General features: G+C 34.6%; 47 protein-coding genes. 20 read left to right on the forward strand and 27 right to left on the reverse strand.

Going from position 1 to position 41,594, the window contains the following annotated elements:
- On the reverse strand, positions 1–1,109 hold a 1,109-nt coding region (locus PHI38_RS01745), incomplete at its 3' end, for a nucleotide sugar dehydrogenase (RefSeq protein ID WP_299851931.1).
- Between the two features lie 126 nt (positions 1,110–1,235).
- On the opposite strand from PHI38_RS01745, the gene PHI38_RS01750 reads away from it, so the two are divergent.
- Positions 1,236–1,679 carry a hypothetical protein gene (locus PHI38_RS01750; protein ID WP_299851934.1) on the forward strand — a complete coding sequence of 148 codons (444 nt, stop codon included), beginning with the start codon at positions 1,236–1,238 and terminating at the stop codon, positions 1,677–1,679.
- Between the two features lie 6 nt (positions 1,680–1,685).
- Here the strand turns inward: PHI38_RS01750 and PHI38_RS01755 are convergent, their stop codons facing one another.
- Genes PHI38_RS01755 through mtnK form a run of 3 tightly spaced genes read right to left on the reverse strand, consistent with a single transcriptional unit; the run spans position 1,686 to position 5,941 of the window.
- A complete protein-coding gene (locus PHI38_RS01755; protein WP_299851937.1) occupies positions 1,686–3,647 on the reverse strand; it encodes a bifunctional aldolase/short-chain dehydrogenase in 1,962 nt (653 codons plus the stop codon).
- A gap of 4 nt (positions 3,648–3,651) precedes the next feature.
- A complete protein-coding gene (gene mtnA, locus PHI38_RS01760) occupies positions 3,652–4,731 on the reverse strand; it encodes an S-methyl-5-thioribose-1-phosphate isomerase (RefSeq protein WP_299851940.1) in 1,080 nt (359 codons plus the stop codon).
- Positions 4,721–5,941 carry an S-methyl-5-thioribose kinase gene (gene mtnK / locus PHI38_RS01765; RefSeq protein ID WP_299851943.1) on the reverse strand — a complete coding sequence of 407 codons (1,221 nt, stop codon included), beginning with the start codon at positions 5,939–5,941 and terminating at the stop codon, positions 4,721–4,723. Before mtnK ends, mtnA begins: the two co-directional genes overlap by 11 nt.
- 99 nt (positions 5,942–6,040) lie before the next feature.
- On the opposite strand from mtnK, the gene PHI38_RS01770 reads away from it, so the two are divergent.
- Complete coding sequence (locus PHI38_RS01770; RefSeq protein WP_299851945.1) at positions 6,041–6,241, forward strand: hypothetical protein; 201 nt, start codon at positions 6,041–6,043, stop codon at positions 6,239–6,241.
- On the opposite strand, the gene PHI38_RS01775 is transcribed toward PHI38_RS01770, so the two are convergent.
- The 5 genes from PHI38_RS01775 to PHI38_RS01795 are packed head-to-tail and all read right to left on the reverse strand — an operon-like array spanning position 6,238 to position 8,801.
- Positions 6,238–6,933: a hypothetical protein gene (locus PHI38_RS01775; protein WP_299851948.1), complete on the reverse strand. Its 696-nt coding sequence runs from the start codon at positions 6,931–6,933 to the stop codon at positions 6,238–6,240. The genes PHI38_RS01770 and PHI38_RS01775 overlap by 4 nt on opposite strands.
- Positions 6,920–7,222 (reverse strand): hypothetical protein, encoded by a 303-nt coding sequence (locus tag PHI38_RS01780; protein WP_299851953.1) that lies wholly within the window; start codon positions 7,220–7,222, stop codon positions 6,920–6,922. The genes PHI38_RS01775 and PHI38_RS01780 overlap by 14 nt, the downstream gene beginning before the upstream one ends.
- Positions 7,219–7,380, reverse strand: a complete 162-nt coding sequence (locus PHI38_RS01785) for a hypothetical protein (RefSeq protein ID WP_299851956.1) — start codon at positions 7,378–7,380, stop codon at positions 7,219–7,221. The genes PHI38_RS01780 and PHI38_RS01785 overlap by 4 nt, the downstream gene beginning before the upstream one ends.
- Positions 7,377–7,784 carry a hypothetical protein gene (locus PHI38_RS01790; RefSeq protein WP_299851958.1) on the reverse strand — a complete coding sequence of 136 codons (408 nt, stop codon included), beginning with the start codon at positions 7,782–7,784 and terminating at the stop codon, positions 7,377–7,379. The genes PHI38_RS01785 and PHI38_RS01790 overlap by 4 nt, the downstream gene beginning before the upstream one ends.
- A 15-nt stretch (positions 7,785–7,799) precedes the next feature.
- Entirely contained in the window at positions 7,800–8,801 is a 1,002-nt protein-coding gene (locus tag PHI38_RS01795; RefSeq protein ID WP_299851961.1) for an Lrp/AsnC family transcriptional regulator, read from the reverse strand.
- Positions 8,802–8,941: 140 nt separating this feature from the next.
- On the opposite strand from PHI38_RS01795, the gene PHI38_RS01800 reads away from it, so the two are divergent.
- Positions 8,942–9,508 (forward strand): bifunctional precorrin-2 dehydrogenase/sirohydrochlorin ferrochelatase, encoded by a 567-nt coding sequence (locus tag PHI38_RS01800; RefSeq protein WP_299851963.1) that lies wholly within the window; start codon positions 8,942–8,944, stop codon positions 9,506–9,508.
- Positions 9,509–9,886, forward strand: a complete 378-nt coding sequence (locus PHI38_RS01805; protein WP_299851966.1) for a hypothetical protein — start codon at positions 9,509–9,511, stop codon at positions 9,884–9,886.
- 5 nt (positions 9,887–9,891) lie between these two features.
- On the opposite strand, the gene PHI38_RS01810 is transcribed toward PHI38_RS01805, so the two are convergent.
- From PHI38_RS01810 to PHI38_RS01820, 3 genes are all read right to left on the reverse strand, one after another.
- On the reverse strand, positions 9,892–11,055 hold the full coding sequence (locus PHI38_RS01810) for an MFS transporter (protein ID WP_299851968.1): 1,164 nt from the start codon (positions 11,053–11,055) through the stop codon (positions 9,892–9,894).
- Positions 11,056–11,095: 40 nt separating this feature from the next.
- Complete coding sequence (locus tag PHI38_RS01815; protein WP_299851971.1) at positions 11,096–11,992, reverse strand: glycosyl transferase; 897 nt, start codon at positions 11,990–11,992, stop codon at positions 11,096–11,098.
- A gap of 169 nt (positions 11,993–12,161) precedes the next feature.
- Complete coding sequence (locus tag PHI38_RS01820; RefSeq protein ID WP_299851974.1) at positions 12,162–12,533, reverse strand: hypothetical protein; 372 nt, start codon at positions 12,531–12,533, stop codon at positions 12,162–12,164.
- 110 nt (positions 12,534–12,643) lie between these two features.
- On the opposite strand from PHI38_RS01820, the gene PHI38_RS01825 reads away from it, so the two are divergent.
- From PHI38_RS01825 to PHI38_RS01880, 12 genes are all read left to right on the forward strand, one after another.
- Positions 12,644–12,838, forward strand: a complete 195-nt coding sequence (locus PHI38_RS01825) for a hypothetical protein (RefSeq protein WP_299851977.1) — start codon at positions 12,644–12,646, stop codon at positions 12,836–12,838.
- 213 nt (positions 12,839–13,051) lie between these two features.
- Positions 13,052–13,360, forward strand: coding sequence for a hypothetical protein (locus tag PHI38_RS01830; protein WP_299851980.1), 309 nt, complete (start codon positions 13,052–13,054; stop codon positions 13,358–13,360).
- 39 nt (positions 13,361–13,399) lie between these two features.
- Complete coding sequence (locus PHI38_RS01835) at positions 13,400–14,086, forward strand: cytochrome c (RefSeq protein ID WP_299851983.1); 687 nt, start codon at positions 13,400–13,402, stop codon at positions 14,084–14,086.
- Entirely contained in the window at positions 14,076–15,500 is a 1,425-nt protein-coding gene (locus PHI38_RS01840) for a cbb3-type cytochrome c oxidase subunit I (RefSeq protein ID WP_299851986.1), read from the forward strand. The genes PHI38_RS01835 and PHI38_RS01840 overlap by 11 nt, the downstream gene beginning before the upstream one ends.
- A gap of 11 nt (positions 15,501–15,511) precedes the next feature.
- Positions 15,512–15,682, forward strand: a complete 171-nt coding sequence (locus PHI38_RS01845) for a hypothetical protein (protein WP_299851989.1) — start codon at positions 15,512–15,514, stop codon at positions 15,680–15,682.
- Positions 15,683–15,782: 100 nt separating this feature from the next.
- Positions 15,783–17,423 carry a nitrite reductase gene (locus PHI38_RS01850; protein WP_299851992.1) on the forward strand — a complete coding sequence of 547 codons (1,641 nt, stop codon included), beginning with the start codon at positions 15,783–15,785 and terminating at the stop codon, positions 17,421–17,423.
- 190 nt (positions 17,424–17,613) lie between these two features.
- Positions 17,614–17,919 (forward strand): cytochrome c, encoded by a 306-nt coding sequence (locus PHI38_RS01855; protein ID WP_299851994.1) that lies wholly within the window; start codon positions 17,614–17,616, stop codon positions 17,917–17,919.
- Positions 17,920–19,041 (forward strand): radical SAM protein, encoded by a 1,122-nt coding sequence (locus tag PHI38_RS01860; protein ID WP_299851996.1) that lies wholly within the window; start codon positions 17,920–17,922, stop codon positions 19,039–19,041. It begins immediately after the preceding gene.
- Positions 19,041–20,177, forward strand: a complete 1,137-nt coding sequence (locus PHI38_RS01865; RefSeq protein ID WP_299851998.1) for a cytochrome D1 domain-containing protein — start codon at positions 19,041–19,043, stop codon at positions 20,175–20,177. The genes PHI38_RS01860 and PHI38_RS01865 overlap by 1 nt, the downstream gene beginning before the upstream one ends.
- Positions 20,177–20,917: a uroporphyrinogen-III C-methyltransferase gene (cobA, locus tag PHI38_RS01870; protein ID WP_299852000.1), complete on the forward strand. Its 741-nt coding sequence runs from the start codon at positions 20,177–20,179 to the stop codon at positions 20,915–20,917. The genes PHI38_RS01865 and cobA overlap by 1 nt, the downstream gene beginning before the upstream one ends.
- Positions 20,910–22,436, forward strand: a complete 1,527-nt coding sequence (locus PHI38_RS01875) for an ATP-binding protein (protein ID WP_299852002.1) — start codon at positions 20,910–20,912, stop codon at positions 22,434–22,436. The genes cobA and PHI38_RS01875 overlap by 8 nt, the downstream gene beginning before the upstream one ends.
- Positions 22,426–23,115: a response regulator transcription factor gene (locus tag PHI38_RS01880; RefSeq protein ID WP_299852005.1), complete on the forward strand. Its 690-nt coding sequence runs from the start codon at positions 22,426–22,428 to the stop codon at positions 23,113–23,115. Before PHI38_RS01875 ends, PHI38_RS01880 begins: the two co-directional genes overlap by 11 nt.
- Here the strand turns inward: PHI38_RS01880 and PHI38_RS01885 are convergent.
- From PHI38_RS01885 to PHI38_RS01935, 11 genes are all read right to left on the reverse strand, one after another.
- Positions 23,112–23,813 (reverse strand): tetratricopeptide repeat protein, encoded by a 702-nt coding sequence (locus PHI38_RS01885; protein WP_299852008.1) that lies wholly within the window; start codon positions 23,811–23,813, stop codon positions 23,112–23,114. The genes PHI38_RS01880 and PHI38_RS01885 overlap by 4 nt on opposite strands.
- Positions 23,814–23,882: 69 nt before the next feature.
- Entirely contained in the window at positions 23,883–25,103 is a 1,221-nt protein-coding gene (locus tag PHI38_RS01890) for a dicarboxylate/amino acid:cation symporter (RefSeq protein WP_299852011.1), read from the reverse strand.
- A gap of 13 nt (positions 25,104–25,116) precedes the next feature.
- Entirely contained in the window at positions 25,117–26,445 is a 1,329-nt protein-coding gene (mgtE, locus tag PHI38_RS01895) for a magnesium transporter (protein ID WP_299852014.1), read from the reverse strand.
- Positions 26,446–26,457: 12 nt separating this feature from the next.
- Positions 26,458–26,982, reverse strand: a complete 525-nt coding sequence (locus PHI38_RS01900; RefSeq protein ID WP_299852017.1) for a YceI family protein — start codon at positions 26,980–26,982, stop codon at positions 26,458–26,460.
- Between the two features lie 45 nt (positions 26,983–27,027).
- A complete protein-coding gene (locus PHI38_RS01905) occupies positions 27,028–27,936 on the reverse strand; it encodes a hypothetical protein (protein WP_299852020.1) in 909 nt (302 codons plus the stop codon).
- The gene (locus PHI38_RS01910; protein WP_299852023.1) at positions 27,933–29,474 is read right to left on the reverse strand and encodes a hypothetical protein; all 1,542 of its coding nucleotides are present in this window, start codon (positions 29,472–29,474) and stop codon (positions 27,933–27,935) included. Before PHI38_RS01910 ends, PHI38_RS01905 begins: the two co-directional genes overlap by 4 nt.
- The gene (locus PHI38_RS01915; RefSeq protein WP_299852025.1) at positions 29,458–30,081 is read right to left on the reverse strand and encodes an ABC transporter ATP-binding protein; all 624 of its coding nucleotides are present in this window, start codon (positions 30,079–30,081) and stop codon (positions 29,458–29,460) included. Before PHI38_RS01915 ends, PHI38_RS01910 begins: the two co-directional genes overlap by 17 nt.
- Complete coding sequence (locus PHI38_RS01920) at positions 30,078–31,151, reverse strand: ABC transporter permease (protein ID WP_299852028.1); 1,074 nt, start codon at positions 31,149–31,151, stop codon at positions 30,078–30,080. Before PHI38_RS01920 ends, PHI38_RS01915 begins: the two co-directional genes overlap by 4 nt.
- Positions 31,148–31,618, reverse strand: coding sequence for a hypothetical protein (locus tag PHI38_RS01925; RefSeq protein ID WP_299852031.1), 471 nt, complete (start codon positions 31,616–31,618; stop codon positions 31,148–31,150). Before PHI38_RS01925 ends, PHI38_RS01920 begins: the two co-directional genes overlap by 4 nt.
- 43 nt (positions 31,619–31,661) lie before the next feature.
- Positions 31,662–32,408, reverse strand: coding sequence for a metallophosphoesterase (locus PHI38_RS01930; RefSeq protein ID WP_299852034.1), 747 nt, complete (start codon positions 32,406–32,408; stop codon positions 31,662–31,664).
- A gap of 11 nt (positions 32,409–32,419) precedes the next feature.
- Complete coding sequence (locus tag PHI38_RS01935; RefSeq protein WP_299852037.1) at positions 32,420–33,076, reverse strand: DUF3313 family protein; 657 nt, start codon at positions 33,074–33,076, stop codon at positions 32,420–32,422.
- A gap of 150 nt (positions 33,077–33,226) precedes the next feature.
- Here PHI38_RS01935 and PHI38_RS01940 point away from each other — a divergent pair, with 150 nt between their 5' ends.
- The 3 genes from PHI38_RS01940 to PHI38_RS01950 all read left to right on the forward strand — a co-directional run bounded on the left by PHI38_RS01940 (position 33,227) and on the right by PHI38_RS01950 (position 36,215).
- On the forward strand, positions 33,227–33,817 hold the full coding sequence (locus tag PHI38_RS01940; protein ID WP_299852040.1) for a hypothetical protein: 591 nt from the start codon (positions 33,227–33,229) through the stop codon (positions 33,815–33,817).
- 63 nt (positions 33,818–33,880) lie between these two features.
- The gene (locus PHI38_RS01945; RefSeq protein WP_299852043.1) at positions 33,881–34,327 is read left to right on the forward strand and encodes a DUF3015 family protein; all 447 of its coding nucleotides are present in this window, start codon (positions 33,881–33,883) and stop codon (positions 34,325–34,327) included.
- Positions 34,328–34,517: 190 nt separating this feature from the next.
- Positions 34,518–36,215: a DUF4105 domain-containing protein gene (locus PHI38_RS01950; protein ID WP_299852046.1), complete on the forward strand. Its 1,698-nt coding sequence runs from the start codon at positions 34,518–34,520 to the stop codon at positions 36,213–36,215.
- Positions 36,216–36,222: 7 nt separating this feature from the next.
- Here PHI38_RS01950 and PHI38_RS01955 read toward each other — a convergent pair whose 3' ends face one another.
- The 4 genes from PHI38_RS01955 to recA are packed head-to-tail and all read right to left on the reverse strand — an operon-like array spanning position 36,223 to position 39,613.
- Positions 36,223–36,921 (reverse strand): AMIN domain-containing protein, encoded by a 699-nt coding sequence (locus PHI38_RS01955; RefSeq protein WP_299852049.1) that lies wholly within the window; start codon positions 36,919–36,921, stop codon positions 36,223–36,225.
- Positions 36,922–36,965: 44 nt separating this feature from the next.
- On the reverse strand, positions 36,966–37,244 hold the full coding sequence (locus tag PHI38_RS01960) for a hypothetical protein (protein ID WP_299852052.1): 279 nt from the start codon (positions 37,242–37,244) through the stop codon (positions 36,966–36,968).
- Between the two features lie 8 nt (positions 37,245–37,252).
- Positions 37,253–38,518: a phosphopyruvate hydratase gene (gene eno, locus PHI38_RS01965; protein WP_299852055.1), complete on the reverse strand. Its 1,266-nt coding sequence runs from the start codon at positions 38,516–38,518 to the stop codon at positions 37,253–37,255.
- Between the two features lie 57 nt (positions 38,519–38,575).
- The gene (gene recA / locus PHI38_RS01970) at positions 38,576–39,613 is read right to left on the reverse strand and encodes a recombinase RecA (protein WP_299852058.1); all 1,038 of its coding nucleotides are present in this window, start codon (positions 39,611–39,613) and stop codon (positions 38,576–38,578) included.
- A 201-nt stretch (positions 39,614–39,814) separates the two neighbouring features.
- On the opposite strand from recA, the gene PHI38_RS01975 reads away from it, so the two are divergent.
- Positions 39,815–41,594, forward strand: a 1,780-nt coding sequence (locus PHI38_RS01975; RefSeq protein WP_299852061.1) for a diguanylate cyclase, incomplete at its 3' end; no start/stop codon positions are given.

The following is a 41,594-nucleotide window of genomic DNA, read 5'->3' on the forward strand; positions in this document are numbered from 1 at the left end:
TCACTTAGTCTGTTTGCCACAACAACATCACTTATCTTTTTAAATTCATCCAAATATTTTATAACTCTTGAGTTGAAAAATTCACTCTCTTCAAGTACCGGCTCATATATAACAACCTCAACACCTTTTGCTTTTATACGCTTCATGATTCCTTGAATAGCCGAGCTTCTAAAGTTATCACTCCCACTCTTCATCACAAGTCTATATACGCCAACTATCTTTGGTTTTTTTGCCAAAATGCTATCTGCGATAAAATCTTTTCTAGTGCTGTTTGATTTTACAATAGCTTCTATCATGTTCGATGGTACATTTGCGTAGTTTGCTAGGAGCTGTTTTGTATCTTTTGGCAGACAGTATCCACCATATCCAAAAGATGGGTTGTTGTAGTGCGTCCCGATTCTTGGATCTAGCCCAACGCCTTGTATGATTTGTCTAGTATCAAGCCCATGAGCTTGTGCATAAGAGTCAAGCTCGTTAAAGTAGGCTACTCTCATGGCAAGATAAGTGTTTGCAAAAAGCTTTATCGCCTCAGCTTCTGTTGAGTCTGTAAAAAGGATTGGTATATCTTTTTTAATCGCTCCACCGGCTAATAAATCTGCAAAAACTCTAGCTCTCTCGCTTTGCTCTCCAACGATGATTCGGCTAGGATAAAGGTTATCATGAAGAGCCAAACCCTCTCTTAAAAACTCAGGTGAGAAGATGATGTTTTGAGTTTTGAACTTCTCTTTTAAGCTATTTACATAACCAACTGGAACGGTAGATTTTATAACCATAACCGCGTCTGGATTTATACTCAAAACATCAGCAATTACATACTCGATGGATTTTGTATTAAAGTAGTTTGTCTGCGTGTCATAATCTGTGGGTGTCGCGATAATAACATAAGTTGCACCCCTGTAAGCATCCTCTTTATCTAACGTCGCGCGAAAGTTTAAATCATCACGTCTTAGATACTCCTCTATCTCTTTATCTTCAATAGGAGAGATTTTTTTGTTTAGCATTTCAACTTTTGTAGCGATGATATCAAGGGCTACAACTTCATTGTGTTGTGATAGAAGGATTCCATTACTAAGCCCAACATATCCAGTTCCTGCTATCGCTATTTTCATCTTTTTTAGCCTTTTATAATATTTCTTATTCTATAAAGTTTCTACTTTAAAACCACTTACAAAGGCGTGTTTTAGTCTTTTATCGCTAAAATATGTTTTTAAAAATTTATTGTAAAAGGCTTTAAAATGGTAACTTATTTTAAAGATGCGCAGAGCCATATTTTGGCATATAGAACAAAACTTCAAGAACACAACATGGTTATGGACAAGACAACTCTTCTGTTTTTAAATCTTATTTTGGATATATTGGAGTACTTAGGCACAGAAGACCCCGATAAACTTGATGAACTTTGCGAGTACAATGTCTTAACAATGCGCGGGGAGTTTGATGCAGTAATAAAAGGTGACTCGGTAAATGAAAAAGTGCAAGCAACCCTGCTTATATTTTTTCTACGAATCGCTAAAGAGATGGATATAAAGTATAAAACCATCGAAAACAAACATCTAAAAAAACTATACACTCTAGTAACGTCAAAAGATTTCAAATACCCAAGCTATATAAAAAATCAAAAGGTATTTGCACTTGAGAGCATGCCTGAAAATATAAAAAGAATGCTCTACATGAAGTAGATAGAATTAAATTATTCTATCACTTCCGCCGTCAATTGCAACCTGAGCGCCTGTTGTTTTTGCAAAAGGTTTTCCAGCCATTGCACATACTAGTTCTGCTACATCATTTGAGCAGATTTCAGTCTTTAGTACATTGTTCGTTTTATACTCCTCAACACTCATGCCATAAGCTTTCGCGCGATTTGCCAAAACCTCTTCAGTCCAAATAGCTGTATCAAAAACTGCATGAGGATGGATAGTGTTTACTCTTACTCCAAACTCACCAAGTTCTAGTGCTGCGATACGTGCGAGTTGAGTCTGTCCAGCCTTTGCAACTGAGTAAGCCGCCGCACCTTTTCCCGGAGCTGGAAAGTTTTTTGAAGCTACCATAACCACAGCTGCATCGATTCCAAGTTTTAAAAATGGTGCTGTATATTTGAGCAGTTTTTGGTGTGAAGTAAGATTTATATCCATACTTTTTTTCCAGTTATCATCACTCAGTTCATCAAGGTTCTCACTCGGTGTGAAGATTCCAGCGTTGCTTACAACTATGTCGATTCCACCAAAACTCATGATGGCTTTTGAGATTGCTTTTTTGATATCATCGCTACATGTAAGGTCACAACGTACGCCTATCGCATCGGCTTTATTAAATATTTTCTCAACATCAGCATTTATATCAAGAGCAACTACTGCTGCACCTTTTGCGTTGAGCATCTTAGCGATTGCTAGGCCTATACCACTAGCCGCCCCAGTTACAAGAGCAATCTTTCCACTAAATTCAGACGCTTTTGCACCACCTTTTAGCTTTGCTTGCTCAAGCGACCAGTAACCTACTTCAAAGATTTTTGCAGGGCTTAGTGCTTTGTATCCGCCAAGTTTCTCAGCTCTTAGGATTGCCTCATAAGTATGCTCATTTATATCTTTGATGATATTTGCGTCTTTTGCATTATCTCCAAAAGACAGTGCTCCATTGCCTCTTAAAATCGCATAATTTGGGGCAGGGTTTAACATTGTTTCGTTTGTTTTATTCGCCTCAAAATAGGCTTTATACGCTTGTGTATAGTTTGCTAAATCACTCTTAAAATCATCTCCCAAAATAGCAGGAACTCTTTTTGTTCTTATAACATGATCAGGTGTTAAAGGGCCTTGCATGGCTATTTTGTCGATGTTTTGTTTTGAGAAATGAAGCGCTAAATCACTATCATTAAAGATTGAGATAGTTGCCTTGCCTCTTAGGTTTGAGACCTCTTTTCGGATTTTTGCAAGAGTAAGTATCTCCACATCGGCACTGCTTTTTTCTATATGCAGTTCAGCACCATTATCTTTGAGGTACTTCTCTGCCTTATCAACAAGTTCTATAGTTTTCTCATACGACTCTTTTGCGTCATCACTAAATGTGAATAGTCCGTGATTTAGCAGAACCATTCCCTCTAGCTTGCTCCAATCAACATTTTTTGTCATCTCATAAACCAACTTCGCAAGAACAAATCCAGGCATGATATATGGAATAACAAAAACGCTATCACCATAAAGCTCACGTAATCTCTCTTGGCCACCAAGAGTATTTGTGATAGTTACAACCGCATCGGTATGAGTGTGATCAACAAACTTAAAAGGGATAATCGCATGTAAAATAGCCTCTACTGAGGGATTTGGTGCAGATGGATTTGTCATGGCTAGACGTTGATACTTTACCATATCTGTATCGCTTAACTCTTCAAGCTCCGCCATCTTTAATAGCATATCCATCTTGACAGGAGCAAAACCCTCAGCCTCGATAGTTGCCAAATCCCAACCACTCCCTTTTACATAAAGAATCTCTTCGCACTCGCCAAAAAGGTTTGTAGCAGTTGATTTTACAGAGGTATTTCCTCCACCATGAAGTACTAAAGAGCTATCTCTCCCAAGTAGTCTTGAGCTATAAACCCTCAAATCCAAATCTGTTTTATAATTTTGCGCTTCTTTGTTATCCCATAAACTTTTCAATATCTTATCCTCTAAATTTTTCTTTTATTTCATTAAAATCTGCTCTGCAAACACCTTTGTTTGTTATAAGAGCTGTAATTAGCCTTGCTGGTGTTACATCAAAACCGTAGTTTTTTGCAGGCGAATCCTCAGGAGTTATACGCACTCTTCGCAAAACTCCATCTTCATCCACTCCTCTTATAAACTTAACCTCATCGCCACTTCTCTCTTCGATTGGTATCTCTACTGCGCCATCTATTATCTCAAAATCAAAAGTGGAAGCAGGAATCGCCACATAAAAAGGAACATCGTTATCATGCGCTGCTAACGCCTTTAGATAAGTTCCTATCTTGTTTGCCACGTCTCCATTTGCACTAACTCTATCAGCTCCAACGATTACCATATCAACATCGCCTCTTTGCATCAAAAGTCCGCCCATGTTATCGGCTATGATAGTATGCTCAATGTCACTTTTAGAGAGTTCCCACGCGGTAAGTGAAGCTCCTTGATTTCTTGGACGTGTCTCATCAACCCAAACGTGAACATCAATTCCTCTTCTTTTTGCCTCATAGATGGGTGCAAGCGCTGTTCCCTCATCTATAACAGCCAACCATCCAGCATTACAATGAGTTAAAATGTTTATCTTTGTTTTGTTTTTTTTCTTTAGTATCTCTTCTATTATATCACAGCCAAACTCAGCTATCTTTTGACTCTCTAACGCTTCTTCATCATTTAGTTTTATAGCAGCTTCTCTTGCATCTTCTATGATATTTTCAGAGTTTTTTAAAAGCTCCATCATCTTATCAACTGCCCACATGAGGTTTATTGCAGTTGGACGAGACTCTCTTATAAGTGCCGCTTTTTCTTTAAGTAACTCATAATCGCCCTCAACCTCTATCGCTGCGATATATATTCCAAAAGCCGCAACGCTTCCTATAACTCCTGCCCCACGCACAGTCATATTTTTTATAGCAGTCACAAGTTCTTCGGTTGTAGTTAGGTGTCTTGTATCATAGATAAAAGGGAGCAATCTTTGATCGATTACCTCCAAACACTCATCAAAGAGGTCATCATTTAGCCATAGCGCTTTGTAGTTACCTTGCATCTTTTACTATCTCCAATATCTCATCACAATTTTGTATATTTTTATAACTCATTAAAAACTCTCTTGCTATTTTTAAAACTATCCCCTCGGCCTCAGCTCTTAAGTTAACATCTTCTATTCCTCTTATCTCTTCTACTCCAGCAACGCCATAAACTCTTCTGGAGAGCTCACAAGCTGCAAAACCGACACTATCTCTAAAAATCTCTTTTATAAATTTCACTTTGTACAATTCAATAGTAGCATTATCTAAATATCCATCCACTAATAGTGCAGAGCTAGCAGACTCACTCCAAAAGTTTAAAAACTTAGCTTGAAATTTTGATAGAAACTCTTTTATACTCAAAAGAAGCCACTCTTTATAAGCATCATCTTTTGTAACTACGCTGTGATAAACATAGCTACTTACTAAGTTTGCAAGTAGCACACCTATATCAAAACCAAAAGGCCCAACAAAAGCAAACTCAGGATCAATCACACAAGTCTCAGAGTCGTTAATCATAATTGAGCCAGTATGCAAATCTCCATGCAAAAGTGCATCATTTTGTGTCATAAATTTATACTTTAGCTCTAAAATCTTCTCTTTAAACTCCACATCTAAAAAAAGTTTCTTTGCGCATTCATCATCTTTTGTATTGATATTAGTTTCATGCTCCATAAAAGCAAAGCTAAAAACCAAATCCTCGCTTAGTTTACATAGTTCTACATTAGAGTTAAACCTATCAATAAGCGCTCTCTTATCAGAAGAACTTAAGTGCAAAGAGGAGGTATAAAAAAGTGTAGCAGCCATAAATGTAGACATCTGCTCACTAAAATTTTTATACTCTACTTTATTTAAAAGACCTTTTCTCATAATGATATGTGAGTCTAAATACTCCATAATAACCAAACTCATATCCTCATTTGCATGATGCACCTTTGGAACAAAACTTGGAAATATTGCGTAAAATTTTTGTAGTGCTCTTATCTCATAGTTCATTCTCTCTCTGCCAAGAGGGAACTCTTCTCCAACACAACGTAGATATGGAACAGCTTGCTTTAAAATAAGAGCTTTTTTTGGGTCTTGAAGCGAGGTGATTTTATATACATAGTTTAAGTTACCATCTCCTATCTCATCGGCTTGCAACTCATCTTGGCCAAAGTAGTTCATAACACTTTTAACATCTGAAATATAATCTAATACAGTTGATTTATCTAGTTTCTTATAATTCATTGCTCCCCCTTAAATAAAAACTCTGATTTAAAATTTATTTTGTATTTTAAAAAATTGTAGCATAATTAGATACGACATTTATAAGATAGGAGGCCATTTATGGGATGGACATGCCAGCATGACTACAATGGTTACTGCAAACTTATCAAAAAAGCCTGTGTTCCAGGTATGAAGGGATGTGTACTAGTCAGCAGTGAGTACATCTTTAGTACAGGTAGTTTTGAAGATGATAAAAAAGCTCAAGATGACAAAGAACAAAAAGAGGAGATAGACTTCGCAGCATTAGCTAGAAGTAATTAGCTCCAAAACTCAAGTGGATTTGGGTGCAAAAAAGTGTATCCAAGCTCACCCATAACTTTTTTGGATGAGATTCTACGTTTTGAAAATCCATCAAACACTCCAACTTCTCTCTCATGCTTCTTACTATTTTTCTGATGTATCTCTTTGCGCGATGGATGCATCGGTGCGACAAGATTATAAACTCCGATACGTACTCCCTCGTGTATCATTTTATCTATGATTGCTATTGCGTCATCTCTATGGATATAGTTTACAAAACCATCGCTAAAAGAAGACACGCTCTTCCAGACACCGGCAACTCTATCCTCTCCCATCAAGCCGCCAAGTCTTAAAATCAAAACTCTCTCTCTTGAGCCTAGTAGTAACTCCTCAGCTTCTTTTATAAGCGAGTGCTTTGTGATAGAGGCACTCTCATCAACATCTTCATCAAACTCTTTATAAACAGAGGTTGAACTCATTAAAATAACATCAGAGGTTGGATTTGTAAGCGTTGCTATTTTTTGAAGTGTTGTGAGATAGTTATCTTTTGTATGAATAGCGATAATTATAATATCACTCTGCCAAAAAGAGGCATTATCAGGAGTCTTCTCTCGTGAGAAACACTCTACGTTAAAACTCTTTTGAAGCTTCAAACAAAGAGGTTTTCCAAGCCAGCCACAGCCAACAATACCTATACTTTTACTTTTTCTCATCTTTAGATTTGTTTGTGTTAAAACTTTTTTTGATAGTAATCATCTCATAAACAGAAACTTCAGGCATTGCTTCTTCGATTAGTTTGTCAGTATCACTATAGACGCCCTTTATCTTCTCTATCTCTTTGTATCCAAGCGGCTTTACTTCACTTGTTGCCAAACTAAAACTTCCAGCCCAAAAAATTACAATCATAAGCCAAACAGTTTTTTTAGCACCTGTATAAACACCTAAAAAATGAAACGCTACGCTTAAAACTATTGCTATGATTAAAAAAATGCTCAAACTCATCTTACTAAATTTTCCCCTCTTGGTTGCATCTCAATTCCCGTTCCTTCAAACATTTTATTACCTAATTTTTCTACACCCAATGTCGCAAGAAGCATCAATAAAGATATAGCCAGAAGAAAAATTATTGCTAATCCATATCTCTTAAGAGCCTCTTTCATTCGCTTTTATTCTCATCTTTATAAATATCATCACTTCCTATCCAATCGACACATCTTGAGCTATGAAAATCTCTCTCATACTCATCATGTTTAAATAGATGGTCCTCAAGTCTCCAACCCAAGCTTTTAGATAAAAGTACAGATTTTGCAATTGTTCTATGCATCTTATTTTCACAAATAACAGTTTCTCCGTTATTGAAAATCTCTTCAACTCCATGTATTCTTTTTATTGTAATTGTGTAGTGAAAACCAACCATTAAAATAATTGCACCTAAAACGCCTATCATGCCCTTTTTAAAAGCACCTTTTGGCATAAAATCTCTAGTTGTAACAACTGCTGCAATAACTAGGAAGAAAACTCCTATAACTAAATAAACTATTTCTAACTCAAAAAAAAGTCCCATATCTATCCTTTAATTTTATAAATTGCTATATCTGTTTTCCCAAGTTTCAAACTCTGGAGCAAAATACTCTATTCTAACCTTCTTGAATTCTCTTGAGCTGTAAAGTGGCATATAACTCTTTGAGTCAATTTCAGACGCCATATCTTCTATAATTGCGCTTGTCTCTTCAACGTTTTTACCATGCACCATAGTAAAAAGGTTATATGGCCAATTCGGATATTTTGGGCGAAGATAACAGTGTGAAACTGCACTAAAAGCGGCAGCCTTCTCTCCAACTGCTTCTCCTTTTTCTTCATCTACGTCCCACACAACCATAGCATTAGCACTAAAGCCTGCTTTTCTATGGTTAAGGATTGAAGCAAATCTTCTCATAACACCTGCTTCTTGAAGTTCGTTTAAAATCTTAAAAAATGTATCATAATCGATATTTAACTCTTCTATCATCGCCCCAAAAGGCTCTTTTACCATCTCTATATCATATTGAGCTAGTCTGATTATTGAATGATGAAGAGGTGTAAGTTCAATATCTGTATGCTTTACTTTTTTAACCTCTTCTTTCTTTTCGTCCTTACCAGTAGTGTTGAGCTTAACACTAATCTTAAAGAGCTTAAGCGTTGGAAGCATAATATACTCTTCAGCCTGAGTCGCTTTTGCAAGTATCTCAAGTGTTTTTTCAAGCCCAAACTTAGAATTTGGAGCAACTGCTAATGTAAACCAGATATTAAAATCATGATTTCTCTCATAGTTATGTGATATTCCAGGGTGAGAGTTAATGATTTTTACAGCATCACTTATTTTATCAGCTGCTACTTTAAAAGCAACAAGCGAAGAGACATATCCAAGTCTCTTTGTATCAAAGATTGCTGATGTCTGACGTATAATATTAGCCTTCTTTTGCTCTTGTAAAATATCAAGAACTTCATCTTCACTCATACCAAGTTCATCCGCTATTACCTTAAATGGTCGCGCGACCAATGGAAATTTTTTCTGAATACGCGATAATATTTCATCTTTCATCTATAGTATTGTCCATTTCTCTAATTAATTTGTTTGATTGTAATCTAATTTCAATTAATCCTAGTTGATTTCCATCAACAAGAGATTTTAAAAAAGTATGATATTATACCACTCAACTAAAGAGATAAAAAAGAGAAGTTTTGAGCTATTTTCCAGCCTTTTTAAACCTTGAAGATAAAAGAGTTTTACTTGTTGGAGGCGGAGAGATTGCCCATACAAAACTTGTTCATCTTTTAGATTTTACCTCTGAAATCTCTATAATTGCACAAGAGTTATCTGAGAAGACAAAAGCATTAGCTAAAGAGAGAAATCTTAGCGTTATGCAAAGAGCATACAGCAGAGGGGATATAACAAATTTTGATATTGTTATTGTTGCAGTTGATGACATCTCTCTTCAAGTGAAGATTTTTGAAGAATCAAAACAGTACAATTGCCTTTGCAGTTGCGTTGACTCTTCAAAACAGAGTGATTTTATCTTTGGTTCTTATATCAAAAAAGATGACTTAACAATAGCAGTATCAACATCTGGTGCTTCTCCTGCACTAGCAAAAGAGATAAAAAAGTATCTTTTAAATCTAATTCCAGATGATATAGGTGCTTTTTTACAAGAGATGAAAAGTTTAAGAGAAACTCTGCCAAAAGGTAAAGATAGAATGAAAATGTTTAAAAAACGAGCAGAAGATTATATAAAAAGATGGAGTAATTAAATGAACGTAAAGAAAGCTTTAATATTTGGGTTTTTCACAGCCTTTTTAATACTAGGAATCGTCTCAATGCAGCGAGCTGTTCCAGATCCTAAAGAGGATCGTATCTACTTGGCTATAAAAGAGTATAGTCCCTACTATATTGAAAAGAGAATTGGTGGGCTTACTATTTTAGACAAAAGAAGCGATAAAAAAGAGAAGCCTGACTCAAGTGATTTTTTTCACAGACTCGATGAACTTGAAAAAACATGGGGCAAAGAACACTTAGTAGTTGAGAATAACGAGCTAATAGTTATGGGTGAGAACAACCAAAGCGTCGCTAGAATTATGATTGAAAATGAAAAAGAGAGAGCTTTTCTTAAAGAGTTTTTTGGAATCTAAACTTTTTAAGCACTCTCTTTTAGCTTAAGTGATAAAAGCAGTGCTATAAAAAGTGTGCCAAGCGATACCCAGTAAAGTACAAAATAACTAAAAAAGTGTAAAACAACGCCACCTAAAATTGAGAAAAACATCCCCAAAGATACTATATTCATCTGAAGAGCTATATATATCGGCCTTTTATCTGCTGGAGCAATTTTAAGGACAAGATTACTAGAAGCTATACGACTTCCATCCATAGACGCACCTACTAAAAAGAAAATAGCTATATACTCATAAAGAGAAGATGCATTAAACGCTAAACTAATTGCAATTATTTGAAAGAAAATTACTGCTTTTGCGATTAAGATATTTTGTCCATTACTACTAAGGCTTCCCCATAAAAAATTGCTAAGCATTGCACCAACCATTTGCGTTGTTATAAGCCAACCAATTGCCACACCATCTAAATCTATTTTTTGCTGAGCGTCAAGTATTATAAATGGTAGCGCTATTAAATATCCGTATGCCAAAAAAAATGTGCCTACTTGAATCTGAAAGCCTTTATCCGCTTTTAATATAGCATAAGAGTTTTTTAAAAATTTACCAAAACTACTCTCTTTTTTTGAGATCTCTTCTTTAATTGGCTCATCAACCAAAGAGAATGATATATATCCAAGTGCCATAACAAAAGAACTAATTATAAAAAGATACCCATAACTTTGTGGAGCTTCAAATGACTCAAGTATCCAAGCAGCCAAAGCGCCACTAAGTAGCCCGCCAACTGCGCTAAAAAACTGTCTATAAGCCATTGTTTTACCGCGAAATTTATGAGAAAATATTTTTGCCATTATTTCTCTAAAATAGATAGCCGCAAAACCTGCACTAAAGGAGAATACAAAAAGTCCTATACCTATTGAAGCAAGAGTTATATCTGGATGATTTTCGCCAAAAATTATAATAGTTATACCAATGAAAAACCATGATGAAAATCTTATAAAAAAGACTTTACGAAGATATGGCATCATAAGCTTGTAACTCTGAGCATGAAAAGCTGCAAATAGTTGTACAAGTACTCCTCCACCTCTAAGAAGAGAGGCAAAAAAGCCTACAAGCATAGAACTTCCGCCAAAGTAATTTACAATAAGTGGTAAAATTGTTGATGGTTCGGCAATCGTCGTTCCAATTGCCAAAAAGAAGCCATGTAAAATATTTTTTATATGGCTTGAGAATTTATCCATTTAGTTTTTCGTAAGCTTCTTCAATACTCTTTGCTTTTTGTGTAACAAATAGGTAAACAGCAGCATTTAAGCGTGCTAGTTTTAAGAATTCATTAGATGGGTTATTAACCTGTTCTATTGACTCTTCAAGAGTTATCTTCTCCCAAGATTTTGTATAATTAATACCATAATACTCAGGGTCAATTATCATCTCTTCAACCTCGCCTCCATTAACTAGCCACAATCTACCTTTACTAAAGAGCTCAGGAGTCCCTTCATTTCCTTGAATAAGCGCAAATCTTTTATATTTATCTGAAAAAACTTCTACATATTTACTCAAATAAGGCTTATGAAAAATTCCCGTAATTGCAAATTCGCTAGAAGCAACCCTTGTTAGTTTTTCAATAGTATTAATACCTGTGCGAAGTCCTAAGCGCATGCGCATTGGCGTTATGTCGTGCATCTCTTTAAAAAAATCTGCTCTATCGAAATAGTGGATATTCTTCTCTAACTCTATACTTGTTGCTACTTCTTTGAGTGTAATTCCAGGTTTAGCCGGTGCTAAATCATCGCCAACAACCACAAGTTCTAGATCAAAATTTTTAAGTGCCTTTGCTACAAGAGGAAAGATAAAAGGATTATTTACTTTCCCATCAAATGGATATCCAAGTTCTATTGAATTTGCTATTGGAGTTCTTTTTATAAACCCATCACAAGCATCAACAACTCCTTTAAACTCCTCATTTGTCTCAGGTTTGAGTCGCCATCCAAGTAAAAAAGCTGCTGCTTGTTCTGGATAAACATCTTGTTTTAAGATACGTTCCATCATATCCTTTGCCTCTGCATGGCTCAAATCTCTATTAGTTTTCTCGCCTGTTCCTACTGCATGTATATACTTAAAAAAATCCATCTTTGTTCTCTTCTTTATAATATTTTTAGTTCGTATAATATAATGATATTATTAAAATGAGGTAACAAAAGTGCTTTATACGATGAAAAGAAGTTTTGGCTGTGAAGATTTTTAAAAAAAGATATTTGCCTAGCATCAGTGCTAGGCAAAAGGTGTAGAAGATTAAAGATTAATACTTTTTAGCTTGTAACTCATCTATAATTGCGTATCTTAGCGCCTTTAAATCATTTTGAGATGCTTTATCTTTATCACACATAATATGCTCTTTTGCAATCACTATTGTAGTTGAGTATGTCTCAGATCCGATCTCCTTCTCAGCAATAATAGAGTTTGTTTTAAACCCTGTCATTCTCCATCCCTCTTTTGCGCCTGCACTCTCTACCGCATTTAAAACGCTTTTTGTACTACGATCACCTACATATATAGCTGTTTTACAAATAGTTGCATCCCCTGTTTCTAAACCTGCTGAAACTTCTTTTGTTGTACTACAACCACTCATTAATGTAAGTGTTGCAACAGTTATCGACACAATTTTTTTCATACTATCTTTCCCCTTGTTTTGTATTGAATTAATTCTATCATTAAAAAGTTAATTAATCAATGATATAATATTAATTACAAAATTAAATTTAATATTAAGAGTATATAAAAATGGTAGTAAAAGATTTAATAATAATCGGTGTAATGAGCGTTCCTATGTTAATGTTTTCAATTTTTCCAGGTATTTGGCTAAGTGACTATCTTGAACAAAAATATGACTTTATAGAGAAGCACAAACGTATAGTGCTCGTTGGCACAACTATGGTATTTGCACTAACTCTTTCATCGCTTCTTCATTTCTTATAATATATACAAAACATATTAGCAGTAACTGAAAATTATGTATTTTTTTAAAAATGTTTCGTTTAGTTACATAAATAATAAAACAAACCTTAATTTTTTAATTACGTAAAAAAATTGATATATGTCAACAGCTTTTAAAGTAATTCAGACTAAACTTCTCTTGATTCTGAAAAATAATACGAACATAGGAGAAATAAAATGGTTGATGGAGCTTTGATGTCGCGAGATATTCTTGTTGATGATTTTTTAACAATCTTTATATCTTCTACTCTTGTATTAATATTTGGAGGATTCTATGTTGGTATATATACGGCTGTAAAAGTTAAGCTTCTGAAAAATTGGATGATGCCTCTTGGCTACTTTTTTTGGATTTTAACTGCTTATTGCTTGTATTTAATGGGAAGTTTGATGCATGTAAACGAACTTACGGCTAAAGCTTTAGTTGTTGCTGCAATTGGATTGTTACTGCTTCCACATGCAGTCTATTACATGCAAGATCATGTTCATCAAGAAAATGAACATTAATTTTTATATATATTGACCCATAATTTATAGGAGGTTATAGTGGCTAAAAAATCCGTATGGAGCGATAATCGCTTCTGGCAACGCACAGCAGGCTGGGTTACAGGTTTTGCTTCAGTTCTACTTATTTGGTTGACATTTGACACAAGTGCACAAATATCAATGGGAACTGATACAGACTTACAAAATGGTGTAACTAAAAGGGTTCCAGGACCTACAGTTATTAATTACAAAATCGCTTATGAATTCAACAAGAAGCGTCAGCATGAAATTCCAGTAATTGGTGGAATGAATTCAGAAGGAACTTCAGCTTTCCAAGAAAAAGAGAAGTTTTTTGGTAGAGATGATTGGTCTGAAGAAGAAGCGGAAAGCTTACTTCACCTTGGTAAGCTAGCTTCTCAAACTAAGAACTGTATGAACTGTCATACTCTACTTGGAAATGGTGGATACTACGCTCCAGACTTAACAAAAGCTTGGTTAGATCCAGCATGGGGGCCAGAAGGTTCAATGCAAGCAATGACATCTAAAGAGACTAAAGAAGAAGCGATGGCGGAGTTTTTACAAAATCCATCTCAATATCCAACTCATGCTCGTATGATGCCAAATCTTGGTATTACTGCTGAAGAGGCTAAAGGTTTAGTTGCTTTCTTAAAGCATCTATCATCTATAGATACGAATGGTTTCCCAAGAAACTTTGGAAAAATTCAAGGAGCAGTAAATGGCAAATAGTTATTCAAAATCTGAATCTAAAAAATTAGCAACATGGTATTTTACAGTTGCAGCAATTCTTTTTGGAGCACAGTTACTTTTTGGTCTCATAGCGGCTACTCAGTATGTTATGCCAGGTTTCTTGTTTGAAATCCTAGATTTCTCTGTAGCTAGAATGGTACACATTAATGCACTTGTTGTATGGATGGTTTTTGCTATGTTTGGTTCTGTTTATTGGTTATTACCAGATGAAACTGGAATTGAAACTGTTGGTATTGGTCTTGGAAAATTACTTTTCTGGGTATTTACTGCAGCCGTAACAGTTGTTGTTCTTGTATACTTATTCGTTCAAGTTGGGCCTGCTGATGAGACATCACTCTGGTTTATTCATGAAGGTAGAGAGTATATTGAAGCTCCACGTTGGGCTGATATTGGTATTACAATTGTAGCATTAGGTTTCGTTGCAAACCTTTACATGACAGGTATTAAAGGTAACCGTTCTGGTATCGTTACTGTTCTTATGGCAGACATGATTGCTTTTGCTGGTCTTTACCTAACTGGTATGTTCTATACTGATAATATTTCTGTTGATCAATACTGGTGGTGGTGGGTTATTCACCTTTGGGTTGAAGCTACTTGGGAAGTTTTCGTTGGCGCACTAGCTGCTTATGGTCTAATCACTATGATTGGTGCGCACCGTAAAGTTGTTGAAATGTGGTTATGGATCGAAGTATCTATGCTATTTGGTTCAGGTATCCTTGGTATGGGTCACCACTACTTCTGGATTGGTACACCTGAGTACTGGTGGGAAATTGGAGCACTATTCTCTGCGCTAGAGCCATTACCACTTGTTGCGATGTTTATCCACGTTCTTTATGACTGGGGTAAAATGCAAGGTGAAGAGGATGCAAAAGGTTTACCACATACTGTTGTAAATAATAAACCAGCGTTTACTTGGTTTATCATGAATGCACTTGGTAACTTTTTAGGTGCTGGTGTTTGGGGATTCTTCCACACAATGCCACAAGTTAACCTTTATACTCACGGAACACAGTTTACATCTGCTCACGGACACTTAGCGTTCTTTGGAGCTTATGCAACGATTCTTATTGGTATGATGTATTTAGCTGTTCAAGGTAAAAACAATATCAAAATACTTAACCACACTAAGTCGTCTATTTGGGCGGTAAGCATGGTTGTTGGTGGTGTTGTTGGTATGACTGTAGCACTTACACTCGCTGGTTATTCAGACGTTATTATATCTCGTGCACAAATGGGTGCTACATGGGCTGGTTATTTTGATGCTCAAAGCACAACTTGGTTAGTACAAGGTTTAGTATGGAGACTTATAATGGGTGTTATTACTTTTGTAGGTTTCATATTCTTAATTAAAGATTTGTTGAGTATCGGTAAAGCTACTCACCACGTAAGATAAGGAGATACACAATGATGAACGCAATGTTTGAGCCATTTGTAGATGTAGTACCAAGTTTCTTTGCTACTTTATCTCAAGGGCCAATGACTCTAACTATTTTCTTGCACACTGTAATTATACTTCCAATGTTTTGGATTTATAAGCAAGAAAAAGCTCGTTTAGAGCAAGAAGAGGGTAACTAGTTATCGAAACACTATCAGGGCCCAACAGGGCCTTGAAGTTTCAATATGTTCCGGATCTAAAAAGATCCGTTGATTTGTCTATTTTAGAAGGAGAAATAAAATGAGATTAAATAAATTAGTATTATCAGTAACTGCGATGACAGTTATTGGTTCAGGGATGTTAGCTCAAGCAGCTGCTTTTGATGCTGAGACTGTTTTTGAAAAAGAGTGCCAAGGGTGTCATGGTCCTAACCTAGAGGGTGGTGTTGGTTCTGACTTACGTCCTGCCATTACTGCTAAGAAAAACTCTTATGAGTTGGCTGAGACAGTTTTAAATGGTCGTGCAGGTACTGCTATGCCTTCATTTAAAGATAAGATTACTAAAGATCAAGCTGATGCAATAGTTGATTATATTCAACACTTTAAAGGTAGAATAATTAAGCAATTAACTCTTGATACAGTTAAAGCTGGTTGGAAACCTCTTAATGACAGAATGGCATTTTTCACAAAATATCCAGACCCTTCTGATGTTAAGAAAAATACAGATATTTGTTTCGTAACTGAGCGTGATGCTGAGCGTGTTACGTTTGTTGATGGAACAAGTGGTAAAATTTTATCTAGACACCCAGCTGGTTTCGCAGTTCACGTAACTGTTACAAACAAGCGTCAGCCTCGTTATGCTTACTCAATCTCTCGTTCAGGTTTAGTAACAATGTTTGACCTTAATACTCCAGGTCAGCAAAAAATTGCTGAAGTTCAAGTTGGATCAGACTCTCGTGGTCTTGCAGTTTCACCAGATGGTAAATACCTAATGGCTGGAAACTATGTACCAGGCGGTGCTGTACTTATGGATGCTATGACTCTTGAGCCATTAAAAGTTTATCCAACGTCAAGCGTTATTAAGCCAAATGGTGATATTGATTCATCTCGTGTAGCTGGTATTTTCGACACTCCATATGGTCCTTATTTTGCATTTGCACTTAAAGATGGTGGTCACGTTTATATCGTAGATTATTCTAAGCCAACTTTCCCAATCGTTGGAGATATTCCAAACATTGGAGACATTCTTCATGATGGTTTCTTAAATGAAGGAAAAGAGATTGGTCGTTACCTATTTATCGCTTATCAAGGAAGTGACGTTGTTGGTGTTGTAGACTTTAAAACTAAATCTTTAGTAACAAAAATCTACACAGGTCCAGCATCTAAACCACACCCAGGTCAAGGTTCTTCTTGGTTTAATGAGGGTCTAGGCCAACAACTTGGTGCTACTGTTAACATGAACTTAGGTCAAGTAACAATTTGGGATAATCATTTCGATGTTATCCGTCAAATCCCAACTGGTGGTGGTGGACTATTTGTTGGAACATCTGAGCATACTCCGTTTATTTGGGCGGATAACGTTCTTGGTGGACCAAGTTCTTGGAATCAAGTTCACTTGATTAACAAGCAAACTCTAGAGTTAGATAGAATCATCACTGTGGGTACATCTGAGGGTACTGTTACAGATCCTGTAACTCATAAAGTACTTTACAAATGGTCTGTTCCAACTGTAAAAGATGATAAAGGTGTTGTTGTAGTACCTCGTATACTTCACGCTGAGCCAGCAAATCACGGTCACTGGACTATGATTTCTGAGTGGAATGCTGGACGTATTGGTATTTATGAAGCTAAAACAGGTAAATTTGTTAAATACATTACTGGTTTAACAACTCCTACGTTTACTTACTCTATCGAGCACAGACAAACTATTCCAGGTGCATAATTAGCACTTTTTCTCTCCCTAATATAGGGGGAGAATCCTCTTATAACTACTCATTACTATCTGGTAACAAATAAATTTTTTGTATCAAACATCACTTTACATAAATTATGAAATAACCTTTTTTTGACATTTATAAGCCATAATTCAAGCTTATTTAGGCTAAAATAAAAAGAAAGTAAAAAGAGAATATATGAATATAAAATTATTAATAGCGCTATTATTAGCTTCATTTTTATCTGCCCAAGACTCAGAAGGTAAGAAAGTTTTTGAGACTTACTGTTGGGGTTGTCATCATCAAACATCAGAAGCATTTGGCCCTCCATTTAAAGAAATAGCACAAAAGAGAACATCAGATGAGATACAAGCGTACATTATTGATCCAGAATCAATGTATAAAGCATTTGGCTATAAAAGAACTGTTATGACAAAATTAAAATTAACTGATAAAGAAAGAGAAGATATAGCTAAGTATATTCTCACATACAAAGGCAATTAAATGTTTAGGTTATCAAATCTTATCCACTCCGTATTAGAAGATAAACCAGAGAGAGTTCTTAATGGCTCTATTGCTATATGGAATTTTACAAACCGTTGTAATCTATCTTGCCTACACTGTTACTCTAAATCAACTCTTGATGAAGTAGATACTCTAACAACTGCACAGATAAAAAAGACTATTTTAGAGATGAAAGCAAATGGTGTAAAGTTTATAATTTTTTCTGGAGGAGAGCCACTTACTAGAAAAGATCTCTTTGAGATTGCAGATTTCTGTAGAGATAATGGAATTATAACTTACCTCTCAAGCAATGGTTTATACTTTACAAAAGGCAATGTTAAACGTATAGTTGACACTTTTAACTATGTAGGTATTAGTATAGATGGTGATGAGCCGACACATGATCATTTCCGCGGTTTAAAAGGCGCATTTAAAGAGACTCTTAAAGCTGTTCGCCTTGCAAATGAGCATGGTGGTAAAGTTGGTATCCGCTTTACTATAACAAAAGAGACACTTGGTTCTTTAGAGTATATCTTTGATTTAGCAGAAAAAGAGGAAATCTCAAAAATATATATTTCTCATCTTGTATATTCTGGCCGTGGGCTTGATAATCTTAAAATGGATTTATCAAAAGAGCAAAGAAGAAAGAGTGTTGAGTTTATACTAGATAAAGCATTCGAGTATTATGAAACAGGTAGAGATATAGAGATAGTAACTGGAAATATGGAACAAGACGCAATACTCTTTTTAAATAGATTTGCTCTTAAATACCCAGATTTAAAAGATAAGATGCGGGATCGTCTTGTTTCATGGGGTGGAAATAGTGCTGGGCGTAAACTATTGAACATAAATAGCGAAGGCGATGTTCGTCCAGATCCATTTTTTCCACTTACAGTTGGAAACATAATAGAGAAAAACTTTGGCGATGTTTGGCAAGGTGGCGAGCTATTAGATCAGCTTCGTATCCACCCAAGAAAACAGATAAGCGGTATCTGTGCTGATTGTGAGCAGATTGATATCTGTAATGGCGGTTCAAGATCTAGAGCGTATGCTATAACTGGCGACTTATGGAGTGAAGATCCATCATGTTATTTAACTGAACAAGAGAGAAGGAGAGATTAATGTATATTAGTAAATTTTTAGTAAGTGTTTCTTTGGTGGTGGCTATTGCTACAACTATCCAAGCAAAAGGAGTAAATCCAGTGCTTGCATCAATCAATACAGATGAGAAAATCTTTGTTGTTGAGAGAGAAGACAAATCACTTGCTGTGATTGAGCAAGGCATGACAAAAGGCCATATAGAAGGCATGCATGACATGAATCATGGTGTTGTAAAGTTTTATGATAATGATGGTTATGTGATCTCTCGTGATGGATATATAATAAAATTTGATCCTATAAATGAGAAAGTTTTAAAAGAGTACAAAACAAGTGATAGTGCGATTGGTTTTACAGTTGAGAAAAACTACATTGCTGTTGCAAACTATGCTAAAAAAAGTGTTGATATTCTTGATAGAGATTTAAATCCTATAAAATCTTTTGAGACTGGCTCTAAAAATGTTGGTATCAAAAAATATAAAGATTATCTTATTTTCTCTCAAATGAATAATGACAAAATCACTGTTTTAAAAGATAAAAATGAGGGTAAAGGCCTTCCTGACTTTGAAATATTCAAAGAGTTTGAAAATGTTGGAGTTATGCCTTTTGATGCAATGATTAAGAACAATAATTTTATTACTGGATTTTTTAAGAGTGATTTCTTTGGCGTTGTAAATCTAGACACAATGGAGTACTCAAAAATAGATATTTTACTAGATGATAGAAAACCTGTGCTCAAAGTTCCTCACTTTGGTTTTTGGAGCATTAGTGAAGGAAATGTTTTTATTCCTGCTGTTGGAAACAATAAGGTTTTAGTATATACATCTGATTTTAAATTTGTTAAAAATATTGAAGTTGAGGGTTTACCAGTTTTTACGGCTCTTAGCCCTGATCAAAAATATATGGCAGTTACTTTTAGTGGAGACAAGTTTCCAATTATGCAAATCATAGATACCAAAACTCTTGAAGTTATTAAAAGATTTGAATTTGATGGAAAAGTTCTACATGTTAGATGGTCAGAAGATCGTCCTAATCTTTATGTATCTGTAAACGACACAAATAAAGTAGCAGTTATAAACACTAAAGAGTGGTATTTGGCTCGTGAAATGTTTAATATCACAAAGCCATCTGGCATATTTCTATACAAAGAGGCTAAATAATGGGCAAAGTTCATCTGACTGGAGCTGGTCCTGGAGATATAGAGCTACTTACACTTAAAGCACTTAGAGTAATTAGAGAAGCCGATGTAATTATTTACGATCGTCTAGCAAATCCAGATATTTTACAAGAAGCAAAAAATGGTTGTGAGTTTGTTTATGTTGGCAAGGAAGATGGTAAACATATAATTCCTCAAGATGATATAAACGAAGTTATCTATCAAAATGCACTCAAACATGACATTGTTGTTCGTCTAAAAGGGGGAGATCCTTTTGTATTTGGACGTGGTGGAGAAGAAGCCCTATATCTTAAAGAGCGCGGCATTACTTTTGATGTAATTCCAGGAATCACCTCTGCGATAAGTGGACCTGCATACGCTGGTATCCCTGTAACTCATAGAGGTGTTTCTGTAAGTTTTAGAGTTGTAACTGGACATGAGTCTCCAAACAAAAAAGAGTCTCAGATTCCTTGGAATACCTTTATAACAGACGATACAATCGTATTTTTAATGGGTCTTCATAACCTTCCAAAGATAAGTAAAAAACTCATTGAGCTAGGCAAGCCAAAAGATTATCCATGTGCTGTAATTTCAAGAGGTACAACAAAAGATCAAAGCGTTGTTGTTGGTACTCTAGAAAATATAGTTGAAAAAACCAAAGATGTTCCAACTCCTGCACTTATAGTTGTTGGCAAGGTTGTTGAACTTAGAGAACAACTACAATGGTTTGAGGGAAATGAGTAAGCTACTAAACACATCTGAAGCTATACTCATTGCACCAAACATCTACTGGGTTGGTATGCATTTAAAAAATGACCCATTCCAGTGCCACCCATATCTAATCAAAAATAAAAATGAATCTATCTTAATAGATCCAGGCTCCATGATTGAGTTTGAAGAAACTGTTAGAAAAATTAAAACTCTAATAGATATGAAAGATATAAAATATATCATCCTTCATCACCAAGACCCAGATTTAGCAGCTGCTGTACCTGAGATAGAAAAATTAATAAACAGAGATGACCTCTTAATCGTTACACACTCAAGAATGTCTCTTCTCGTAAAACACTATCTTATAAAATCAAACTATTATGAAATAGATAAAGAAGATCATAAACTAATAACTACCAATGGCTTTAGACTTGATTTTCTTACCACTCCATATTGCCACTCACCTGGAGCTTTTGTGAGTTACGAGCCAAGCTCAAAAACCTTATTTTCGGGGGATATTTTTGGTGGTATAGAGCACTCTTGGGATTTTTATGCAGATGAGACTTACTTTTTAAAAGCTAAACTTTTTCATCAAGAGTATATGCCTAGCAAAGATATTTTCAACTACGCACTTGGCAAGATAGAAAAGCTAGATATTGATCTTATCGCTCCACAACACGGCTCAATAATAAAGAAAAAATATATAAACAAACTAATTGAAGATATGAAAAATCTTGATTGTGGATTATATATTGAAGAGAAGTATAATCGTGAATTAATAGATACTATAAAAGAGCTTCAACAAAAAGAAGTGGCATTAAAAGAGCGTGATTTACTAATTTTTGAACAATCAAAAAGAGCAGAGATTGGCGAAATGATTGGAAATATTGCGCATCAATGGCGTCAACCTTTGGCAATAGTTAATACTTCAATCGCGATACTCCAAGAAAAAAACAGATTATCTTCTCTTAGTCAAGAAGAATTATCGCAAAAGTTAGAAAAAATAGAAAAACGTGTTATGTATATGTCCGAGACGATAGAAGATTTTATGAACTACTATAGCCCTGATAAAGAGAAATCTTGGTTTAAAATCTGTGATGCAATAGATAGAAGTCTAGATATTATGAATATGCAAGAAGAAAATACTCATGTTAAAGTGACTCTTCTTTTTGAAGAAGAACATAGATATTTTGGATTTTTTAACGAACTTGTTCAAGTATTGGTTTCAATAATCTCAAACATAAACGACATAATTAAAATTAAAAACTTAACAAATATAGTCATTTCTATTTCCATATATAAAGAGAGTGATTATATAGTTATCTCTATTTTTGATAATTGTGGCGGTATAGATGATGAGAATCTCAGCAAGATATTTGACCCATACTTTAGTACAAAACACAAATCAATAGGAACTGGTCTTGGACTTCATATAGCAAAAAAGATTGTTGAAGAGAATATGCAAGGCCACTTGAGTGCAAAAAATATTTATGATCAAAAGAGTAAAAAAATTGGTGCAGAATTTACAATAAAGGTAAAAAATGAAAGTTGAAAAAATCAGAGATATATCTATTTTACTAGCAGAAGATGAGAGTGAACTCCGCGAACTATTACATGAATACTTACAACTATTTTTTAGCCGAATTTATACCGCTGCAAGTGGCGATGAAGCTTATGACATATACTTGCAAAAAAGACCAAAAATCATTCTAACAGACTTAAGCATGCCAAAGCTTGATGGATTAAAGATGATAAGTAAAATAAGAGAAAATGATAAAGAGACCAAGATCATAGTTATGAGCGCTCACTCTGAACAAGAAAAGCTTCTTCTTGCTATCAAACTTCATCTTGAGGCATACCTCATCAAGCCAATAAAAACAGAAAATTTAAAGACTATTTTATTTGATATTGTAAAACAGATAAAAGAAGAATCACACCGTACATACGTTGAAGAAAATATATATTGGGACCATGACACTAGCACACTTTGGAGAGATTCTAGAGAGATAAAACTAAGAAAGATGGAGAGTATGCTACTAAGACTTCTTTTTTCAAAACCAAATGAGATTTTTTCTACAAAAGAGATTTTTGATTATTTACATACAGAAAAAGATGATAAAGAGTTCTCAGTTCACGCGGTAACTTCTCTTATGAAAAGACTTCGCGCAAAACTTCCTGATGAAGTGATTCACAATATTTATGGCTCAGGATACAAAGTAATACCTATTTAATACTTCTCAAGCTCATATTTTTTATAGAGTATCTCTGCGTCTTTATTACCGCTATCTATAGCTCTTATCGCCCATCCTTTTGCCTTTTTAAACTCTTTTAACTCACAATATACCTGTGCTAGTGCAAAATACGCACTCTCATCACCAGCTGCGGCACTTTTTTCAAACCACTTCGATGCTTCATCAAATTTTAGAAGCTGCATATAGATATGTCCTATGTTTTGCGCTGCACTAACATGACCTTTATTTGCAGCTTCATCAAGAAGCTCTGCTGCCTTTGAGATATCTATATCTACTCCATCACCTTTATAGTACATAAGCGCTAAGTTGTACTGTGCATTTATATTGTTTTGTGCAGCAGATTTACTAAGAAGTTCATAAGCTTTTTTGCTATTTTTTTCTACATTATTTCCATTTAGATAAAACATTCCTAAATCATACTGTGCATTTGCATCTCCGTTTTGAGCCGATTTTTCAAGCCACTCAAGAGATTTTTTGAGATCTTTTTCTATGCCTAAACCCATTGCATAAAGATAACTCAATGCACTTTGAGCTTTAGCGTCGCCATCATTTGCACTTTTTTCATATAGTTTAAACGCCTCTGAGTAATCCTGCTTTTTAAATGCATTAAGTGCCTCATCCGTACTTGCTTCTAATGTGAGTAGTGAAAACATCACTGCTACTATAAACTTAAACATTTTTATCCTTATAAAATTAGTATGACTATTATACATTAAGAGGTAAAAAAAGAGATAGATGTTTAACTCTTATTGTTTACTTTTACGCTTTAATCTCTCATCAACGATTTTTACAACAACTAAATCAGAGGTTACGTTTAATGATGTTCTTGCCATGTCTAAAATTCTATCTACTGCAACAATTAATGCTATATACTCTAGCGCTAAACCAAATTGATTGAAAATAACAATAAGCATGACTAAAGAGGCACTTGGAAGAGCTGCAACTCCTACACTAAGAGCCACAACTGTTACTCCTAAAATCAACTGGTCAAAGAGAGTTAAATCTACTCCACATAGGTGTGAAACATATAGAGTTGCTATTGTTAAATAGGCGGCTGTGCCATCCATGGAGATTGTTGCACCAAGAGGCAGAACAAAAGAGGCATTTTTTTTATCAACCCCTCCAACTTCTTCAACAACTCGCATTGAAACAGGAAGCGTAGCCATACTAGAAGCAGTAGAAAATGCCATAATAGGAGCTTCACGGATTGCATTTAGATACTTAAATGGATTTATACGAGTGAAGAAAAACAAGAGTGAAGGCAGAGTTATAACTGCATGAAAAAGCAAAACTGCTATAACCATTAAAAGATATTTCCAAAGATTAACTATGACCTCAACTCCTTGATTAGCAACTACATATGAGATAAGACTAAATACTCCAATAGGAGTTAGCTTTATAACCCACTCTGCCATTACAAGCATCGCATCCATAACACCTGTAAAAAACCCAACCATCTCATGCTGTCTCTGTTTTGTCAAATGCAGTGAGGCTATTGCAAAAAGAGATGTAAAGAGGATAATTGGCATCATTGAAGCTTCTGAGAGGGAGTGAAATATATTTGTTGGAATAAAGCTTAAAATCATACTCTTAAATGAAAAAGGCACTACTTCTAAAGCCTTTTCATAGCCCAAGCCATCAACTATCATAAGCTCTCCAATAGGAACTAGATTCATAGCTATTATGGCACTAAGCACGGCTAGCGCTGTTGTTAAAACATAAAGAGAGATAACTATGATTCCAATCTTTTTAAGACTCTTTATATCTCCTAATCCAACTATTGAAACATATATACTTGAAAAAACAAGAGGAACTACAAGCATTTTTAAAAAGCTTATAAAAATCTCTCCTATAATCTGCTGTGAGAGTGCAAGTTCTGGTGCAAAGAGCCCAAAAAAAACACCTAAGAGTATCCCCAAAAGAACTAAAGTATTTGTATTTGTATACTTTTTGATTTTTTTTATCATCTCTTTGCTTTAGTTACAACAAAATATATGTTGCAAGCCCTAAAAAGCTTAAAAACCCAATAACATCAGTTAGCGCAGTTAGCATAACAGAACTTCCTATCGCTGGGTCAATACCTACTCTTTTAAAGAAAAGTGGAATTATTGCACCAAAAAAACCTGCAATAAAAAGGTTTATCGTCATACTCAGGGCTATAACTATGCCTAACATCTTCATACCCGACCACAAAGAAACTAAAGTTCCCATAACTATCGCAAAAAGAAAACCGTTCATAAGTGCGATCATAACCTCTTTTTTAATAATCCTAATAGAGTCTTTTTTAGAAATATCGCTAAGCGCTAACTGTCTTACTACAACGGTTAGTGATTGTATTCCAGCATTTCCACCTATGGAAGCAACTATTGGCATCAGTATTGCAAGTGCAACCATGTTTTGTAAGGTCTCTTCAAATTGGCTAATCACAATTGAGGCAAAAACAGCAGTAAAAAGATTTACACCCAACCATATAGCTCTTTTTTTACCAGCTTTAAAGACCTCATCATACTCCTCTGCTTCATCATCAACTCCAGCGAGGTTATACATCTGCTCTGTTGCATGCTCGTTAATAATGTCATAAATATCATCGGATGTTATACGACCTATGAGTATTCCATAAGCGTTTACGATAGGCATAACAGAGAGGTCATACTCTTCAAAGTAGCGAACAACATCTCGGATGTTTTCTCTATCTTGTGCTTTTTTTGGCTCAAAGCTCTCTTCGCTCTCCTCTATGTTTTGAATCAAAGTTTTTTTGAAATTAAAAATTAGTAAATCTTCTAGGCCAATAGAGTAAAGAAGCTTTTTATCATCGTTTGTAATAAAGAGATTTTGAACGTTTTCTATAAGTTTCGCGCGTCTAAGCTTTGCAAATCTCTTTATTACATCGTGCACTATCTCATCTTTGTCAGCCGTAAATATTTCAAGCTGCATATATGCGCCGGCTTCATCTTCTTTATACGTCTGAAGCTTTATAATCTCTTTTTTATCATTCTCATGAAGAGTATCAAAGACTTGTGAAGCTATATCTTCATCAATATCTTCAATCCCTTGTAAAAAATCAACCTGATCATCTGATTCAAGCCCAGTTACGGCATGACTTAGTTCATCAACACTTAAGTTCTCAACAAAATCATCAAAATATCTCTCTGGAAGGGCTAGTGCTATATCTCCTATTAAATCTTTAGGAAGAAGCTTCAAAGCAGCTGCAAAATCATTATCATCTAACTGCTTAAGTATTTTTGCTATATCTGATGGGTGCATCTCACTTAGTTCATGAGCGCTTAAGTACTCTTGGAGTTGATTCATATTTGTACTATATTAAAATGTAGCTTTGATCAGTAACTCTACTTGATCATCAACACACATAAACATCAAACAAGGCGCTTTGACTCCATAGTTGCTCATCAAAATAACAGAAGAAGCATCTATATTCAAGTTAGTATCTGTAGTAATTATTTTAGCATTTGCACTAAGCTCTTTTTTCTCTCCATGAAAGTCAAGTGTACCATTTATAATATAACTATCTTTACCATCAGTTTTTTTAACATCAGATATAGTGTATGTAGCTAGCTTAAATTTATCTGTTTGTATCTCTTTATACATGTTCTTATCTCTATCGATATTATCACTTGTAAAGAGAGTCATCTCAACCCAAAACTTTCCTTTAATGGTAGTAATGTCATTATTCTCTATTGTTATATCAGCGTGAAGATAGTTATTTGTAGGGTCAATAGTTTTATCCATTAGCATCTGGGTGTGTGCACTAACATAACCGCTTTTTAACTCTAGATTGGTTGCCAAAAGTGGAATCGCTAAAAGCAGCGTTATAAATATTTTTTTCATTATATAATCCTTCTACCAAAAATTAGCACAATTTTAGCACATATTTTAATGTATTGCTCTTGAGAGTGCAAGCGCTAAACCAAGACCAGATGCTATCCAGCCAACAAAAATCATCATAAATGCAAGTTTAGTTATGCTTGCTTCTTTACTCAATGTCATAAAGACTGACACGTTATAGTATGAGATTATAAAAGGATAAATCATAGCTAAAACAAAACTCCACTCAAGATAGGAAAACATATAACTTAAAGTAAAAATAACAGCTATAAAAACATGTTGTTTTGTTTTTGATATCTTAAAATAATAGGCAGCTATAAGGCCAAGGAGGTGAAATATTATAATGATAAAAGTATATTTAGACCAGATATCCAAATCTTCATGCCTTGATAGAGTTTCAAAAAGGTTAGAGTCTAAAAATATCCATAGCATCAGAGGTAAATACTGTAAATATGGATGTGAAATCTTCTTTGAATCTATTTCAACAACATAATTTCTAAGCATCAATGTACTTAAGAGTGCAATTGCCGTAAATATAAGTGCCATAAAAATTCTGCCATTAGGATCATAGGTAAAAAAATAAGTACCTATTGTATAGGCAATTGCAAGTGCAAAAAGCAACTCTTTTTGTTGCTTAGCTTTAAAGAGATAAATACCCAAAGGAGCCATTACACCTACAGACAAGCCTAAAAGAAATAAAGTAAAACTATTATAATAAGGGTAGAAAAACGATAAAACTAACTGAAGGCTTAAGGCAGTCATTATCTTATATATAGGGTTTTTGATTCCTCCCCAAGAAAAACCACCCAAAATAGTTCCAATAACACCGCCCATAAACATAGGAAATAGTATTATCAAATCAGAACTATAGTGTGCAACCACACCTGTTTGAACTATCAATAGATAGTAAGATAACTCAAACCCAAGAAGTAAAATAAGTGCTATAGAGTAGATCATAAACGGCTTTTAAAGATTAGATATAAAAGAGCGTATGCTATATCATAAAGCCCTACAAGAAGCCCAAGTGCATCTATTGTTCCCACATAAAACAAAGACAAGAAGATAGTTCCTGTGATAAGACGAGCCATTGAAGTCAAGTATGCTAAAAAATGAGTCTCTTTTTTTACTCCTATGAGGTGTAAAATACCAACAAAGCCCATAAACCCAAATACTAGATAATAATACGAAATAAAATGAAATCCTAAAATCCCAAATAGTAGCGGAGCGCTTAAAAAAAGAAGTAGCGCCCCAACTCCATCAGATAAAAAGCCATTTAGATGATAAAGTTGCAGATAAGATAGTTTTGGAAATTTCATCTTCTTTCCAATAAAATAGAGCAACCCGACAACGCCTATAACTCCGCCAAAAAGACGAATTTCCCACATAGAGATAACATTAATGGCAAACACATTAGCCTCATCAAATCCAGCAAGTGAGAGTGATATAAAAATAACTCCTATAACAAAAAGCCAAAAAGTTAAAAACTTATCTGGAATTTTATAAAAATACTTCAAAACACTAAGTGCCATAAAAAATATACCAAGACCAATCGCCACATGAGCATGTGCAATAATCAAATCATTTCTGTGAAAAGGCCAGCGTATCTCTGGAATAAAGAGTATATTTCCCTGAATCATTACAAACAAAAATGCCCAGATAGATACAACTAGATAAGGTGTAGATTTTATAGTTATCTTTGCATCCATGCACCACTTAATCAACAGCGGAGCATAAGCAAAAGTTAGCCACTGATATATCCACTCTTCAGAGTATGATAACTCTCCTCTAAATATACGAGTTGCAACAGAGATGGCATATCCCACCAATGGGATAATCCAAAACAGATTCCATTTTGGAGTAAAGTTCTCTTTTGTATGCAGCTTTATCATAAGGTAAAAAAGAGGAATGATTGTAAAACTCATCCCTAAAGTATTGTCACCGTGAGGACCTATTAATGTTTTTTCAACTTGCCCATAAGTAGGATTCATCAAAACTAAAAGTGAAATAGGTGCTATAAAAAGTAATATTTTAGATACTTTTACCCAGAGTGGTACAACTTTATACTGCTTGATAGTTCTAAAAATAGCAACTATATAAAAAATACCAGAAGATGCCAATATAAAATTTAACTCATAGGCAAAGTCATAAAATGGAAGAGCTCTTTGAGCGCCCAAAGAGATAGATACAACAGCCATAAATAAAAATAGATGCCATAGTAAAAAGTAGTTTCTAAGAGGTTCATATGCTACATCAAGATTTAGCTTATCTTTTGCAAAAAGAGCAAATGGAAGAAGAGAAAGAGCAAGCATAATCGGACCATATAGCATTAGTGTAATATGTAAAGAACGCGTAGTTTGTGCATTTAAAAGCGTCTCATCAAAAAAAGAGAACCCAAGCATCTGTGCAGCATATACTACTCCGACAAAGATAGAACCTAAAAATATAAAAGCCCAAATAGGGACAACGCCATTTATTAATTTATAAAATTTGTCCATCTTTTAGCCTAATTATTTGTGTCGCATACTCTTCTATACGCATATCATGGGACGCAACTACAACTGTAGTACCTCCCTTTAGAGCCTCTGCTAAAAGCTCATAAACTATTATCGAGTTTTTTGAGTCTAAACTACCAGTTGGCTCATCGGCGAATATAATTTTTGGCTCATTTACAAGCGCTCTTGCAAGTGCAACGCGCTGTCTTTGCCCGCCTGAAATCTCATTTGGATAACGTGATGAGAGTTCTAAAATACCTAGCTTCTTTAGTATCTCATTTATATTGTGCTTTTTATCATCCAAAGCGGCTAACGCTATGTTTTCATAAATGTTTAGATAATTAATAAGATAATGAAACTGAAAAACAAACCCTATCTTGCTTTGGCGAAAATAGTCTATGTTCTTAATTTTATCAACTGATTCGTCATCTATTAAAAGCTCTCCCTTTGATGGTTTAAGCAAAGTTGAAAGGATAGAGAGAAGTGTTGATTTTCCGCTTCCACTCTCACCACTCAAAAAAAGAAACTCACCACTTTTTATCTCAAACGAGAGGTCAAAGAGGACTTGCTCCTTGCCATAATAATGAGAGACATTGGATACTTTTATCATGCACATCCCTGATTTATCAGAAGGATAGGATCGGTTTTAGAAGCTATCCATGCGGGTATTAATGAGCCTAAAAGAGCCATAAAAATAGTTGAAGTTAACACGTACATAGCAGTAGAGAGTGATAGTGTGCCGTTTACATATCCTTGGAGCATATCTATATGTGGAAGTATCTCTAAAATACCAATGCTTATAAGAAGTGCAAAAATATAAGCAGAAGTGCTCATAATAAGTGTCTCAAAAAAGAGGTTTTTTATAATAAAGAGTCGGCTTTTACCAAGAGCGCGCATAATTCCAAACTCCTCTTTTCTTGAGTTTACAATCATACTCATAACCGAAGCTATCCCCATCAAACCCATTGCAAAAGCAAGTGTTGAGATAACAAAAGATGAATTTTTTATGATTTTAAACTGGTTATACTCTTTTACGAAATTTTGTGTTGTTTTTACTTCTATCTCGCTAGAGAGCGTGCTTAACGCCTTTACAATCTCATCAGTTTTACTAGGCGAAGTAGATGACACCAAGATAAAAGAAGCTGAGCGGTTAAAGAGTTCCCCCGCATCTCCTATATTCATAACTACCCCACCCTCTTCAAAACCTATACCACTGCTAAATATTCCAGAGATTTTAAAACGTTTGTTTCCTATGTTTACACTTCTTGTAGCAAATTGTTTTGCCAGATTTGTGCCTAAAATCACCTCACCATCTTTTGGATATTCTCCCTTTGTGAGTTTGTAATGAGGAAAATGGTTGGCTGTTGTACCGTAAATTCCAGCTATTGGAATATGGCCTATTGGAGAAGCTCCAACTATCATGCCATAGCTTGATGCTACATGCTCTAAGTTGTCTATCTTTTGAATCAAACCTATATCTACATTTGAGAAAAAGGTATCAGAGATTCCCTTTTGCGTAATAATAATATCCCCATCTGTCTTAATCATTTTCGAATACATCCCAATCACACCTTGAGAGACAGAACTGATGAGGAAAATAGCCATAACAGCTATAGTAATAGATGAAAATATCAAAAGACTTTTAAGCGGATTTTTGCTGAGAGCCTTTAATGATATCACTTCTCGATCGCCGCTTTTAGTTCTTGTTGCGAAGAGATTAATGTTATCTCTTTTATTTTTGAATCCTCTATACGAAGTAGAGTGATTTTCCCATCTTTATTTGAAATCATATCTTGGAACTTATCACCATAGTGCAGATATATAAGATGCTTATATTTTTGAAGTTTTGGTAGTGCAAACATACTTGTAATAATAGATGGCATCTTATGTATATCTGCTATAAAAATAGAGTTATTTTTTAAAAGATAAAACTTGCTTTGAGTATCAAGATACTCATTAACTAAGGCTCCAGTATCTTTTTCAAAAGCTACTATTACCAACTTTGTTTTTTGTGGTATCTTCATTTGGCGCCCTGTTGGCGTCTCATACTTAAAGTTATCTAGTGTATCAAGAGCAGAACCTATTTTAATAGAATCTGCACTCAAAAACAGAGAACTCAAAATTAAAGCTGATAAAAATTTATTCATTTTTTTCCTTGAATATTTAAAATAGGATTGTACTACTATTGTATTAATTAATAGTAAAAACTGGTATCTCTGATGAGACCTTATATCTAACATTAACACCCCAATACCCAACTCCTCTACAGACATAAAGAAGAGTATTTTCATATCTATAAAGTCCTGATATATAAGGCTGAAAATATTTAACAATGATGCTAAAAGGATAAATCTGCCCACCGTGAGTGTGACCACTTAGCTGGATATCTATACGAAAACCATTTACGTGTGATATATCCTTTGGCTGATGTGTAAGCAATATAGTTGATAATTTAGGGTTTAGTCTGGAGAAAAGCTCCTTTATAGGACGTTTAATTCCGCGGATAAAACCATATCTATCGCTTAAGCCAACTAGTTGCAAAATAGAACCTTTTATATCTATCTCTACTATTTTATTATCAAGACAGATTACGCCATTATCTTGCATTATACTCTTTAGATGTTTGGTACCATAAAAAATATCATGGTTTCCACTTACATAATAAGACGGTATTTCAAGCTTTTTAAAACAATCTAACTGCTCTTTTACACGTAGTGCAGAAGTTTGAAGTATATCCCCGCTAAATAGCAACAAATCGGGCTTTAGCTTGTTGATTTTTTCTACAAGGGTACTTAAATAATCAACTTTTACATCCTTACCAAGGTGCAGATCTGAGAGTTGTACAATACGAAGCCCGCTTAAAGAAGCACAAAAGGTATCACTCTTTAGAGTAACTTCATCAAACCCAAAATGCTTCCAACCAACCTGTAAGGGCATCTTTTTTAAACCTATTTTGAAAAATAATTTCTAATATGCGCTATCCATGAATCAAGAGCTGGTTTGATTTCTCTAAACTCAAGAGCATCACTATTTAGTATAATCTTCTCATCTTTTACTATGTTCATACTCTCAGCAAGTATCTCACCAGTTGCAGCATCAACAATACGCTTCTCACCTAATACTCTTACATTTTCATCTATATATGAGTTGTAAGATGTTACTGTAATATCCATTGCAATTGGCGAGAACTGATTCCATTTTTCATCCTCAAAATGCACCTCTACAGTTGAAACTGCTGTTTCAAGTATTAACGTATCAGCTCCTTTTGTCTCAACTAGCTTATATCTCTTAGAGCTTTGAATCTCTCTTTTGTATCCATCGCTTAAATAGTCTGAAATCTCTTTATATAACTTTTTTTGAGAAGGTGTTTGCTGCTCAATAGAAATTGCAGGTATTACAAGAACTGGAGCTATTAAAATAGTTTTATACTTTGACATATCAAACTCTTTTAAACTCTTTTGTGCGCTATAGTTATCACTACTATGAAGCTCATCATAATCTTTAAAAAAACCACTGTTTTTTACATCTATTCTCTTACCAGCACAACCACTCATTAAAAGTGCTAAGCCAAGAAGAGTCACACCAAATATTGCTTGTAGTTTCAATTTAATCCTTTGTTGGCCAAATGCCTCTTGTCGTTTGTAAAATAATAGCATTTTAGATTAAAATCTGCCTACACTTCAAAACTTATCTATTTTAGTAAATTATGTTATTATTATTGACAAAATAAAGAGCCTCTGCTCAAGGTTGGCGTAATGAAACATTTAAAATTAGTTCTTGCTCTACTTCTTATACTTGTTGTGTTTTCAGGATTTTGGTCTGGAAAAAGCAAGAAGGAGATAAAAGAGGATAATCGAATAGAGAGAGTTGAGCGCATTAAAACAAATAATAAAACGCTACAACTTCTTTATAAATACGCTCCTGAGGCAAAAGAGATACTATTTCGTTCATATGGATATGCAACATTTAGCAATGTAGGAGTGAATCTTGTTCTACTCTCAGCAGAAGGTGGAAAAGGTTTGGCTCACTCTAACGCGACTGGGATAAATACCTATATGAATATGGGCTCTGGCGGACTTGGCTTTGGGCTCGGTGTTAAAGATTTTAGAGCTGTTTTTTTATTTGAGAATAAAAAAGTATACGATAGGTTTGTAAATTCTGGATGGGAAGCAAATGCTCAAGTTGACGCAGCTGCAAAATATGAAGAAACTGGAGGTTCAATAAATGCTGCTGAGACAGTTGCTCCTGGAGTAAGGCTCTACAAACTTACACAAAATGGTCTCGTACTTCAAGCAACAGTTCAAGGGACAAAGTATTGGAAGGATAAAGAGCTTAACAAATACTAATACTAATACTCACTTAAGCAAACAAATCATACAATAATCGCATCTTAATTTTGAAGGATGTTTATGAAAAAGATTTTAGTTAGTATTGCTGCGGTTGTAGCACTTAGTTCTTATGCGATGGCAGGTGTTAACTCTCAAACTGGTTGTGGTTTAGGTTCAATAATCATTAAAGATGATTCTACAGCCATAATGTTGGCACTACAAGCTACAACAAACGGTACTTCTGGAAACCAAACTTTTGGTGTTACTTCAGGAACTTCTGGTTGTAAAAAAACTCAGTTCGTTATGAATGATAGAGCTGAAGAGTTTGTTGCTTCAAATATGGATCAACTTGCAAAAGAGATTGCACAAGGTTATGGCGAGAGTGTTGATACTTTAGCAGAACTTTTAGAAGTATCTGACAAAGCGACTTTCTCTGCTGCACTTCAATCAAACTATAACAGTATCTATACAAGCCAAAATGCAAAAATGGCTGATGTTTTAGATAATATCTCTACAACTTCTCTTTAATAAACCATCAAAATGGATGCTTTGCATCTGTTTTGATTAAACTCTCTCTTAGGAACTTCCAATTTTAAATCGTCTTCTTTTTTTAATAATTTTTTTATCCCTTGCTCTAGAAGCTTCTTCTGAGCTATACAAAAAAAAAGCAGATGAGTTAAAATTAGCAGATTCACGGTATTGGAAGATTCTTCTTCATATGGAAGATGGTGTAAGCCAGATTGATGATGAGAGTTTTTTTCTCTCTAAAGATGGCAAAACAGATGCAAAAAGCGAACTAAATGCCACAATAGACTCTCTTTTAAATGAGACTCATTTTGATGATAATGCAACTGCTTGTAGATTTCCTGCAAGAGCCGCTTGGCTTAAAGAAGAACTTGTTGATATTGAACTACCAAAAGTTACATGCAGCGAATATGATAAAATTCTCTCAAGATTAAATCCAAAATCAGTTACACTTGTTTTTCCATCAGCTCATATAAACTCTCCAGCTTCGATGTTTGGGCATACCTTTTTACGCATTAATTCTCAGTATGATTCTAAACTACTCTCTTATGCTGTAAATTATGCAGCAGATGCCAATCCAGATAAAGAAAACGGTGTTGTCTTTGCTATAAAAGGTCTCTTTGGAGGTTACTTTGGCAAATACTCTTTACTTCCTTATTATGATAAATTAAAAGAGTATAGAGATAGCGAGCAAAGAGATATTTGGGAGTATGACCTAGATTTGACTCAAGAAGAGACTCTTAAGATGGTTCGACATATCTGGGAGCTTAACGATACACACTCTTATTACTATTTTTTCACTGAAAACTGCTCTTATAATATGTTGTGGTTTTTAGAATCAGCCAGACCTTCTCTTGATCTAAGACAGTACTTTACTTATCAAGTGATTCCGCTTGAAACCGTTCATGCGTCAAAGAGTGAGAACATTATTAAAGATAGTTCATATAGACCATCAAAAAGAACGCTACTTTTAAAATACGAAGAGCTACTTGATAAAAAGAATATAGCTTTTCCTTCTATGCTTATAAAATCAAAAATAGCTCCAACTCAGATAGTTGAAGACACTAAGATTGAAACTCAGCAAAAAATGTATATCTTCGAAGCCGCAATTGAGCTTTTAGAGTACAACTTTAGTAAAAGCAAGATAACAAAAGAGCGTTATTTAGAGCTTTTTCACTCTCTCTCCAAAGAGAGAGCATCTCTTGGATTAGGAGAAAAGATAGAGATAAAAACTCCAAACAATCCACTTCAAAGCCATCAAGCTATAAGAGCAATGATTGGACTTGGCGCTAAAGAAGGCAAAAGTATCCAGTATTTAGGAGTTCGTCCTGCTTATCATAGTTTAGAAGATAGTAATTATGGGTTTTTAAGAGGCACTCAAATTGAGTTTTTAAACCTAGAGCTCTCTTATTCTGAACATAAAGTAGAAGTTGAAGATGCAACAATTTTATCTATTGTCTCTATTGCACAACGCTCCTATTTTTTTGATAACTTATCATGGAGAACTAAATTTGGTTGGGATAGAGATTCTCTAGATTCAAGTGCTAACTTTACAGGAACTGTAGGTATTGGCCTTAGCTGGGGAAATGAGTTAGGTTATAGCTATATAATGGCAGACCCGCTCTTTTACCTAGACGATGGTTTTAAATCAGCTATTGGTAGCTCTATTGGATTTGTTTTTGATAAATATAACAATATAAATACTAAAATAGAGCTTACAAAAAGATGGTACGATGTTGGAGAAGCACAAAATTTATTTGAATTCTCACAAGGTTTTAGACTCTCCAAAAATACACAACTTAGATTTAACTATGATTACAAGCAAAGAGATAACAGAGCAAAAGAGAAGCTTGAGAGAACTATAAAGTGTTATTTTAACTACTATTTTTAGAGCCTTTTTACTTTAGCTCTATTAGATAGCCTTCAGATATTTTTCTGAAACTATATTTATAATGACCATCAAGTTCAACTACAACTCTATAAAATTTGTCATGATTTCCAACTCTTATCTCTTTGAAAATAGAATCAATATCTTTTCTTACATAGTTTTTAACCTCTGCATCACTGTTGAAATCTATAACTATTCTATGTGGGTCTGCTAGTAAAAAGTTTCTTATAGCTTCATGCTTTGTTGATAGTTTCAATGTTTTTCCAGATACAAGTATGGACAGATATTCAAGTATTACATTATCGTTGCAAACTGCTTGCGTTTTTATAGGTTTAGCTATCTTTATCTCTGGTTTTTTATTTATTACTGGTTCAACTTTACTCTTTTTTTCAGCTTCACTTTTAGTTTTATTTTCTGTTTGCAAAGAATCTTGTGATATAAAAATAGGAAGATGCCAATCAATAGAGTTATCCAGAGAAATGCTCTTTCTCTCAATAGAGCCATCAAGATTTTTGTACTCTATTGTTACTTTTTGCAAAATTCTAGCTTGATTAGGAACGGAGATAGAAACTTTTTTGAGTGGTGCTTTGGATGTGTCTTCATTTGTTGTTAAAACAATATCTTTTTCACCCTCTAAAGGGAAGAATGGATTTTCACGAGCATTTAGTGTTAAAAATAGTAAAGTAAAAATAATTAAAACTTTAATCAAAACAACCCCTAAGTATATTTACATGTATTATAGCAAGTTAGATACTATTTTGCAGAAATCTCTTTTAGTTCAAAATACTCTCTTTGAAGTTCTGCATTTTCAGTCTTAAGTCTCTCTATATCTATTTGCAGGTGATTTTGGTAATCACTCAAACCCATATAAACTTGTAATGAATTTTCTCCATAAAGAAGTAGCCCAATATAAACGCCCATACCTAAAACTAAAAAAAGTAGAAGAGAGAACTTTGAAAATGATAACCCAAAGTATCTTTGTGTAATACTCTGTTTATCTTCAATTTGGCTAAAAAGTTCCTCTCTTTGCATAATAGATCTTAGTTAAAAAGCTCTGAACCTAAATACTCACCATAAACCACTTCATTTTCAATCTCTAAGAGACGATTATATTTAGCAGTTCTCTCTGAGCGCGCCGTAGAGCCTGTTTTTATCTCACCACAATTAAGAGCAACTGCAAAATCAGCAATAAACGCATCTTCGCTCTCTCCTGAACGATGACTCATAACACATTTATAACCATTTCTTTGAGCAAGACGTACAGTTTGCATAGTCTCACTTACAGATCCGATTTGATTTGGCTTGATAAGGATTGAATTTGCGATACCTTTTTTAATCCCCTCATTTAAGATACTAGCATTAGTTACAAAAAGATCATCTCCTACAAGTTGAACTCTATCACCAAGTTTTTCAGTTAGAAGTTTCCAACCATCCCAGTCATCTTCACTCAAACCATCTTCGATAGAAACTATTGGATATTTATTGCATAAGTCTACATAGTAATCAACAAGTTGTGCAGAAGTTACAGTTCTATTTTCGCTATCAAGTCTATATCCGCCATCAGCCACAAGCTCAGAAGCAGCAACGTCTAAGGCTATTGCCATCTGATCTCCAGCTTTGTATCCAGCTTTTGCGATTGCTTCCATTATTATCTGGATTGGCTCTTCATTTGAACCTAAATCTGGTGCAAACCCACCCTCATCGCCAAGTGCGGTATTGTGTTTTTTAGCTTTTAAAATAGCTTTTAGATTGTGATATACCTCAGCGCTTGCTTGCAGAGCAGATGCGAAATCTTCAAAGCCTATAGGCATAATCATATACTCTTGAAAATCTACTGAGTTATCAGCGTGGCTTCCGCCATTGATAATGTTTAGCATAGGAGTTGGCATAACCATGGCATTTGCACCACCTAAATAACGATAAAGAGGGATTCCTAAACTTTTTGCAGCAGCACGTGCAACTGCCATAGAAGCACCAAGAACAGCATTTGCTCCTAAGTTTCCATAGTTATCAGTTCCATCTAGCTCTTTCATAGTCGCATCAACAACAGCTTGATTAAAAGGTGAGAGACCCATAAGAGCATCAGCGATTTGAGAGTTTACATTTTCTACTGCTTTTAAAACGCCTTTGCCCATATATCTACTTCCGCCATCACGAAGTTCAAGTGCTTCACGTTTTCCAGTACTTGCACCTGATGGCACTATCGCACTCTCTCTTGTTCCATCACTTAATTCTACCGTTGTTTTTATTGTTGGATTTCCGCGAGAATCCATTACTTCAATCGCACTTACATTATCAATAAACATCTTTTAACCACCTCTTTTGTATTAAGTATAATATTTTATCATTTTTTTCTAGATAACTTAAAGATCAACATCTTCTATATCTAAATTGTCCATTGTCATAAGATCACCTAGACCCATAGCTGATTTAATCTTCTCTTCAATTTCGTGAGCCAACTCTTTATCTTCTATAAACTTGAGCTTAACATTCTCACGACCTTGGCCTAGTTTTGTCTCTCCATAAGAGAACCAAGCGCCACTTTTGTCAATGATGTCAAGTTTTACTCCATAGTCAACAAGTTCGCCCTCTTTTGAGATACCTTCTCCAAACATTATATCAAATTCAGCTTGGCGAAATGGAGGAGCAACTTTGTTTTTGATAACCTTAGCTTTTACACGATTACCAATCTGGCTCTCACCCTGTTTAAGTGATGCTATACGTCTTACATCGATACGAACAGAAGCATAAAACTTTAGTGCATTTCCACCTGTTGTAGTCTCTGGAGAACCATATCCCATCATTCCGATTTTCATACGAATCTGGTTTATAAAAATAACAGTACAGTTCATTTTATGAAGTATTCCTGTTAATTTACGAAGTGCCTTTGACATTAGTCTTGCTTGAACACCAACGTTTTGATCAGACATTTCGCCCTCTATCTCAGACTTTGGAGTAAGAGCAGCAACTGAGTCAATAACTATTAAATCAACTGCCCCGCTTCTAGCGATAGTTTCAACAATGTCTAGTGCTTGTTCACCGTAATCTGGCTGAGATACAAGAAGGTTATCAACATCAACGCCTAGATTTTTTGCATATCCAACATCAAGGGCATGTTCTGCGTCAATAAAAGCACAAACTCCGCCAGCTTTTTGGCACTCAGCTGTTATTTGAAGAGCTAAAGTTGTTTTACCAGAACTCTCAGGCCCATATATCTCAACAACTCTGCCTTGTGGTACTCCGCCTATTCCAAGAGCTAAATCAAGCCCAAGTGAGCCTGTACTTATTGCTGCTATTGGCACAATTTCCTTGTCACCAAGTCTCATAAGAGCACCCTTACCAAATGCCTTATCAATCTGTTTCATCGCCAAGTCTAGTGATTTTTGTTTATTTGCGTCCATGTTAGGCTCACTTTATAGTAAATTTAGACTTATTATATGACAATTTAGTTTTTCAATTAAAAAATATTGCAAATTGTCATATTATTTTTTTTATGTAAAAAACTATACATAAATTGGTGCGATTTTACCTTTTTTTTTGTTAAAACATTGTTTATAAAGTACAATATCAGCTTAAACATCTTTACATGTAAGGTTTACATTTTGATCTCAAAAAAAGAACTTAACTTTTTTTCTCCAATTCCTCTAATATTAATATCAATTATTTGGTTAATTGCCGGTTTCTTTTTTATAAACTCTAAAGTTGAAACCTTAAAGAGTGAAAAATATCAACATTTAGCAGCCGAGGCAGATGACAAATTAAAAACACTTATAGATGAGAAAAAAGAGGCTCTTTTGTTTGTTACACTCCCCATGGCAAACGATATTATCATTAAAGAAGCTCTTATACAAAAAGATATAGATAGCTTAAATTTACAAAAATTTTCAGAAAATCTAAGCAAAAATACATCTTTAAAGGGTACATGGTTTCAGCTTTTAACACAAGATGGTAGAAGTTTTTATAGGAGCTGGATAACAAAAAAAGACGACGACCTCTCACTTATAAGAGATGATGTTATAGAGATGATGAGAGATCCACATGTAATCTCTTCGATAAGTGCTGGCTTCTTTGATATAACCTTTAAATCAATGGTACCAATCTATAAAAATGAGAAATTTATCGGCTCAATAGAGGCTATCTCTAACTTTGACTCAATTGATAAAAAGATGAAAGATGTTGGTTATGAGATTATTTTTCTAGCAGATAAAAAATATAAAAAACTCCTACTTGACCCATCAAAAAAGACATTCGTCTCAGACTACTATGTAGCAAATTCAAACTATAATAAAGCGAATTTAGAGATTGTAAAAAGCGAAGGCATATCGCATTTTATAAGCAACATACCATTTCATGTTAACAAAGATAAAAATAAGCTTATAAATACCTATCATCTCAAAGGAACCAATGATAAAGATATCGCATATTTTATTATATTTCAAGATTTAAACACTATCGACTTTAGCTCTATCTCTAGAGTAAGAGATAGTTTGATCTTCTTTATGTTATCTATTTTTATTTTTTTAATTATCCTCTCTTACTATATCTATTTTAAAAATGAGAGAAGAACGATAGAGCTAAGAAATATAAGCCTAGAAAAAGAGGTTCAAACAACGGTTAATGAGCTTGAGCATCGATCTCGCCATGATACTCTAACGAATCTTCCAAACAAACAACTACTTATTAATAGACTTGAACACAGTATAAATATAGCAACTAAAAATGCGCAAAAAGTATCAATCCTTTTTTTAGACCTTGATAGATTTAAAGAAATAAATGATACTTATAGCCATAAAGTAGGCGATATTTTATTAAAAAAACTCTCTAAAAGATTAAAGAAAATTATAAAAAAAGAAGACACAATTGGAAGATTTGGTGGAGATGAATTTGTAATCATTCTAAATAATTCAAACGAAGCTCAAACGATTGAAGTAGTTGAAAATATTATGAACGCTATGGATGAACCAATCAACATAAATAAAGTCAAAATACATACAACTTTTAGCATTGGCATTAGTATTTTTCCTGATGATGGAGATAGTAGAGATATTTTAATCAGAAATGCCGATACAGCAATGTATGAAGCCAAGAGTAATGGCAAAAATAGATACCAATTCTATAATATAAGGATGACAGAACTAGCGCTTGAGAGAGTTACTCTTGAGAGCGACTTAAGAAGAGCTATCCAAAACAGTGAGTTTGAAGTCTATTTTCAACCTAAAATGGATGCTAGAGTTGATAAGGTTATAGGACTTGAAGCACTAATCCGTTGGAATCATCCAGACCTTGGGCTTATTTTACCAATAAAATTTATCCCTTTTGTAGAAGATATTGGACTAATTATCGAAATTGACAAATGGATGTCGAGAGAGGCTGCTAAGCACG

The organism is Sulfurimonas sp. (genome assembly GCF_028694895.1).
Lineage (GTDB): Bacteria > Campylobacterota > Campylobacteria > Campylobacterales > Sulfurimonadaceae > Sulfurimonas.

What these genes read in the sequence shown, in the direction of transcription:
- PHI38_RS01750 (WP_299851934.1), top strand. Translation starts at nt 1,236, where the DNA reads ATGGTAACTTATTTTAAAGATGCGCAGAGCCATATTTTGGCATATAGA.
- mtnA (WP_299851940.1), bottom strand. Translation starts at nt 4,731, where the DNA reads ATGCAAGGTAACTACAAAGCGCTATGGCTAAATGATGACCTCTTTGAT.
- mtnK (WP_299851943.1), bottom strand. Translation starts at nt 5,941, where the DNA reads ATGAATTATAAGAAACTAGATAAATCAACTGTATTAGATTATATTTCA.
- PHI38_RS01770 (WP_299851945.1), top strand. Translation starts at nt 6,041, where the DNA reads ATGGGATGGACATGCCAGCATGACTACAATGGTTACTGCAAACTTATC.
- PHI38_RS01775 (WP_299851948.1), bottom strand. Translation starts at nt 6,933, where the DNA reads ATGAGAAAAAGTAAAAGTATAGGTATTGTTGGCTGTGGCTGGCTTGGA.
- PHI38_RS01780 (WP_299851953.1), bottom strand. Translation starts at nt 7,222, where the DNA reads ATGAGTTTGAGCATTTTTTTAATCATAGCAATAGTTTTAAGCGTAGCG.
- PHI38_RS01785 (WP_299851956.1), bottom strand. Translation starts at nt 7,380, where the DNA reads ATGAAAGAGGCTCTTAAGAGATATGGATTAGCAATAATTTTTCTTCTG.
- PHI38_RS01790 (WP_299851958.1), bottom strand. Translation starts at nt 7,784, where the DNA reads ATGGGACTTTTTTTTGAGTTAGAAATAGTTTATTTAGTTATAGGAGTT.
- PHI38_RS01795 (WP_299851961.1), bottom strand. Translation starts at nt 8,801, where the DNA reads ATGAAAGATGAAATATTATCGCGTATTCAGAAAAAATTTCCATTGGTC.
- PHI38_RS01805 (WP_299851966.1), top strand. Translation starts at nt 9,509, where the DNA reads ATGAACGTAAAGAAAGCTTTAATATTTGGGTTTTTCACAGCCTTTTTA.
- PHI38_RS01815 (WP_299851971.1), bottom strand. Translation starts at nt 11,992, where the DNA reads ATGGATTTTTTTAAGTATATACATGCAGTAGGAACAGGCGAGAAAACT.
- PHI38_RS01820 (WP_299851974.1), bottom strand. Translation starts at nt 12,533, where the DNA reads ATGAAAAAAATTGTGTCGATAACTGTTGCAACACTTACATTAATGAGT.
- PHI38_RS01825 (WP_299851977.1), top strand. Translation starts at nt 12,644, where the DNA reads ATGGTAGTAAAAGATTTAATAATAATCGGTGTAATGAGCGTTCCTATG.
- PHI38_RS01830 (WP_299851980.1), top strand. Translation starts at nt 13,052, where the DNA reads ATGTCGCGAGATATTCTTGTTGATGATTTTTTAACAATCTTTATATCT.
- PHI38_RS01840 (WP_299851986.1), top strand. Translation starts at nt 14,076, where the DNA reads ATGGCAAATAGTTATTCAAAATCTGAATCTAAAAAATTAGCAACATGG.
- PHI38_RS01845 (WP_299851989.1), top strand. Translation starts at nt 15,512, where the DNA reads ATGATGAACGCAATGTTTGAGCCATTTGTAGATGTAGTACCAAGTTTC.
- PHI38_RS01850 (WP_299851992.1), top strand. Translation starts at nt 15,783, where the DNA reads ATGAGATTAAATAAATTAGTATTATCAGTAACTGCGATGACAGTTATT.
- PHI38_RS01855 (WP_299851994.1), top strand. Translation starts at nt 17,614, where the DNA reads ATGAATATAAAATTATTAATAGCGCTATTATTAGCTTCATTTTTATCT.
- PHI38_RS01860 (WP_299851996.1), top strand. Translation starts at nt 17,920, where the DNA reads ATGTTTAGGTTATCAAATCTTATCCACTCCGTATTAGAAGATAAACCA.
- PHI38_RS01865 (WP_299851998.1), top strand. Translation starts at nt 19,041, where the DNA reads ATGTATATTAGTAAATTTTTAGTAAGTGTTTCTTTGGTGGTGGCTATT.
- cobA (WP_299852000.1), top strand. Translation starts at nt 20,177, where the DNA reads ATGGGCAAAGTTCATCTGACTGGAGCTGGTCCTGGAGATATAGAGCTA.
- PHI38_RS01875 (WP_299852002.1), top strand. Translation starts at nt 20,910, where the DNA reads ATGAGTAAGCTACTAAACACATCTGAAGCTATACTCATTGCACCAAAC.
- PHI38_RS01880 (WP_299852005.1), top strand. Translation starts at nt 22,426, where the DNA reads ATGAAAGTTGAAAAAATCAGAGATATATCTATTTTACTAGCAGAAGAT.
- PHI38_RS01885 (WP_299852008.1), bottom strand. Translation starts at nt 23,813, where the DNA reads ATGTTTAAGTTTATAGTAGCAGTGATGTTTTCACTACTCACATTAGAA.
- PHI38_RS01890 (WP_299852011.1), bottom strand. Translation starts at nt 25,103, where the DNA reads ATGATAAAAAAAATCAAAAAGTATACAAATACAAATACTTTAGTTCTT.
- mgtE (WP_299852014.1), bottom strand. Translation starts at nt 26,445, where the DNA reads ATGAATCAACTCCAAGAGTACTTAAGCGCTCATGAACTAAGTGAGATG.
- PHI38_RS01900 (WP_299852017.1), bottom strand. Translation starts at nt 26,982, where the DNA reads ATGAAAAAAATATTTATAACGCTGCTTTTAGCGATTCCACTTTTGGCA.
- PHI38_RS01905 (WP_299852020.1), bottom strand. Translation starts at nt 27,936, where the DNA reads ATGATCTACTCTATAGCACTTATTTTACTTCTTGGGTTTGAGTTATCT.
- PHI38_RS01910 (WP_299852023.1), bottom strand. Translation starts at nt 29,474, where the DNA reads ATGGACAAATTTTATAAATTAATAAATGGCGTTGTCCCTATTTGGGCT.
- PHI38_RS01915 (WP_299852025.1), bottom strand. Translation starts at nt 30,081, where the DNA reads ATGATAAAAGTATCCAATGTCTCTCATTATTATGGCAAGGAGCAAGTC.
- PHI38_RS01925 (WP_299852031.1), bottom strand. Translation starts at nt 31,618, where the DNA reads ATGAATAAATTTTTATCAGCTTTAATTTTGAGTTCTCTGTTTTTGAGT.
- PHI38_RS01930 (WP_299852034.1), bottom strand. Translation starts at nt 32,408, where the DNA reads ATGCCCTTACAGGTTGGTTGGAAGCATTTTGGGTTTGATGAAGTTACT.
- PHI38_RS01940 (WP_299852040.1), top strand. Translation starts at nt 33,227, where the DNA reads ATGAAACATTTAAAATTAGTTCTTGCTCTACTTCTTATACTTGTTGTG.
- PHI38_RS01945 (WP_299852043.1), top strand. Translation starts at nt 33,881, where the DNA reads ATGAAAAAGATTTTAGTTAGTATTGCTGCGGTTGTAGCACTTAGTTCT.
- PHI38_RS01950 (WP_299852046.1), top strand. Translation starts at nt 34,518, where the DNA reads ATGGAAGATGGTGTAAGCCAGATTGATGATGAGAGTTTTTTTCTCTCT.
- PHI38_RS01960 (WP_299852052.1), bottom strand. Translation starts at nt 37,244, where the DNA reads ATGCAAAGAGAGGAACTTTTTAGCCAAATTGAAGATAAACAGAGTATT.
- eno (WP_299852055.1), bottom strand. Translation starts at nt 38,518, where the DNA reads ATGTTTATTGATAATGTAAGTGCGATTGAAGTAATGGATTCTCGCGGA.
- recA (WP_299852058.1), bottom strand. Translation starts at nt 39,613, where the DNA reads ATGGACGCAAATAAACAAAAATCACTAGACTTGGCGATGAAACAGATT.